This window comes from Flavitalea flava (genome assembly GCF_054461575.1).
The window spans coordinates 1-41,048 of record NZ_JBTLQH010000055.1; the positions used below are offsets into that span (position 1 = coordinate 1).

33 protein-coding genes are annotated in these 41,048 nt (G+C 44.1%); 25 read left to right on the forward strand and 8 right to left on the reverse strand.

What is annotated here, in order from left to right; translation table 11 throughout:
- A partial coding sequence (locus tag ACX0G9_RS28040; RefSeq protein ID WP_459068298.1) for an O-fucosyltransferase family protein occupies positions 1-353 on the reverse strand: 353 nt, incomplete at its 3' end.
- A 146-nt stretch (positions 354-499) separates the two neighbouring features.
- Between ACX0G9_RS28040 and ACX0G9_RS28045 the strand changes: the two genes are divergently transcribed.
- Positions 500-1,279 carry an FkbM family methyltransferase gene (locus tag ACX0G9_RS28045; protein ID WP_459068299.1) on the forward strand — a complete coding sequence of 260 codons (780 nt, stop codon included), beginning with the start codon at positions 500-502 and terminating at the stop codon, positions 1,277-1,279.
- Between the two features lie 8 nt (positions 1,280-1,287).
- On the opposite strand, the gene ACX0G9_RS28050 is transcribed toward ACX0G9_RS28045, so the two are convergent.
- Positions 1,288-1,917 (reverse strand): FkbM family methyltransferase, encoded by a 630-nt coding sequence (locus ACX0G9_RS28050; RefSeq protein WP_459068300.1) that lies wholly within the window; start codon positions 1,915-1,917, stop codon positions 1,288-1,290.
- 242 nt (positions 1,918-2,159) lie between these two features.
- Here ACX0G9_RS28050 and ACX0G9_RS28055 point away from each other — a divergent pair, with 242 nt between their 5' ends.
- From ACX0G9_RS28055 to ACX0G9_RS28105, 11 genes are all read left to right on the forward strand, one after another.
- Entirely contained in the window at positions 2,160-3,110 is a 951-nt protein-coding gene (locus tag ACX0G9_RS28055) for a glycosyltransferase family 2 protein (protein ID WP_459068301.1), read from the forward strand.
- Entirely contained in the window at positions 3,107-4,114 is a 1,008-nt protein-coding gene (locus tag ACX0G9_RS28060; RefSeq protein ID WP_459068302.1) for a glycosyltransferase family 2 protein, read from the forward strand. The genes ACX0G9_RS28055 and ACX0G9_RS28060 overlap by 4 nt, the downstream gene beginning before the upstream one ends.
- An 89-nt stretch (positions 4,115-4,203) precedes the next feature.
- Positions 4,204-5,766 carry a histidine ammonia-lyase gene (gene hutH, locus ACX0G9_RS28065; RefSeq protein WP_459068303.1) on the forward strand — a complete coding sequence of 521 codons (1,563 nt, stop codon included), beginning with the start codon at positions 4,204-4,206 and terminating at the stop codon, positions 5,764-5,766.
- An 11-nt stretch (positions 5,767-5,777) separates the two neighbouring features.
- Positions 5,778-7,457, forward strand: a complete 1,680-nt coding sequence (gene hutU / locus ACX0G9_RS28070) for a urocanate hydratase (protein ID WP_459068304.1) — start codon at positions 5,778-5,780, stop codon at positions 7,455-7,457.
- A 110-nt stretch (positions 7,458-7,567) separates the two neighbouring features.
- On the forward strand, positions 7,568-8,344 hold the full coding sequence (locus ACX0G9_RS28075; protein ID WP_459068305.1) for a LamG domain-containing protein: 777 nt from the start codon (positions 7,568-7,570) through the stop codon (positions 8,342-8,344).
- A gap of 275 nt (positions 8,345-8,619) precedes the next feature.
- Entirely contained in the window at positions 8,620-8,967 is a 348-nt protein-coding gene (locus tag ACX0G9_RS28080) for an RNA recognition motif domain-containing protein (RefSeq protein ID WP_459068306.1), read from the forward strand.
- A gap of 305 nt (positions 8,968-9,272) precedes the next feature.
- Positions 9,273-11,513 (forward strand): bifunctional alpha,alpha-trehalose-phosphate synthase (UDP-forming)/trehalose-phosphatase, encoded by a 2,241-nt coding sequence (locus ACX0G9_RS28085; protein ID WP_459068307.1) that lies wholly within the window; start codon positions 9,273-9,275, stop codon positions 11,511-11,513.
- Between the two features lie 88 nt (positions 11,514-11,601).
- Positions 11,602-12,906 (forward strand): imidazolonepropionase, encoded by a 1,305-nt coding sequence (gene hutI, locus ACX0G9_RS28090; RefSeq protein ID WP_459068308.1) that lies wholly within the window; start codon positions 11,602-11,604, stop codon positions 12,904-12,906.
- Between the two features lie 23 nt (positions 12,907-12,929).
- The gene (locus tag ACX0G9_RS28095) at positions 12,930-14,987 is read left to right on the forward strand and encodes a site-specific recombinase (RefSeq protein WP_459068309.1); all 2,058 of its coding nucleotides are present in this window, start codon (positions 12,930-12,932) and stop codon (positions 14,985-14,987) included.
- Between the two features lie 63 nt (positions 14,988-15,050).
- On the forward strand, positions 15,051-16,739 hold the full coding sequence (ftcD, locus tag ACX0G9_RS28100) for a glutamate formimidoyltransferase (RefSeq protein ID WP_459068310.1): 1,689 nt from the start codon (positions 15,051-15,053) through the stop codon (positions 16,737-16,739).
- 41 nt (positions 16,740-16,780) lie between these two features.
- Positions 16,781-17,827 carry a formimidoylglutamase gene (locus ACX0G9_RS28105; protein WP_459068311.1) on the forward strand — a complete coding sequence of 349 codons (1,047 nt, stop codon included), beginning with the start codon at positions 16,781-16,783 and terminating at the stop codon, positions 17,825-17,827.
- A 244-nt stretch (positions 17,828-18,071) separates the two neighbouring features.
- Here ACX0G9_RS28105 and ACX0G9_RS28110 read toward each other — a convergent pair whose 3' ends face one another.
- Positions 18,072-20,309, reverse strand: a complete 2,238-nt coding sequence (locus ACX0G9_RS28110; RefSeq protein WP_459068312.1) for a patatin-like phospholipase family protein — start codon at positions 20,307-20,309, stop codon at positions 18,072-18,074.
- An 8-nt stretch (positions 20,310-20,317) separates the two neighbouring features.
- On the reverse strand, positions 20,318-22,390 hold the full coding sequence (gene abc-f / locus ACX0G9_RS28115) for a ribosomal protection-like ABC-F family protein (protein WP_459068313.1): 2,073 nt from the start codon (positions 22,388-22,390) through the stop codon (positions 20,318-20,320).
- 161 nt (positions 22,391-22,551) lie between these two features.
- On the opposite strand from abc-f, the gene ACX0G9_RS28120 reads away from it, so the two are divergent.
- A complete protein-coding gene (locus ACX0G9_RS28120) occupies positions 22,552-23,166 on the forward strand; it encodes a DUF3347 domain-containing protein (protein WP_459068314.1) in 615 nt (204 codons plus the stop codon).
- 31 nt (positions 23,167-23,197) lie between these two features.
- Here the strand turns inward: ACX0G9_RS28120 and ACX0G9_RS28125 are convergent, their stop codons facing one another.
- Entirely contained in the window at positions 23,198-24,067 is an 870-nt protein-coding gene (locus tag ACX0G9_RS28125) for a hypothetical protein (protein ID WP_459068315.1), read from the reverse strand.
- Positions 24,068-24,126: 59 nt separating this feature from the next.
- Positions 24,127-25,275 carry a hypothetical protein gene (locus tag ACX0G9_RS28130; RefSeq protein WP_459068316.1) on the reverse strand — a complete coding sequence of 383 codons (1,149 nt, stop codon included), beginning with the start codon at positions 25,273-25,275 and terminating at the stop codon, positions 24,127-24,129.
- 119 nt (positions 25,276-25,394) lie between these two features.
- On the opposite strand from ACX0G9_RS28130, the gene thrS reads away from it, so the two are divergent.
- From thrS to ACX0G9_RS28155, 5 genes are all read left to right on the forward strand, one after another.
- Entirely contained in the window at positions 25,395-27,338 is a 1,944-nt protein-coding gene (gene thrS, locus ACX0G9_RS28135; RefSeq protein ID WP_459068317.1) for a threonine--tRNA ligase, read from the forward strand.
- 115 nt (positions 27,339-27,453) lie between these two features.
- The gene (infC, locus tag ACX0G9_RS28140; protein WP_459068318.1) at positions 27,454-28,053 is read left to right on the forward strand and encodes a translation initiation factor IF-3; all 600 of its coding nucleotides are present in this window, start codon (positions 27,454-27,456) and stop codon (positions 28,051-28,053) included.
- A 197-nt stretch (positions 28,054-28,250) separates the two neighbouring features.
- On the forward strand, positions 28,251-28,448 hold the full coding sequence (gene rpmI, locus ACX0G9_RS28145) for a 50S ribosomal protein L35 (RefSeq protein WP_459068319.1): 198 nt from the start codon (positions 28,251-28,253) through the stop codon (positions 28,446-28,448).
- Between the two features lie 53 nt (positions 28,449-28,501).
- On the forward strand, positions 28,502-28,846 hold the full coding sequence (gene rplT / locus ACX0G9_RS28150) for a 50S ribosomal protein L20 (RefSeq protein WP_459068320.1): 345 nt from the start codon (positions 28,502-28,504) through the stop codon (positions 28,844-28,846).
- 188 nt (positions 28,847-29,034) lie between these two features.
- Entirely contained in the window at positions 29,035-30,432 is a 1,398-nt protein-coding gene (locus tag ACX0G9_RS28155) for a type III PLP-dependent enzyme domain-containing protein (RefSeq protein ID WP_459068321.1), read from the forward strand.
- A gap of 92 nt (positions 30,433-30,524) precedes the next feature.
- Here ACX0G9_RS28155 and ACX0G9_RS28160 read toward each other — a convergent pair whose 3' ends face one another.
- Positions 30,525-31,823, reverse strand: coding sequence for a hypothetical protein (locus tag ACX0G9_RS28160; RefSeq protein ID WP_459068322.1), 1,299 nt, complete (start codon positions 31,821-31,823; stop codon positions 30,525-30,527).
- A 297-nt stretch (positions 31,824-32,120) separates the two neighbouring features.
- Positions 32,121-32,555, reverse strand: coding sequence for an Hsp20/alpha crystallin family protein (locus tag ACX0G9_RS28165; RefSeq protein WP_459068323.1), 435 nt, complete (start codon positions 32,553-32,555; stop codon positions 32,121-32,123).
- 287 nt (positions 32,556-32,842) lie between these two features.
- On the opposite strand from ACX0G9_RS28165, the gene ACX0G9_RS28170 reads away from it, so the two are divergent.
- From ACX0G9_RS28170 to tpiA, 7 genes are all read left to right on the forward strand, one after another.
- Complete coding sequence (locus ACX0G9_RS28170) at positions 32,843-33,256, forward strand: BrxA/BrxB family bacilliredoxin (protein ID WP_459068324.1); 414 nt, start codon at positions 32,843-32,845, stop codon at positions 33,254-33,256.
- 543 nt (positions 33,257-33,799) lie between these two features.
- Positions 33,800-35,110: a prolipoprotein diacylglyceryl transferase gene (locus tag ACX0G9_RS28175; protein WP_459068325.1), complete on the forward strand. Its 1,311-nt coding sequence runs from the start codon at positions 33,800-33,802 to the stop codon at positions 35,108-35,110.
- 402 nt (positions 35,111-35,512) lie between these two features.
- On the forward strand, positions 35,513-37,981 hold the full coding sequence (locus tag ACX0G9_RS28180; RefSeq protein ID WP_459068326.1) for a TonB-dependent receptor domain-containing protein: 2,469 nt from the start codon (positions 35,513-35,515) through the stop codon (positions 37,979-37,981).
- A gap of 68 nt (positions 37,982-38,049) precedes the next feature.
- Positions 38,050-38,541: a YajQ family cyclic di-GMP-binding protein gene (locus tag ACX0G9_RS28185; protein ID WP_459068327.1), complete on the forward strand. Its 492-nt coding sequence runs from the start codon at positions 38,050-38,052 to the stop codon at positions 38,539-38,541.
- Between the two features lie 174 nt (positions 38,542-38,715).
- Entirely contained in the window at positions 38,716-39,003 is a 288-nt protein-coding gene (locus tag ACX0G9_RS28190; RefSeq protein WP_459068328.1) for a type B 50S ribosomal protein L31, read from the forward strand.
- Between the two features lie 169 nt (positions 39,004-39,172).
- Entirely contained in the window at positions 39,173-40,141 is a 969-nt protein-coding gene (locus ACX0G9_RS28195; protein ID WP_459068329.1) for a putative sugar nucleotidyl transferase, read from the forward strand.
- A gap of 65 nt (positions 40,142-40,206) precedes the next feature.
- Entirely contained in the window at positions 40,207-40,968 is a 762-nt protein-coding gene (tpiA, locus tag ACX0G9_RS28200; RefSeq protein WP_459068330.1) for a triose-phosphate isomerase, read from the forward strand.
- The last annotated feature ends 80 nt before the right edge of the window (positions 40,969-41,048 follow it).

Sequence of the window (41,048 nt, forward strand, 5' to 3'; positions counted from 1 at the left end):
AAATAGAACTTTATGCCGGAAGACGACTGCAGGAATTCAGGCTGGAAATTATAGTTATCATTTTCCTCAAACAGGGTATATCCTAATAAGTTGAAAAATAGAATGATAGGTTTTGAAAACCACCTGAGTTTTTTATAGGCAAGTCCAAGATAAAAAGTATAAAGAATTTTGTTAACCGCAGTATCTTCTTTTTTAATTCCAAATACCTTGTCCAATTCATAGCCGTTATGAATGTTTGCAGATTTTTTTGAAAATATAAATCTTGCCGAATCCGAAATCTGCTTCTTTTTTAAATAAAATGCATATTGAGACATTTGGTTGCCAAGACCATTAAATAGCAGTATCACATCCATAATGAACAAATTTAATGGTCTTAATCGAAAATATAGTTATTTTTGTGGATTTTTGGGACCGTGTCGAAATTCATTGAAAAATAATTGTCGCAATGGCTTTTTTATTAGTTAATCTCATTGAAGGTGTAAAATATAGGATAAAAAAAATGTTCCATCGCCCGTATAATGTGTTTGATATCGGATGGTTCAAGGAGAAACGCTTAAAACATCAGACGGATGGCGGTTTGAAATATCATTTATATAAAAATAAATATAAAATTGCCTTTAAGGACGCTACTGAATTTTTAGTCTCCATAGACGAATTATTTATAAACGAATTCTACAAATTCAGGTCGCATACGGATCGTCCCAAAATAATCGATTGTGGTTCTTACATCGGGACAAGCATTCTTTATTTTAAGGTCAATTATCCAAATGCAATTGTCACCGGATTTGAACCGGATCCTTCAAATTATACTCTTTTAAAACGAAACCTGGATAACTGGGCTTTTAATGATACCCATGTTTTTAATGCAGCAATCTGGATAAATAATGACAGCATTTCTTTTACTTCATCCGGCAATATGGGCAGTAAGATAGAAATGGGTACCAATCTGCCCGATGGAAATGGCAAAGTGAAATGCGTTCGTTTAAGCGAGCTTTTGAATGAAGAAATTGATTTTTTAAAGGTCGATATTGAGGGCGCTGAATTGCCGGTATTAAGGGATTGTTCGGATAATTTGAAAAATGTCAGGAACCTATTTATCGAGTATCATGGGAAATATAGCAAATTATCCGAGTTGAACGAAATTTTGGACATCCTCCTGCGCAATGATTTTAAATACTATATTAAGGAAGGAAGTGTAGTTCATCCCAAACCCTTTTTAGATAAAGACATAACCGTTGATTACGATATGTTATTGAATATATTTGCTTTCAGAGACTAACAACGGGATTACTTCTTTTTGTAAACGATATCATAATAACTTCCTCCTCCACGACGTTTGGCAAATCGGTGACGGGTATATTCTTTGAACCCGTGATTCTCCAAAAATAGATGCAGATCCTCGACCTGACAGCAGCCTTTATAGGATTCAAAGTCGGGAACCTCGGCTTTAATATAGGTAAAGCCTTCCAGAATGGGCGTTGCCCCTTTTAATACCAGCAATTCTGAACCCTGTGTGTCCATCACCAGCATATCATATTTTCTATGATCGATATCGTTGTCTTTTAACAGAGATGGGAGGGAACTGCTCAGTATATTAATCGTCTTTTCATATTTTACTTCCGGCCATATATCGTGATGGAGATTTAGTTCCAGAATGGAAGACGACTCGCTATTATTTGCAAGATGAAATGGATATTCTGCATTGTCGAGGTCCGTAACAAGGCCCATGATGGCAATTTGTTCGGGAAAGTCTTTTAGATTGGCTTTAAGAGTCTCAAATGCTTCAGGGTTTGGCTCGATCCATATTACCAACAGACCATGTTTGGCATACAGCTCTATTTCCTGCCCGGTATTCGCGCCAACATGGATCACGCCTTTTACGTTTCTGAATACGGTATCCGGATTTTTTTTAAACATGAATTTGGCTCTACTCAAAATCGATCTCCCGGGCATATTTCAATTGATTTTTATAACTTGTGCCTTGCAAATTACGAAATGCTTTTATCATTTAATATGTATTTTTACCGAATATTTTAACCGGGCAGGGCCCGGTCGTGAAGGAGGGGCCCAAGGTCGGAATTTACCAACATTTTGCGTTTTCCGTTGAAGAATTGCAGTTAATAAGATCTTTCTACGGAACAATTATTCAAAAAATTTTTATGTCAGAAATTCCTTTAATATCAATCTGTATACCCGCCTATAAAAACATCGGATTTTTGAGGAGGCTTCTGGATTCGATTATTATCCAGACTTTCCGGAATTTCGAGGTCGTGGTAACGGACGACAGCCCAAATTTGGAAATAAATGACCTCTGCGAAACCTATACCGGACAATTTGCTATCAGTTATTTCCGCAATGACCGTCCATTGGGATCCCCGGATAATTGGAATGCGGCGGTCCGGGAGGCATCGGGGGAATGGATCAAGATCATGCATGATGACGATTGGTTTTCCGGCGAGCATAGTCTGGAGGAGTTCGCGCGGTCGATCGATGGAAATCCCGGATCTTCTTTTATTTTCGCTGCTTACAGGGATATTTTCCTGGATGAGGACCGGTCGCGTGAGGTCTTTGTCAATCCTTACCGGTTTAAGGCTTTTCTGCGTAATCAAACTGTCTTATTCGCTCGGAATATTATCGGCCCTCCAAGCGTCACCATTTATAAAAAAGAGAAGGGGGTAATATTCGATCCCAAGCTAAGATGGCTGGTGGATATTGAATTTTATATCCGTTATCTCAATGGAGCCAACCCTGTATATATTAATAAGCTATTGGTCAACGTAGGACTTGGTGATGAACAGGTAACCCGGGACTGTTTCAGGCTAAGGGCGGTTGAAATACCCGAAAACTTCCTTTTGTTGAACAAGGTAGGCGTACAAAACCTTAAAAACATAATGGTATATGATGCCTGGTGGCGTTTGATGCGCAACCTGGAGATAAAAGACAGCGAGGATATTTCCGGTTCCGGCTATTCTGGAGAAATACCTTCGGTAATTCTTTCCATGATCAACTGGCAAAAAAAAATACCTCTTTCTTTACTAAAGAATGGCATTTTCTCAAAGAGCCTGATGTTTTTTCATTACATCTTACATATTAACAGGATACCATCGTGACAGCGCTTTCCATCCTTATTGTAAATTATAAGACTCCGGAGCTTGTGCTCGATTGTTTGAAAAGCATTTATGAACAAACGAAAGGGATTTCTTTTGAGATTATTGTAGCTGACAATGCTTCCGGTGATAACAGCCGGGAGCGGATTCTGGAAGCATATCCTGCTGTATACTGGATCCAAATGAGTTATAATGCCGGTTTCGCCCGTGCCAATAATGAAGCCATTCGGCAATCCAGCAGCGAGGTGATACTTCTTCTTAATTCGGATACGATAATTGAGGACGGTTCCATCGAACGGTGTTTTTTAAATTTTTCTCATTCCGGCTATGCAGCCTGTGGTGTGCAATTGCTGAATACCGACCGGACTCCGCAAATATCCGGCAATTTTTTTATGAAAGGTGGTTTGAATTACCTGCTTCCCCTGCCTTACCTGGGGAGATTGATTAAATGGGGAGGAAACCTGTTTGAGATAGCCAAACCCAACGTACCGGATGCGGGGAATCTGATCGAAGTAGACTGGATCAACGGCGCGTTTTTAATGGTAAAAAAAGAGGTAACCGATAAGGCCGGACTGATGGATGAGGACTTTTTTCTCTATGCAGAAGAAGCAGAATGGTGCAGCCGGCTCAGAAAACTGGGGAAATTATGTATCTATGGCCAGTGCAAGGTGATCCACCTGCAGGGGGAATCGGCCAATGAAACCTTCAGCTCGGCCGGTAAAGGGTATACCAATTTATTTGACCGGAAAGGGCTTCAAATCATGATTTCTAATTTTGTCAGGATACGCAAACAATTTGGGGTAGGCTGGTTCCTGGTACAGCTTTTCTTTTACCTTCTGGAGATACCCGTTTTTTTTACGAGCTATTTGTTAACCCTGCCCTTTGGGGACAAATCCCACCAGCATTCCTTCTCCCAAATTACCGGTTACTGCCGCAATGTTGGCGTTCTGCTGGGTAAAAGCATGATCATCATCCGCAACAAGCCTTATTTTTATAAAGTGCTGTAATCCTTTTTTGTCAGGAGTAAAGGGGGGATTGTCAATTAAGAAGGTAATTTCTGATAAAAGCCGTTATTTTGAGGGTTTAAATGTATCATATGGATCAACCTTTTCAATACGGTATAGATACTCTTTCCCTTGGAATTGTGCTAAGTCTGGCAAATGGTACCCATAAGGGGGTACTTTCCTCAGCGGCTATTCAGAAGATCCGTGCCAGTCAACAAAACATAGCCAGGATCGTAAGCCAGAACACTACGGTGTATGGTGTGAATACGGGCTTCGGAATCCTCGCTAACACCAGGATCTCGGAAGAAGACACCAGGACCTTGCAGCATAAGATTCTCCAAAGTCATAGTGTAGGCGTGGGGGAGCCCATACCGTCAGATGTGGCCAGGATCATGATGATCACCAAGGTACATGCTCTGGCGCAGGGTTATTCAGGGGTACAGTTGGAAACCCTGGAACGGATCCTTTGGCACCTGGAAGAGGATGTAATCCCGGTGGTTCCTGAAAAAGGATCGGTAGGTGCTTCGGGTGATCTTGCTCCATTGGCGCATCTTTTTCTTCCATTGATAGGATTGGGGGAAGTGTTTTATAAGGGCAAGAGACAAAAAACCCAGGATGTCCTTCTGCAAACCGGAATGTCTCCTATCAGCCTCGGACCAAAAGAGGGGTTGGCCCTCATCAATGGGACGCAATTTATCCTGGCTTTTGCTGTAAAGGCAGTACAACGGATGCATAACTGCCTCGAAGCCGCTGATATTATCGGGGCCATGAGCCTGGAAGCCCTGACGGGGACCAAGGCGCCTTTTGACGAACGATTGCATGCCTTACGACCTTTTAAAGGTAACCAACTAGTTGCCCGGCGGCTAAGGCTTTTACTGCATGACAGCGACATTATGCAAAGCCATGTGGATTGCGGCCGGGTACAGGATCCCTATTCCCTGAGGTGTATGCCTCAGGTACATGGAGCATCCCGGAACGCCTGGATCCATCTGAAGGAATTGACGGAGATCGAACTGAATGCGGTTACAGATAACCCGGTTATCCTTGGGCCAGACGATATTATCAGCGGGGGCAATTTTCATGGCCAGCCTCTTGCTCTTCCCTTAGACTATGCCTGTTTTGCTGCTGCTGAAATTGGCAATATTTCTGACCGCCGATGTTACTTATTGCTGGAAGGAAAGTGGGGGCTGCCCATGTTATTAATGAGCAATGTAGGTCTGAACAGTGGTTTTATGATTCCTCAATATACAACGGCGGCCCTCGTCACCGAGAATAAAACCCTTTGTTTTCCTGCAAGTGCCGACAGCATTCCAACTTCTCTTGGTCAGGAGGATCATGTGAGCATGGGAAGTATCAGTGGAAGGAAGTTAAACCAGGTATTGGATAACCTGGAATATATACTGGCCATTGAACTGATGAGTGCGACCCAGGCCATCGAATTCAGACGCCCTCTAAATAGTAGTGTGCTCTTGGAAACAGCTCATGATTATGTTCGGAATTTTGTGGAATTTGCCAGCGAAGACAGGATCTTTTCAGAAGATATCAATAAGCTCAAGACCATCATCCGCGATTTTTCTTTCGTGGAAAGGGTGAACAGGATCGCTTCCTCCAAAGGGATTTCCCTGCATGAAGGATTTGAGGATTTTACTATATAAAAACATTTTTTATGACTACGAAAACCTTCCATCGTTACGATCCTGTAAAATACAAAACTCCGATCGGCACGCAGCTAAACTGTAAGGGATGGGTTCAGGAGGCCGCTTTGAGAATGCTCCTGAATAATCTGGATCCGGAGGTGGCAGAACGACCGGATGAACTGATCGTATATGGCGGTCGCGGAAAAGCGGCCAGGAACTTCGAGGCCCTTGACCTTATCATCAAAGCGCTGAAAGACCTGGAAGAGGACGAAACCCTGCTTGTGCAAAGCGGTAAACCGGTAGGCATTCTCAAAACACATAGGGATTCGCCCAGAGTATTAATCTCTAATTCTCAACTCGTACCTAAATGGGCGGACTGGGAGCATTTCGATGAGCTGGAGAAAAAGGGGCTTATGATGTATGGACAGATGACAGCGGGATCCTGGATCTATATCGGTTCTCAGGGGATCGTTCAGGGCACCTATGAAACCTATTCCGCAGCGGCGGATAAACATTTCGGCGGCTCGCTGAAAGGGACCCTGAATGTTACCGCCGGATTGGGCGGAATGGGCGGTGCCCAGCCTTTAGCTATAACCATGAACGGAGGAGTAGCCCTGGTAGCGGAAGTCGAGGAATGGAGAATAGACAAACGGATCGAAACCAGGTATCTTGATTTCAAGTTCCTGGATATGGATAAGGCGATTGACCGTGCGCTGGAAGCAAGAAAAAGGGGCGAAGCGATTTCCATTGGTGTATTATGCAATGCAGTTCACTTACTGGAACGGATGATCGAAAGAAATACCGTTCCCGATACCCTCACCGATCAGACTTCTGCCCATGATCCGTTGATCGGATACTGGCCTCATGAAATTTCATACGAACAGGCAAAAATTTTACGGGAGCAATACCCAAAACAATATATCGCTTATGCGTACACTTCCATGCGGCGTCATGTTGAATTAATGCTGGAACTACAAGGTAAGGGAGCGATCACGTTCGATTACGGAAATAACCTGCGCGCACGGGCAAAAGAAAAAGGGCTGGAAAATGCCTTTGATTTCCCTGGCTTTGTACCTGCTTATATCCGGCCCTTGTTCTGTGAAGGAAAAGGGCCTTTCCGTTGGGCCGCTCTAAGCGGTGACCCTAAGGATATTGCCGTCACTGATGAAGTGATCTCAAAGTTGTTCCCTGAAAATTCCTCCCTGCAGCGTTGGCTCAAACTGGCAAAGGAAAAAATTGCTTTTCAGGGATTGCCGGCACGAATTTGCTGGCTTGGTCAGGGAGAAAGAGAAAAAGCAGGCCTTGCGTTTAATGAATTGGTCCGTTCCGGCAGGGTAAAAGCTCCGATCGTAATCGGACGGGACCACCTGGATACGGGCTCCGTAGCTTCCCCCAACAGGGAAACCGAAGCTATGCTGGATGGCAGCGATGCGGTAGCAGATTGGCCAATATTGAATGCACTGGTTAACACCGCCGGTGGCGCAAGTTGGGTGAGCCTTCATCATGGCGGAGGAGTAGGAATGGGGTATAGTATTCATGCCGGAATGGTGATCGTTGCGGATGGAACTCCTGAAGCCGCCATCAGGCTTAGCCGGGTATTGCGTAATGATCCGGGAATGGGAGTGATCCGGCATGCGGATGCGGGCTATGATATTGCCAGGGATACTTCCCGAATGCACGGATTGGATATTCAGGAAAGATTAAAATAATCTTAAACAAAATACAATAAACAACATTTTTGATTCCTAGGAACAAGGTTGTACTTTCGCCAATATTGCTCTTTTAAATAACCTATATACCTAACCTTAAACGTGTGTTTATGAAATTTTCAGCTCTTCTGTTTGGTTCAGCTCTTGTAGTTCTTTTTTCCTGTAAGAAGGATACCACTCCCGATCCCCCTAAAACCAGCAATATACATTTAAAAACAGGGTTACTAGTCTATTTGCCCTTCGATGGCAATATGGCGGATTCGAGCGGAAATGGAAATGTTACCGAAGCAATTGCAGGAGCCAAACTTGATTTTGACGAGCATGGGTATGCTAACAGTGCTTTCGGAGGAACCGGAAATGGAGAAAGGATCGTGGTAACGAACAACGGATCCATCAAATTCGATACCGCCTTTACCATCTCTCAAAATGTTATGATCCGAAACTGGTCTGGACAGACTTTTAGTGTAATGGTGAACAGATCGAATGGGACCGGTGTCTCTTTTGGAATCGGTCTGGGTACACCCGGTATTAATAATTTTAATTTTACCGTAACGACTAACCTTGCAACTTGCGACAAGCCGGTTGACTATTTTAATACTGTCGTGGATACTTCATCTCTTATTCTCCAGCCGGAAAGCTGGTATAATGTGGTTGGAATATTTCATAACGGGACACTCCAGATCTATGTAAATGGTAAACTAGTTTCTACCAAGACTGGAGCCAGCTCAACGGTGGCCGTATGTCCGCAAGCTCAATTTGTTGTCGGCGGTTGGTGGGATGCTGATCCCCAAAGCATTAACGGGAAATTGGATGAGGTAAGATTATACAACCGCGTTCTTAATGCAGATGAAATTGCGGAATTATCCAAGGATTTTCAGAACGATTAGTAGATCAGGCAGTCCTAAAATGGGATAATCCTAGAAAATTAAAGCTATAAAAAGGGGCTGTTCTGACCGGAACGGCCCTTTTAAATAAAATACATTGTGTTATTATTAAAATTTTCCTTAATTTTATAAGGTTATTTTACCCTGTGTAAGCACACAGTATACGAACGATGCTAATTCTTTACTTTTCCTACCAGTAATAGTTTTCTTCTTCCTTACTAGTTGCTTTCTGAAAAATAACAGGTATTTATTTTTTATTTTTTTTTAATTTTTGTTTTATGAACATTTATGTTTCGAATCTGAGTTTTCACACAACTGATGAAGACCTCAAGAACCTTTTTGAAAAGTTTGGTGCTGTAAGCTCTGCTAAAGTGATCATGGATAAGGTCAGTGGCAGATCACGCGGTTTTGGCTTTGTTGAAATGTCATCTGAAGAAGAAGGCAAAGAAGCTATGGCGAGCCTTAACAACAAGGAAATTGAAGGCCGTGCTATCGCGGTTTCTGTTGCAAGGGAAAAAGAAGACAGAGGCGGCGGCGGCGGTGGTTTCTCCCGTGGCGGAAGTGGCGGCGGTGGCGGCTATTCCCGTGGTGGAAACAGCGGCGGCGGTGGCAATAGAAGATGGTAATTGCATTCTCCCAATAGAATTATTAAGAGTCCTGCCAAAGCGGGACTCTTTTTTTGTGGGTGGTGCTTCATTTAAAATGTGTCGCAGCGCCCACAAAAAAATATTTGCATCGCGCCCATGGACAAAAGCCCCTAGGGAAGCCCCATTCTAAGTTGATTTTAATTCTTAACACAATTCTCCTGGTTCACCACCCCAACAGTTACCAAATGGGTATAATTCAATCCTTTAGGGGTCATTTGTCCAATTCTTGGCCCCATTGTTGGGTTTAAAAAGGAAGATCCTCCGTTTAAAAAATCTTCCGAGCTATGGGACGACTTATAATTATTTCCAACCGACTGCCTTTTTCTCTGGACAAAGAAGGGGATAAGGTGAGCCTCCGGCAAAGTTCGGGAGGCCTGGTGTCGGCCATTAAAAGCTATTTCGAGAGCAGTGCCTATCCAAAAGGCGGTATGACGGAAAAAATGTGGATGGGTGTGGCGGATTTTCCACAGGAAGATTGGGAACTGGCGGTCGCCACCCATGCTGCAAAACAAGATTTTAGTGTAGTTCCACTTTTTGTGGATAATGATCTTTATGACCGGTACTATAATGGATTTTCCAATTCCGTCCTCTGGCCTTTATTTCATTATTTTTCTTCCCTGGCTGTATATGAACAGGCTTATTTCGAAGCCTACGTCCGTGTTAACCAACTTTTTGCCGAAAAAATAAGCTCCATGCTGGAACCGGGAGATCAGGTCTGGGTACATGATTACCAATTGATGCTTTTACCTCATATGCTAAGGCTGAAAAAGCCTGATGCCACTATCGGCTTTTTTTTGCATATACCTTTTCCTTCCTACGAAATATTCCGACTCTTACCTACCGAATGGAAGAAGTCATTATTGCATGGATTGATGGGAGCAGATCTTATCGGTTTCCATACATACGACTATGTACAGCATTTTTTGCAATCGGTTAAAATGTTGTTGGGAGTAGATAATAATTTCCATAACCTTCAATACCAGGACCGTTTGATCCGGATCGATCTTTTTCCCATCGGAATCGATTTTCAAAAGTTCCATCAGACCGCAGAAGATCGGGAGGTAATGAATATACGAAGTAAGATCAGGAGCAATTTTGAAGATAAAAAGATCATTTTTTCTGTCGATCGGTTGGATTACACCAAGGGCCTGATGCATCGGCTCGACGGGTTTGTGTATTTCCTGGAACGATATCCGGAATGGAAGGAAAAAGTGGTTTTCATCCTGAATATTGTTCCTTCCAGAGACACGATACCTGCGTATAATGACAGGAAAAAAATGATCGAAGAAAAGATCGGCATGATAAATGGCCGGTATTCCGCTCTTCACTGGCAACCCATTATTTACCGGTACAATCATCTGCCCTTTAACGAATTGGCGGCTCTTTATCAGGCGGCAGATGTTGCCCTCATCACACCATTGCGGGATGGTATGAACCTGGTGGCCAAAGAATATGTAGCCAGTTGCGCCTCCGGCAAGGGCGTGCTGATTCTGAGTGAACTGACGGGAGCTGCCAGTGAATTAAGCGAATCCATCCTGGTTAACCCAACAGATACTGCAGAAGTAGCCTCTTCGATTACCAGGGCCCTGGCTATGCCATTTTCCGAACAACGGAGCAGGCTAACGCTTATGCAAAACCGCCTTCGGGAATATGATGTGGTCAAATGGGTAAACGATTTCCTGGATCAATTGACCCAGTTGAAGCAGGAGCAGCAGAATCAAAAGGTCAGGCTTCTTGATGAGAGAGCCATCGCAGTTATACGGCAGCATTATCACCGGGCAACTAACCGGTGTCTGTTATTGGATTATGATGGCACGCTCGTTCCTTTTTCAAGATTGCCTTCCGAGGCATCCCCGGATAAAGCCGTAAAAGAACTTTTATTACGGTTATCTTCCGACCCCGCCAACCAAATTGTAGTCATCAGCGGCAGGGATATGGATTCCCTGGAACGATGGCTCGGCGCTATGCCATTAACCCTTGTGGCTGAGCATGGCGCCAGTTTCAGGATAAAACAAGGACCCTGGCAGCAAATGGCATCGGCCCCGGATAGTTGGAAGGAAGAGATCCGACGTATCATGCAGCTTTTCGCTATCCGTTGTGCAGGGTCATTTATTGAGGAAAAGACAAATACTATTGCCTGGCATTATCGTAATACTCAACCCGGCCTGGGTTTTTCCCGTTCGCGTGAATTGCTGAATACGCTTTCTCAACTCATTCAAAACACAGCCTTACAGGTGATCGATGGAAATAAAGTGCTGGAAGTAAGAATTTCAGGTTTTGATAAGGGATCCGCAGCGCTTAAAATAATTCATGAGATCAATCCCGATTTTATTTTATGTATGGGCGACGATACAACGGATGAAGATATGTTCAAGGTACTGGAAAAGGACGCCTACACGATTAAAGTGAACAATGGCGCCTCTTCGGCTAAGTATACCATCCTTTCCCAGGAACAGGTAATACCCATCCTTAACCTGATGACTTTGCCTGCTGCTGTTAACGGAAAAACAATACCCGTTCAATAACGACAATTCCGGATTATAAGGTTGCCAAATCCTCAAACAGGAATCGATTTTTTGTGATCCGGATGCTCAGAAAAAGCTACCTTAGAGCATGGCTTCCCGATTGATCGTTAATTGTAAACAGTTAGTGAATACCCGTGAACAAAGCCATTTGTTACGGGGGGCAGATCTGGCCGATCTTCCCTGTATCGAAAACGCCTGGCTTCATACAGAAGACGGAGAAATTGCCGGTTTCGGTCCGATGTCAGCACTGCCTGAAGTTCTTGCAAAAAGAGTTTCCCGGTTAAAACCTGTGGCCGTTCAGCATCCTTTACGACCTGATGAGGGGAAGGGAGACGGTGTCGTCGACGCTACCGGGCAATTCATTCTTCCTGCCTGGTGCGATAGCCATACCCACCTGGTATTTTCAGGGAGCAGGGAGGCGGAATTCGTAGGCAAGATAAAAGGCTTAAGTTATGCGGAGATAAATGCACGCGGAGGGGGGATACTGAATTCGGCCAGGAAATTAAATGAAACCACAGAAGATGAATTGTTCAATCAGGCCTGGAAAAGACTGGAAGAATTAAGCCGCCTCGGTACAGGAGCTATCGAGATCAAAAGTGGATATGGTTTGACAGTGGAAGGGGAATTAAAAATGCTCCGGGTTATAAAAAAATTGAAAGAAAAATCTTCTCTTTCCATAAAAGCCACCTTTTTGGGTGCGCATACTTACCCGCCTGGCTTCAAAGAAAATCATGAGGGGTATATCGATTTACTGATTAATGAAATGCTTCCGGTGATCGCCCGGGAAAAGCTGGCGGATTATATCGATGTATTTTGTGAAAAAGGGTTTTTCAGCGCAGAAGAAACAGAAAGAATCTGCAAAGCCGGGATGACCTTTGGTCTGGGTGCCAAGATCCATGCCAACCAGCTTAGCCTGTCCGGAGGTGTCCAGACTGGCGTAAAACTGGGGGCATTGTCGGTTGACCACCTGGAGACCATGGATGAAGAAACCATTGCGGTACTTGCTCAATCCGGTACTATCGGCACTTTACTACCTACCGCAGCTTTCTTTTTACGTATGCCTTTTCAACCCGCCCGTCAATTGATCGAGGCCAATTGTGCTATTGCGCTGGCTTCTGATTTTAACCCGGGTTCTTCTCCCAGCGGAAATATGAACCTGGTAGTTGCCATGAGCTGCATCCAAATGAAACTTTTACCGGAAGAAGCTATTAATGCGGCTACACTGAATGGTGCATTTGCTATGGGGCTGGGTTCCAGTCTGGGAAGTATAACGCCCGGGAAAAAGGCAAATCTGATCTTTACAAGGCCTATACCTTCACTGGCCTATCTGCCTTATGCTTTTGGTACCAATCTGATCGATAGGGTGATGATTGAAGGAGAATGGGTTTCCTGAAAAGACCTTTATACTGGAAAATTATGTTTGGACGAAAAAATGGGAAAAAACCGGATTTCATTACTTCCGCTTTAGCGGAAACTACCGTACTACCGATCTCGGACAACCGACAGGGCCTGGATTTCCTGGTTGGTTTCTTTTCTGCAATCAGGCCGGCACGAGGAAAACCTGATCCCGGTAAAAACCTGGAGGCCCTTACGGCGGTCCTGCATCAAAACCCGGTTTTCTTAAACAATCTACGGCATGCCATTCTTTCCCAACTGATCCGGACAGATCTATCTTCTGCACTTACCGAGAGCGGCATTCCGTTGGCCAGGGGATTCTGGCAGGAATTTTTCGGAAGGCTGCGGCACAAACTATTACCGCCGCTTCAGAATGAAAATGATTTTTTGTATGTCCTGGACCGGGTCTTTTTCCGGAACGAAGATTTTCAATGGGTAGAGAAAATACCGCGCAAAAGCTGGATACAATTTTTCGAAAGTGTAGGGATAACCCTTCGTGTCCATGACAAACGGATTGTTCGTCAATTGCTTCAATCCATGAAAACCCTCACTTTCCAGGTTGCCCAGCTGGGACTGGAAAAGGAAGTCCTGAATTATATTACCCAGGATGAACAGGATAAAAACCCGTTCGTGGAACAGAATTACCTTATCCATGATCTCGAAGAATGGATGCTGAAAGAGGAACCGGCAAATCCCCCATATGAACTTTTAGAAAGGATCGGGTTGGTATTTGCAAAATGTTATGAAAGCCTGGAACGTATCCGGGAAAATCAATCTCAAAAAGGAGCCAGTCTTCATCAAACCTATATTCTGATTCTGCTGGCCAACCGGTTGGACAGGATGTCGATCCTGATAGATCTGCTGGATAATAATATCAGGGACAAAAATTCGAAAGCACCGGTGGAGCAGGATACCGGAAAATTCGTTGATTTTTTCAGAATGCTTGTCCGGTATGAAAACCGGAAGAACAGTATACTCGAATTTATGTCCCGGACGATGGGATATCTTGCCTACCAGATCGCCGAACATAAAGGGGTCAAAGGAAATAAATACATTACCTCCAGTCCGGCAGAGTACAGGGCCATGTTGTTGAGCGCTATGGGAGGAGGAGCCTGGGTTTGTATGGTCGTGCTTATCAAGAACCTGCTGATCAAAATGCCGATGGCCATTTTCTGGCATGGATTCGCCTATAGCGTCAACTATAGCATTGGCTTTATCCTGATCGAAGAGACGCATACTACGCTGGCCACGAAACAACCTGCCTTTACAGCAAGCGCTGTAGCCGTTTCGTTGGATACCCGGAAAAATTCACAGCCGAACTTATACAACCTTGCACTTACCGTAGCTAAAGTATCCCGAAGCCAGATCGCTTCTTTTGCCGGCAATCTGATGGTCATGTTTCCGGGGATGTGGCTCATCGCCTGGGGTTATGAAAAAATAGTGGGTTCGAAGCTCGTCGCGGGTGAGGCTGCCGCTGCCATACTTAAAGACCAGCATCCCTGGCAGAGCCTCTCCCTTTTGTATGCGGCCAATACCGGTTTTTTCCTTTTCCTCAGTGGTATTATTGCCGGTTATGTCCAGAACAAGATACAATACAGCCATGTGGCTGAAAGGCTCCAGACGCATCCTTTACTGCGATTGTCTTTTTCGACGGATAGGCTTCGCCGGTTGGGGGATTATGTGGAAAAACATGCAGGCTCGATCGTAGGGAGTATCGCCCTTGGGTTTTTTCTGGGTATGGCCAGTATTATCGTCAAGATATTCGGGATCCCCTTTGATATCCGGCATATCACCATCTCGGCAGGAAACACTTCCCTGGCTGTCTATGGTCTGGGGTTTGACCATGTTCGGCCCTGGTACCTGGTGACGGTGGTAATGGGAGTACTGGGGATCGGTTTGGTGAACTTCCTGGTCAGTTTTTCCCTGGCCTTTTTCGTGGCCGTAAAATCAAGAGGAGTACGTTTGAAGGATTATCCCGAGTTCCTGGGTATCCTGTTTCGGTATTTCCGTAACAATCCCCTGGATTTTATCCGTCCCAGGTCCCGGAAGGAGCAGAATAGCCAGGTAAGTACGGAGTAAAAGACATTATATTACATTTGCACTACACTAACGATTTGCAAAATAAAACCCGAAACAGAAACTATGGATCAGATCATTGAATGCGTTCCCAATTTCAGCGAAGGTCAGAATAGTGAAATAATCAAACAGATTACCGATGAGATCGAAGGGGTGGAAGGAGTCAGGTTGTTGAATGTCGATCCGGGTAAAGCGACGAACAGGACAGTGGTAACTTTTGTGGGGAACCCGGCTTCTGTGATTGAGGCGGCTTTTTTAGCCATAAAGAAGGCTGGCGAATTGATCGATATGACCAGCCATAAGGGAGAGCATCCCCGTATGGGCTCCACCGATGTTTGTCCCCTGATTCCTATAGCCGGGATCAGTATGGAGGAAACAGCGGTATGGGCTAAAAAGCTAGGAGAAAGGGTGGGAAAGGAATTACAAATACCTATTTATTTATATGAAGCTGCGCAGCCTGATAAAAGCCGCAACAATCTTTCGGTGATCAGGGCCGGCGAATATGAAGGTTTTTTTAAAAAGATAAAACAGCCGGAGTGGGCTCCGGATTATGGGCCTGCCGAATTCGACGCCAAACGGGGTGGCACAGTCATCGGCGCCAGGGATTTTTTGGTGGCCTATAATGTTAACCTGAACACGACATCTACCCGGCGGGCCAACTCTATTGCTTTTGATGTTCGTGAAGCCGGACGGGTGAAGCGGGAGGGAAATCCTGTAACCGGGAAAATTGTCTCCGATGAACAGGGCAAACCGGTTCATATCCCCGGAAGTCTCAAGTCGGTAAAGGCCATCGGCTGGTTTATCGAAGAATATGGAGTGGCACAGATTTCTATGAATCTTACTAATATTAAAGTTACTCCTGTCCATATTGCCTTTGACGAAGTATGCAAAAGCGCGGCGGTCAGGGGGATCCGGGTCACCGGCAGCGAATTGGTAGGGTTGATCCCATTACAGGCTCTGCTGGATGCCGGTAGTTATTTTCTCCAAAAACAACAGCGCTCGACGGGTGTATCGGAAAAGGAATTGATCCGGATTGCCGTATTGTCGATGGGCCTGGATGAACTGGGGCCTTTCCTGCCTGAAGAACGGATCATTGAATATCTCCTCCGTAATACAGAAGATAGCCGGCTGGTAAGCATGTCCCTAACCGGTTTTGCAGATGAGACGGCCAGCGAAAGCCCCGCTCCGGGAGGAGGCTCTATTGCAGCGTATGTTGGTGCGCTGGGAACTTCTCTGGCTACCATGGTCGCCAATTTGTCGGCTCATAAAAAGGGGTGGGATGACCGTTGGGAAACCTTTAGTGACTGGGCAAAAAAAGGGCAGGAGTATAAAAACAAATTGATCAGATTGGTTGATGCGGATACAAAAGCATTCAATGGGATCATGGCTGCCTTTGGCCTGGCTAAATCAACCGCTGAAGAAAAAGAGAATCGCCGCCTGGCCATTCAGCAAGCAACCAAGGTTGCAATCGACATCCCTTTACAGGTCATGCAGGTGACATATGCCAGTATGGAGGTGATCAAAGCTATGGCCGAAACGGGTAATCTCAATTCTGTTTCAGACGCCGGAGTAGGGGCTTTGTGCGCCAGGTCAGCAGTAATGGGCGCTTTTATGAATGTTCGGATAAATGCAGCCGGTTGCGATGACAAAATATTTGCAAAGGAGAAAATTGCCATCGGGAAGGATATCGAAGATAAAACGATTGCCCTTGAAAAAGAGATCTTACGGATCGTGAACGAAAAAATCGATGTTTAATAAGGATACGCCATTATTTTATTTCGAATAAACCATCAGCCATGCAGCATCTTAAAATTTACAATAAGCAGGATATTCTGTCAGTAACGAAAATCCGCAAGTTCGAGACTAAATTGGGAGAGCGGTTATTGGTGCTAAAGGATCCTGCTGCCCTTGGCTTATCATTGGAACAAACCGAGGCCGAATATATTTTGGTAGGTGTTCCAGAGGATATCGGCGTAAAGGCAAATTTGGGTGAAGGAGGAGCCGGAACGGCCTGGACACCTTTTTTGCAGAGTTTTTTAAATATTCAAAGTAATGATTTCCTGGAAGGAGAGCGGATACTTCTGCTTGGGCATTTTGATTTCAGTGATCTGCAACAATTGATCGAAGCCAATGCCCATGGGCCCGAGGAAAAAACGGAAGCCTACCGGCATGCGGTGCAAACGATCGACCAGGAAGTGGAATCACTGGTAAATATCATTACAGCCAGTGGAAAAGTACCGATCATAATAGGCGGCGGCCATAACAATGCTTATCCGCTGATCAAAGGCGCGGCAAAGGGGCTGTATAAAGCCGGACATATACCGCTTGCCCAGATCAACTGCGTGAATTTAGACGCGCATACCGATTACCGGCCCATTGAGGGAAGACACAGCGGCAACGGGTTCCGTTATGCAGAGGAAGATGGCTACCTGGGAAAATATTGTGTGATCGGCGTTCAGGAGAACTACCTGCAGCAGAATGTTTGGCTGGATATCGTAAATAATCCTTTCATGGATATCATCACATATGAGGATATTTTTTTGTTGGAAAAAAAGAACTTTATCCAGGCGGTCGCCCATGCAACCGGTTTTACCGAAGATAGTTTTATCGGTCTGGAACTGGACCTGGATTGCCTGGAGCATGTATTGAGCGCTGCCATGACGCCTTCAGGTTTGTCTCCTCTTCATGCCAGACAATATGTGACATTTGCCGCTACGGATTCAAAAATTGCTTATCTGCATATCTGCGAAGGTGCTACCGCCTTACAATACGGGGGAAGGGATATTTCAACCGGTAAGCTGATTAGTTTTATCGTTTCTGATTTTATTAAGGCCAGGGATTAAAGTCCTCACGCGGATTTCCAACCATCCATCGATGCCTAGCGCCTGAACATTTTCAAAGAAACTAGTAAGTAGCAGGCATGGTTGTATATCAAAAAAATGCGCCTTTTCCAAGAAAATACCACAGAAAAGACATTAGCTTATTTGAGTAGGAACCAGCGCTTTTTTTTCGATATACTACCTGCATCTTCAATTTGGTCAACAAGAATTAGTATCGGTTGAGAAAGTTGATCGGACGAAGGCGAAACTAAAACGGTATCCCGATATTCACGTATCCGATCACCCGTCTGGATTGATCACTATACATGGTGCTTAATTCAAGCGGGCCCAGCGCGAAATTATAGGTGAAGGTCAGAGCGTAACCGGACAGGAAATCCGGCGTAGTAAAATAATTGCTTCGGGTAATGAAATTGTTGAACATGATATTTCCCCTTCCCGTAATGAACGTATTGGTAAATAATTGATAGCGCAGACCTAATTGAATGGCGGCTATGCTGGGGGAATAAAAAGTCCCTTCCCGCAAGCCGGCAAAAGTGACCTGGTTATGAAAACTGCTGACCATTCCTCCGATGGAGAATTCATTCATGATATTGTTGGTATAGTTAAAGTTCATACCCGCCTGGAGATGGGTCAGCAGCGTATATCTTTTTGCCAGTGGCGTATAACGATTGAGGGAGAAGAGTACCCTGGCATAAGGGCTGGTTGAAAAATTGGTATCCACCCTGTTGGAGAAAGGGGAGTGGAAACGGACATTCGGGTTTTGTTCATATACCCAATCTGCTTCGGCTTCCAGTTTGGTGCCTCGTTTGGGATAGAAGGGGTTTTCGAGGGTATTGCTTCTGATAAAAAAGTAGGTGGTCAGAAAATTGCTTTTCCCCTTAAATTCGACGCTGGATGTAATGGAAGGATCGTATCTGATATACTCGAAACGCTGCCCGATTCCCATCATAAGATCCCTGTTGGTGGAATATCCGAAGCGTCCGTCCACTTTTAAATAATTCTGAGAGTAGATGCCGGCCTCGTGATAGGCACTGTCATAGGTCGTAATATTGAACTGGTCCAGATTCGTCGCCAGATTAAAGGCGAATTTCCCTCCTCTACTGAAATATTGCAGATGTTCTGCTCTCAACCGGAAGTTCTGACCGATATTCAGGGTCACGAGGCTGCGGGAGGTAGGTGTAAAAAAATCCCTGCTGGTAATATTAAAAATGGCGCTGATCCCGCTGAATTGATTATAGTTCAGTCCGATCTTGGCAAAGGTGAGCGGGTTTTCAAAGGCCTCAAAAATGATCTTGCTGGTACCGTCTTCCTGCGGGACAAGAGAATAAGTGATCCGGTTGTAATATCGTGTCCCGAAAACCCTTCTCACCATGCGGGAAAGATTGTTTGCGGTGTAATAATGATTGGTGAGCAGTCCCATGCTATGAATGAAAAAGGGCTCGGAGGTATAATTCAGCCCTTTTACTTCAAAGGAGGAAATTTTTACCGGATAAGCATCCGGAAGTCTTTCTTTTGGGATCGGCTGCGATCCATAAAGGGCATTCAGGGAATCTGCCAGAAGTTTCAGACGTGGATACAATTTACGCCCTTCTTTTACCCCAGTTTCTATAACATCTGCGGCCTGGCCGAAGCTGCCCATACTATAGTTCTCCAGCGGCATGTGTACATAAATATTACACAGCGGTATTTGTTTGCGGGTATCTTCAGCCTCCCGGAAAAAGGCCACTTGTAATAGAACCTGAATGGCATTGGTGACCTGGTTGGATTTCAGCAAGGGGCCGGAAACATTGCTTCCAATAACAAAGTCTGCACCCATGTCGCGAACGTCTTTTACCGGAAAATTCCGGACAATTCCTCCGTCCACCAATTTTTTCCCATTGTATTCTATTGCCGTGAAGATGGAAGGGATAGCCATACTGGACCTTAGGGCCGATACAACCTCCCCGCTATCCAGGACTACTGGTTCCCCGGATGCAACATCCGTAGCGATGCATTTAAAGGGGATAGGAAATTTGGAAAAATCTTTGATCTTATAGACCGGACGAAATAATTCTGCGAATTTCAGCCATAATTCCTGGCCTTCGATCACACCGGTAGAGATACGAAACCAGTGATTGACCCATGGCAATTCGACATCGTATTTGCTGTATTCATCCTTTTCTTCCATGATGATACTTCTCATGGAGGACTGATTGGACAGAAGAACGTCCCAGTCGATATGACTGGCGATCTGTTCAATGGAATCTCCGGAATAACCTACGGCGTATAAGGCCCCGATGATACTGCCCATGCTCGTACCGGTGAGATAATCGATTTTCAGACCGGCCGAATCAATTGCTTTCAGGATACCGATATGCGCCAATCCTTTTGCGCCGCCTCCGCTGAGGGTGAGTCCGATCTTAGGACGATGAGAACCGGCAGGGGCCTGTGCGCAGGCCCGGGAACCCAAGGTGGACAAAAGGAAAAAAACAAAAAGGTATCGCATGCAAATTTTTACTGATCTTTTTCCAGCTCCATGATCTTTTCGAATATCTGTTCATATTCGCGATTGGATCGTTCCAGCTCATCCGCAGTTTTTTTATATTCTGCTTCTGCCTGCACGAATTTTGTCCGATCGGAGTATGTTGAAGGATCACCAAGTGATGCCTCCAATTGTCCTTTTTGTTTGGAGAGGGTTGCTATTTTTTCTTCCAGTTGCTGGAATAACCGTTGTTGTTTTTGCAATTCCTTTTTTTGCTCCTTATTGATCGGAGCAGGAGCCGTTTGAATGGAGGCCGATCCATTTCCTCCGGATTTGTTTGCCGATTTGCCTGAATTTCCGGAATGGTTGGTGGAATTAATGGAGACATTCCCGGCTGGTCCGGATTGTTTACCCGATGATTTTACAGGAGCGGAAGAACCGGCTGCGGCGAGGGCCCTTTTTTCTTCCTGTGCTTTTTCCAGGGCAGCCTGTTGACGGGCAGCTACATTTCTTTCTTTCCAATCCACCCATTCTTCATAGGTTCCCTTGAATTCCCGGATCAGATGATCGTCAATTTCCCAGATCTTATTAGCGGTTTTATTGATAAAATAACGGTCATGGCTCACCAGGAGGAAACTCCCCTCATATTTATTAAGAGCGTCAATCAGCAGGTCACAGGAATGCATATCCAGGTGATTGGTAGGTTCATCCAATAAAAGGAAGTTAGCCTTACTGATAATCGTTTTGGCCAGGGCAATCCTGGCTTTTTCTCCTCCACTCAGGATTTTTATCCTTTTGTCTATATCATCTCCGCTGAACAGAAAACAGCCCAACAGGATCCGAAGCTCCAGGTCAGTCTTTTGGCTGCCGCACAATTGCATCTCTTCGATAAGGGTATTATTGACATTCAGCGCCTCCAGCTGATGCTGGGCGTAGAAACTTTCCTCGACATTATGCCCCCAGATCCTTTCCCCTGCGAAGGGTTCTGCACCGGCGACCATCCGTAACAAGGTAGATTTCCCCTTACCGTTGGCTCCGATCAGGGCGATCTTATCCCCCCGTTCGATCTCTGCAAAAGCATCTTCTACTATCGTTAATTCTCCGAATTTCTTCGTAGCATGTTTCAGCGTTGCCAAAACCCTTCCCGGAGTTTTATCCACCCGGAAATTGATCTTAATATTGGGGCGTTCGATCTCGATGTCTTCGATCCTGTCAATCTTGTCCAATCTTTTCATAGCGCTTTGGGCTGCAGCTGCCTTGCTGGCCTTGGCCCGGAAACGTTCAATGAACCGTTCCTGCTGGCGGATATAATCCTGCTGATTTTCGAAAGCCCTTTGCTGCAATTCCACCCGCTGCACTTTCTCGGTTTCATAATAACTATAATTCCCATTATAGATGTGCAGTTCTTTTTGATAAAGCTCCACGATCTTGGTGACCATCCTGTCCAGGAAATATTTATCATGGCTCACAATTACGACGGAACCCTGGTAATGCTGAAGATATTTTTCCAGCCATTCGATGGAGGGAAGATCCATGTGGTTAGTAGGTTCATCGAGCAGCAGGAGATCTGGTTGCTGCAGGATCATTTTGGCCAGTAAAACACGCATACGCCAACCCCCGCTGAATTCCCGGAAGGGCCTTTTCAGGTCGGCATTTGCAAAGCCTAACCCCTGCAGGATCTCCTCGGTCTTATGATGGATACTATAACCGTCAAGGGTATCCATTTCGTGGAGCGCATCGGTATATTGGTGGAGAAGGGCTTCATCTTCATGATTTTGTTCCAGCCGTTTGCCCAGTTCATCGATCTCTTTTTCCAATTGCAGAATTCTTTCGAAAGCCGTCATGGCCACATCCAGGATGGAGCCATTGGTGTCAAAACTTAAGAGATCCTGGTGCAGATAACCGATCGTAGTGCTCCGGCTTCTCTCGACCGTACCTTCGGAAGGAGGGTATTGTCCGGCAAATAATTTCAATAAGGTCGATTTTCCGGTACCATTATAACCGATCAGCCCGATCCTTTCGTTTGGTTGAATATGCCAGGTGGCATCTTTCACAATGGTTCTGGCCCCGAATTCAAACGTTACATTCTGTAGTCCTGCTAACATAAATTACCCCGATAAATTTTTAGTTTGAGAGGCCTTTGCCCCTCTTTTCTTAATATTCCTGCAAAAGTAAGGCAAACAAGTCGGAAAGCCTAAGACGGCGGATAGAGACCCTTGAGGTTTTTGCTGGGTAAATTGCACTAAATTCGCAAAAAACTTTCTATATGAAGAAATGGGTGCTGTTGGTCATCGTTTTAGCCCTGGCAGGATTGCTGGCCTATAAATTATTATCAGATAAGGACCCTGGTATTGCCCAGAAAAAGGATCAGCCTTTGCATATCAGTAAAAATTCAGGAGCTTTTAACAATGCTTTTACCGGCCTGTTATCTCATTATTACGCCCTTAAGGATGCCCTGGTTGAATGGGATACCGTTAAGGCCGATCAGGCAGCCTACGCGCTTGCTTTAAAAGCCGACAGCCTTCCTTTAAAAGAATTAAAAGGCGATTCCACCATCGTTCTTACGGCACAAAGCCTGGCAGCCAGCGTAGGAAGTGAAGCCAAAGGCCTTATGGGGGAGAACGATATCGAGGCAAAAAGGCGTGCCTTCAATATGCTGACGGATGAATTATATAACCTGATCCGGACCGTACGGTATGACGGAGAGATCATTTATCATGTCAAATGCCCAATGGCTTTTAAGGATTCGGAAGAAGGATATTGGCTCTCCGATAAGAACAAGGTCGTGAACCCTTATCTGGGGAAAAAACATCCTACCTATAAGGATAAAATGCTTGGATGTGGTGAAGTCAGCGATTCTCTGGACTTCGTAGGGAAATAGACCGGTTAATCAGGCTGGTTAATCAGACTGGTTATTTTGTTTTCGGCGGCGTTTTTGGACTATAGATAAATTTAACGGCAGCACTTTTTTCTTCGCCCGAAGAAAGGAAGACTTCCATTTTTTGGGAGCCGGCCGTCACTATCATCAGAGCGGTATTGGGAGGTATCAGGCCCAGGTTATCCGCATACATCACCAATTCATACTCAGTTCCCGGAAAAGCGTTAAACTGTATGGTAAGCGGTTTGTCGGTCAGCATTTGCCGGTATAACAGCAATTTATTGTTTATGAGCACCGTAACAGTATCCTGATCGATTTCGGCATTATCATATAATTGAATTTTTACCTGCGGGCTATCGACAGTAACGGTTTTTACCAATTCGGTTTGCCTGGGTTGTAAATGAAGAGAACGCTGAAGCGCCACCAAAGAATCGGGTTGGTCAATATCGACGGGGAAATCCGAAAAAGCGGCCTTTTTTAACATTATTTTTCCCGGCGGGCAGATCGTTTTTCTTCCGGAAATAAGGCCTTTCCAATCACCGGTCAATAATTCTTCTCCTTCTTTTCTGGAATAGGTCAGATCATAAGTCTTGATGCAGGGAAGACAATCGATAGGAATATCCGCCTGAAGGATTTTATTTTCTATCAGCACCAGCCGGTGGGTTTGGGAATTATATCTTCCATAGAAACTCATCTTGACGAAATGTTTTTTATCAGAATAATCATAGGCTTTCCCGGAAACCTGATCATTGGAAAAATTGATCTGTAATTCCAGGAAGTATTGCGGGTAACAACCTCCCGGACCCTGGGTAAGTATGCCTTTCCATATCCCGTTCAGGTCTTCGGCCGGCAGACAAAAAGAAAATAAAACCAGGGATAATATGGAAAGGGCAGTTTTAACCATTCCCTTAAGGTAATTACAAAACCGGGACTGCCAAACGGAAACTATTTGAATGGTTGGAATCATTTGTCTTTCCTGAATTGGAAAATAACCTTGGCATTTTTCTGTTCGGTAGAAGTTATCCGTACTTCAAATCGTTGTTCGCCGGCTTTAACGACCATAAGGGAGGTGTTCGGAGGTATCTCTCCTTCATTTTCAGCTACCAGCACCAGCTCGTGATAGTTAAGGGTATCATCCATATGAAGGGTCAGCGTGATAGGCCGGTCTGTCAGCATTGCATGACCAACCACCTGTTTGTTGTCCAGGTAGACAGAAACTGTGTCGTGATCGATGGCTCCGTCATCATAAATATTCAATTCCACTTCATTGGAGGTAAGGACCAGGGTCCTGACTAATTCCGTGGACCGGGAGGTCAAAACTTTTGGCGCTATTACCTGAAATTTTTTTCCGATTGCGGAAAAAGTATCCGTAGGGGTGTGTATCGGCTGAAGCGCCTGTGGCCGGGCTGTTCGTGCCAGGTTGGGCTTAGTAGCGGGTGGGGGGGGCTGCTGAATCTTAGTTTGGGCCTCCGATGAAGTCTTATGTGCCGGTGTTGTCTTATGTGCGGGTAGGTTTGAAGCCTTATCGGGAACCCTGGCCCCGGTGGGCACCGGTTTTTTTACAGTAACGGGAGCCGTGGATTTCGGAGCTTTTTTCGTTGCATTGGCAGAATCTTCCCTTTCTTTTTCCTTTTTTGCCAGGAAGGGTTCCTTGTAAAAATCCGAGGAAATGACTTTACGCAGAAAAAGGGTTCCTTTGCCGCAATTGGAGGAATCCCTGATATTCATGCTGACAAAACTACCTTCCAGGAATTCCTCGTCTCCGGATCTGGAATATTGTAAAAAGCAGGTCATGGTGCATGTCTCTCCAAAGAGGTTACGGACTTCCAGTAATTTCCCCTCCTGCAGGATCACCTTGCCGGTCCTGGGGTTGATAGAGCCATTGGCTGCTGCTTTTCCATAAAAGACAGCGGACTGATAGGAATAAGTGACGGCTTCAAACCTTTTGCCGTGAAGAGCGATCTGGACTTCGAACTTATAACGGTCATCCTGTGCTCCCGGCCTTGACGACAGATTATTGGTACGAAAATGGCCTTGCCAAACCCCGGTCAGATCCTGCGCTTGTATATAGGCAGCCGTAAAAATAAAAATGAAGGTAAAAATACTTCGCATAATCATCTGTTTCCCCTGGCCAAGTTAGCGAAATAATTAATTTCTCCGATGCACATCATAGTTCCTTTTTGAAGAACGGTGTGCTATAAGAGAAAAGAGTTTGTTAAATTTGCAGCCTTATGATCAAGATCACCTTCCCCGACGGGGCTATTCGAGAATATAACGCGGGTATATCAGCATTGGAAATTGCCCGGTCCATCAGCGAAGGGCTGGCAAAAAAAGTATTGGCTGCAAATGTGAATGGACAGGTATGGGATGCCACACGTCCCATCCACACTGATGCCAGCCTGCAGTTGTTAACCTGGTCTGATAAGGAAGGTAAATCCACCTTCTGGCATTCATCGGCCCATTTGATGGCTGAGGCAGTGGAATCCTTGTACCCTGGCGTGAAATTCTGGGTCGGTCCGGCTATTGAAAACCCTGCCGGTTTTTATTACGATATGGACCTGGGAGGGCGGCAGATTTCAGAAGAGGACCTACAGAAACTGGAAAAGAAAATGGCCGAATTGGCCAAACAAAATGAGGTATTTCAGCGTAAGGATATAAGTAAAGCCGATGCCGTCGGATATTTTACGGAAAAAGGAGATGAATATAAGCTCGATCTTTTGCAAAATCTACAGGATGGGGGAATCACTTTTTATACCCAGGGGAATTTTACCGACCTCTGCCGTGGACCTCATATCCCTCATACGGGTTTAATAAAAGCCGTCAAGCTTACGAATATAGCAGGCGCTTATTGGAAAGGGGATGAAAAGAATAAACAACTGACCCGGGTATACGGGGTCACTTTTCCGGCGCAGAAAGAATTGGATGAATACCTGGTTCTACTGGAGGAAGCCAAAAAAAGGGACCATCGCAAATTGGGTAAGGAACTCGGGATTTTTACGTTTGATGATGAAGTCGGACCCGGTTTGCCATTGTGGATGCCGAATGGCGCTATCGTTATCGAAGAACTGGAGAAACTGGCCAAAGAGACGGAAGAAAGAGGTGGTTATAAGAGGGTCGTAACCCCGCACATAGCCAAAGAGAGCCTTTACCTTACCAGCGGTCATCTTCCCTATTATCAGGATAGTATGTACCCTCCCATGGAGCTGGATGGCGTGAAATATTATCTGAAAGCCATGAATTGCCCGCATCACCATAAAATATTCGCGGCAGAACAGAAAAGTTATAAGGATCTGCCTTATCGTCTGGCCGAGTATGGCACTTGTTACCGGTTTGAACAAAGCGGCGAACTTTTCGGTCTGATGCGGGTACGGTGTTTGCATATGAATGATGCACACATTTATTGCACCAAGGAACAGTTTTATGAGGAATTTAAGGCGGTGAACGAGATGTACCTGAAATATTTCAAGATATTCGGGGTTGACAAATATGTGATGCGCCTGAGTCTTCATGATCCTTCCAAATTGGGTCAGAAATATGTGGATGAGCCCGAATTGTGGAAAGAAACAGAGGCATTGGTCAGAGATGTACTGGTTCGGACCAATACACCATTTGTGGAAGTTCAGGATGAAGCGGCCTTTTACGGTCCGAAGATCGATGTGCAGATCTGGAGTATAATTGGCCGGGAATTCACATTGGCTACCAACCAGGTCGATTTTGCCCAGGGTCGTCGTTTTAAGCTGGAATTCACTAATCGGGAAAATCAAGCCGAGACCCCACTGATCATTCACCGGGCTCCCCTGGGAACCCACGAAAGGTTTATAGGGTTCCTATTAGAACATTATGCGGGTAAATTCCCGGTTTGGCTGGCGCCTTTGCAGGTAAAGATCCTGCCGATCAGCGACAAGTTCATGGAATATGCACAAACTCTTTTACATTCCCTGAAAAATGCGGATATTCGTGCGGAAATCGATGATCGCAGCGAAAAGATCGGAAAAAAGATCCGGGATACGGAATTGGCAAAAGTGCCTTATATGCTGGTGATCGGTGAGAAAGAAGTGAATGATAATAAGGTGGCTGTAAGAAGGCAGGGAAAAGGGGATCTGGGGGTTAAAAACGTAGATGAATTTATCCAGGAGGTGAGATTGGAGATTCGGGATAGAAAATCAGATCAATAAAAATGTAAAATTGGTTTTTTTCCAATAAATTTAACATTCATTAATCCGTAACTCTAAAAATAAATAAAAAAAATCAACTCCTTTCAAAGGATAGGAGTAAACTTAAAAATTGTAAATGGCATTTCCACCGAGACAACCGAGAGGGAATTTTAATCCACGTTTCAGAAAAGAACAACAACAAGAACACCGTACCAATAATATGATCAGGGTGCCCCAGGTGCGATTGGTCGGGGAGAATATCGAAGTCGGGGTTTACTCGATCCAGGATGCGTTGAGAATGGCGCAGGAGCAACAGCTTGATCTGGTTGAGATTTCTCCAAATGCAGATCCTCCCGTTTGTAAAATCATTGACTATAATAAATTCCTTTACGAGAAAAAGAAGAAGGAAAAGGAAATGAAGGCCAAGAGCAAGGCCTCCGAAGTTAAAGAGATACGGTTCACGCCGAACACGGATGATCATGACTTTGATTTTAAGGCCAAACATGCCGAGAAATTCCTGAAAGATGGTAATAAGGTCAAGGCCTATGTACAATTCAAAGGCCGGGCCATTCAGTTCAAGGAAAGAGGGGAGCTTTTATTGTTAAAATTTGCTGAACGCCTGAATGATGCAGGGGTGCTGGAAGGCATGCCTAAAATGGAAGGAAAGAGGATGTTGGCTATCTGGGCGCCCAAACCCCAAAAGAAAAAGGAAAAAGGTGGCAGCGCCTCTTCCTAGGGGTTGAATGTTCTAATTGTCTCATAATTAAAGAATTAGATTGAATAAATCAGAGAACCGTATCTTAGGATGCGGTTTTTTTTATTAATTACCTGTAAACCCGTATCTTCGCGCTCCATTTTACAGCCCACACGGCTCCATAAGTGATCTGCCTGTGCAGATCCGCCAGCAGGGTGTCATTCAAAAAGGAATAGAAAATGCCAAAGGTTAAAACCAACTCCAGTGCCAAAAAGAGGTTCAAAATTACCGGCACAGGCGAAATTACCTTCCAAAGAGCCTTTAAACGTCACATTCTTACCAAGAAATCAAAAAAACGCAAGCGTGCTCTTAACAAAAAAGGTATCGTAAGCAGTGCAAACCAGGATTTCGTCAAACGTTTATTAAGGCTTAAATAAGGCTTAGGTAAATCACCAGTTAACCAATTATCAACTATCTAATTTATTAAGATATGCCACGTTCAGTAAATGCCGTTGCCTCCAGGGCCCGCAGAAAACGAATTTTAAAGCAGGCAAAAGGATTCTACGGCAAACGTAAAAATGTATACACCGTAGCCAAGAACGTATTGGAGAAGGGTCTTCAATATCGTTATGTAGGACGTAAATTAAAGAAAAGGGAATATCGCACTTTGTGGATTGCCCGTATCAATGCAGCTGTAAGGGCTGAAGGATTGACCTATTCCACCTTCATCCATAAGCTGAGCCTGAAAGGCATTGGCCTTGACCGGAAAATACTGGCAGATCTGGCCATGAACGAACCGGAAGCCTTTAAGAACCTTGTAGCAGTCGTTAAATAAGATCATAAGGAAACTTTTATATTTAAGACAGGAGGCCGTTTCAGTAAAAATTACTGAAACGGCCTCTTTCTCTTTAAAAAAGGTTTTTGATGGATTGTTTAAAAAACTACATTTTTGCATAGTTTTTTTCTTTGTAGATCGGGTTTCTCCATTCTTAATCATTAATACTTTATAACCTGGACCAGTCAATGAATAATACGTACACCGACCTGGTGAAACAAACCTTTAACTTCCCGCAGGAAGGGTTTGACATAAAGGATTCCTCTCTTCAATTTAACGGACTCGACCTGAGAGCCCTGATAGCCAAGTATGGAACTCCCATGAAACTGACTTATTTGCCTAAGATCGGAATGCAGATCAATAAGGCAAAAAAGATGTTTGCCAATGCGATCAAAAAGCATAAGTACGAAGGGAAATATTATTATTGTTACTGTACGAAGAGTTCTCATTTTTCCTTTATCGTAGAAGAAGCCTTGAAACAAGACATTCACCTGGAGACTTCTTATGCATATGATATCGATATCATCAAACGATTGTATGCCCGTAAAAAGATCACGAAGGATACCTTTATCATTTGTAACGGGTTCAAACAAAAGCCATATACCAGCCGGATCGCCAGTTTACTGAATACCGGGTTTAAGAATGTGGTACCCGTATTGGATAATAAAGATGAGTTGCAACAGTATAAACGTTCGGTAAAAGTCCCTTTTAAACTGGGTATCCGCGTGGCTGCAGAGGAAGAGCCTAATTTTCCCTTCTATACCTCCCGTCTAGGATTCCGGCCCAGGGATGTATTGGAGTTCTATGTGGATAAAATCGAAGGGAACGAGGACCGGTTCCAGTTAAAAATGCTCCATATCTTTCTTAACAAAGGCATAAAGGACGATATCTATTATTGGAGTGAGCTAAACAAAGTGATCAATCTCTATTGCCAGTTAAAAAAAATCTGCCCGGAACTGGATTCGATCAATATCGGAGGTGGTTTTCCGATTAAACACTCGCTTGGTTTTGAATATGACTACCAGTTCATGATCAATGAGATCGTGGGAAATATTAAAAAAGCCTGTAAGCGCAGTAACGTGCCAATGCCCAATATCTTTACCGAATTCGGCAGTTTTACGGTAGGGGAGAGTATGGCGCATATTTACAGCGTGATCGGACAGAAAATGCAGAACGACCGGGAAATCTGGTATATGATCGACTCTTCTTTTATCACCACCCTACCGGATACCTGGGGTATCGGAGAGCGGTTCTTAATGCTGCCGATCAATAAATGGGATGTGGAATATCAAAGGGTAGTTTTAGGGGGTATCACTTGTGACAGCCATGATTATTACGACTCGGAAGAGCATATCAATGAAGTATTCCTGCCTAAGGTCAACAACGGAGAGCCTTTGTATGTAGGCTTTTTTCATACCGGTGCCTACCAGGACCAGATCAGCGGATATGGAGGGATCAAACATTGTCTGATCCCCTCGCCTAAACATGTGATCGTCGGCCATGACAAAAACGGGAAACTGATAGATTGGATACATGCCAAAGAACAAACGGCACAAAGCATGTTAAAGATATTGGGTTATACCTAAGGAATATTGCGGAATATCTACGAGAAAAAGACATAATAAAAAAGCCCTGCCGGTATGGCGGGGCAATTTTTTTAACCGGCAGGGCTGCTTTTTTATCGCTTTTTAGTTCTGTATTTTTTGTTCACTTTGGGATTATCGAAGTAGGCATTTAATTGCTCCTCGGTCATACTGCTGGTTTCCACGAGGGGAACGTCGATCAATTGAACCTGGGTTTGTTTGAGCTCGTTTTTGAGCGTTGCGATCTTTTTTACAATTTCCATGTCTTTTTCACCCACGAGGGTATTATCCTGGATATTGTATTCGAGTCGTTTGATGGAAGACCGGATAATGGATGCCTGGTTCTGTTCTGCAGTAAGCGGTGGGGCCACGGTCTCTTTAACCGGAACAAGGGCAACTCCTACGCTGGGCAAAATCTTGCCGGCATTCTGTGCATCGGTCCCGGTAGCGGATGAAAGGACCGTACCTCCCAGAGCTGTTGTGGCGGTCGTCATATCGAAATCGGTCCTTGTATTTTTGGTTTTCTTTACCTTTTTATCCAGTTGGAAGAAGGCATATTTAAGCCTGAGGATATAGGTCCGCATATTTTTTACCGCCAGATTATACTCTTCGGACATATAAGGATAATTCAGGGCATCTTTTACATAAATCCTAATGGTGGCGGTATCGTGCTGAAAAATCTTGTTTGTTCCTACAAAGTAGAGGATCAATAATTTTTGTTTGGAGGAATCCCCTTCTTTTACGAAGTCGAATGCCGGAGACCAGGTAAAATCATCATTACAGGCCTTTACATTCGAATTCGTCTTGATGGGAATATTGGAGTAAAAGTTGATGTTTTCCACCGGGAAGGTACCCGTTTCGCATTGTACCTTAAAACTTATAGTATCGCCTTCATCCATATACAATACATTACTGACTGTAGGTTTAACATGGGAAGGGATAATCTCTGTCGTATAAAAAACAAGAGTAAAAGAGGTGTCTATCCGTTCCTTGGGATCATGAAGGTTTTGAACGCCTATATTTACCTTGTATTCAAAGTCATATTTCAATTTGCCGGAAAGGAAAAAGGATTTATCCGCCTTAAAGGTCAACATACCATTCTCCCTGATCTTCAAACCAACAGGGGCATTTTTCATGAACCAGAAATAGCGGGAAGGATCCCGGTTAATTTCTAACTGGTAGCTAAGGGTTGAATCAACGTGCAGGGTAAAATAGGGGTTGAGGTTCCGGATCCGAAAGGTGGTATCCTCGACCTTTTTCAGCGTATCAGTGATGGGCATAGGAATCCTGAACGTAGGATCCTGAGAAAAACCTTTGTGTGAAAATGCCATACCTACTACTACCAAAAGCCAAAACGTTGAAACTTTCAAGGGTTTGTTCATATTCTTGGACAAAATAGGTTATTTAATGCCCGAAATTAAAACAATCACTAGATAAAAGGCAAAAACCCGCTAATTAAAATCCTATAAAATCCTCAGGCCGCTACTGGCCTGACGGGACAATAGAATATCCCGCATTTACCAGGGTAAGGAGACCAGAAAAAGAAGCCGGCCCGGAAATTTTACCTTCCGGGCCGGCTTCAGCCAATACTTACCCAAACATTAACCAAACTATTATGAAACGTCCATTATGAAAATTGGTCTTAATCGGTTGTAGGGGTTCATACCCATCTTTTTACCCTTTGCATATCCTTATTGGATCGTGATCTGCTGGGTGCTTTCTTTTACCTGTTCTTTTTTAGGCAGGTAAAGTTTTAAAACGCCATTTTCATATTTTGCCTGGATAGCTGAACTATCGATACGATCATCCAGGGTAAAGCTGCGTTTGAAACTCTTGTAAGAGAATTCTTTACGGATGGATTTGAATTCTTCCGTTTTAGTTTCTTCCTTTTTCTCGAAACTGATGGTCAGTAAACCATTTTCAACCGAAAGCGTAAAGTCTTCCTTCGTTCTGCCCGGTGCATTTAACTCCAGGTGATAGGCCTCTTTTGTTTCGTTGATATTAACAGGAGGAAACCCGGCATTTCCATCACGTCCCCAGCTTGCGGGAAATTCCTGGAAAAACTCATCTACAAAATTTGAAAAGCTCTTGTGATTTGCGTTGTTATTCAATTTTACGAGTGTCATACTGAGTCCTATTTTTACGTTTTTTAAAATTTGTTGTCTTCGGGTAGAGATCAAAGGGCATACCAGCCGATAAAAAGGGCATTTCTCCGGAATTTTTGTCCAGATATTCCAAAATACAATGACATTATTGCTGATTGGGTTGTTTTTTAGTGACATATAGACCGATCTCAGGGAAGGAGCCGGGTTTTTTAATCAACAAGATCAACTTTTTGACTAATTTTGTGTTGTTTCAGTAGTGTTTCGTTTACATCAAAAAGTTTCCCTTATATCTAAAATTTAAATAAGAAATGTATCCAGCAGAAATAGTTTTACCAATGAAAGAGGAGTTAACCGACAATGGTTTTAATGAACTGTTGACTTCGGTAGAAGTAGATGAGCAATTAGGAAAGACCGGAACCACCCTGGTGATGGTAAATTCCGTTTGTGGTTGCTCTGCCGGATCTGCGCGTCCGGGTGTTCTGATGGCTGTTGCCAATAGTGGTAAGAAACCTGATTATCTGACCACCAGTTTTGCAGGTTTTGATCTGGCTGCGATCAACAAAATCAGGGAACATTTACTGCCATATCCTCCTTCTTCTCCAGCTATCGTTTTATTCAAGGATGGACAATTGGTGCATATGATTGAAAGGCATCAGATTGAAGGACGCCCGGCCCAATTGATCGCTCATAATCTGATCGCTGCCTTTGAAGAATATTGTTAATTGAAAATACCGAACCAGGCAGGAATAAATTTGCTGTTTTTTTGTTTTGTTCATTGTACTGACCCTTCCAACTGGAAGGGTTTTTTTATGGGAATAACCTGATTTGTTCCGGCTGACTTTTACAGCAGTTAAGGAATGGTATATGGTTTTTCGAATTCCAACTATTTTCTGATTAAGTTTTGCACAGGCTAATTTTGAGGGATTAAAAGTGTAATTGCGCTCATTTTCACAAATAAAATTATTAAGGTTTGTGGATAATCGACAAGAAGTAATAACGGCATATGTTTGGGAGGAAAAATGTTCCCCGTGGAACACTTTTGTGGAACGGCAATCCCCAGATTGTAGTATGTGTGGACAAATTTTTTATTTTTACAGGGAAAAGAATGTGGCTGTTTCTTTGTAAAGCCCTCAGCCACTACTAGTTCGGGGAGAATAACTTTTGTATGGCCATTTTGATGTAGGTTTGCGTCGCGGCGGAAGGATGTAAGCGCCAAAGAGCTGATTTTATTGTTTAAAGGCCTTTTACCTTTAAGATTTTTCACTATGTATCCTAACCTTTATTACGCTTTTAAAGACCTTTTTGGTATTGGAGAGCATTTTCAATTTTTACGGTTTATAAATTCATTTGGATTTTTTGTAGCCCTGGCTTTTTTTGCTGCAGCCTATACTTTATCCAAAGAGCTTCTCCGTAAAGAAAGGGGGGGATTATTGCAGGGAAAGGATGAGATCATCGTTATCGGTAAACCAGCCAGCCCCGGAGAGCTCCTTCTGAATCTGATTCTGGGATTTTTATTAGGCTTCAAAATAATTGGCCTTTTCTTATCCAATAGCCCTTTAACTGCCAACCCACAGGATTTTATAATGTCTTCCGAAGGAAGCTGGCCTGCCGGGATCGGGATCGGTCTTCTCTTCCTTGGTTTGAAGTGGTGGGAGAAAAACAAACAAAAATTGCCGCAACCACAGGAGAGAAAGGTAAGGATCTGGCCCCACGACAGGGTAGGTGATATAGCTATGTATGCTGCCTTGTTTGGTTTTTTGGGAGCTAAGATATTTAACAGCCTGGAAACATGGGATGATTTTGTAAGAAATCCCGTTGAATCCTTATTTTCCTTCAGTGGTTTGACCTTTTACGGAGGGTTGATCTGTGCGGCCCTGGCTATATGGTATTATGCAAAAAAGAACGGAATTACCTTCTGGCATTTAAATGATGCGGCTGCTCCCGCGCTGATGCTGGCATATGCTGTGGGGCGGATTGGCTGCCAGGTGTCCGGGGACGGGGACTGGGGGATTTCGAACAGTGCCTATTATACTACTTCCGACAGTAAGATTGCTCTTGCTGCTCCGGGAGACTTTGCCAGGATAGTGGAACAACATAAGGAAGTTTTTCTGCCTCAGTTCGGAAGCCTGGATAAGGTTCCCCATTTAAGCGCGAAAGCACCTTCTTTTTTACCCGATTGGTTATTTGCCTATCCTTACCCCCATAATGTCATTCACGAAGGGGTAAGAATTCCAGGCTGTGAAGGCATGTATTGCAGTCAACTGCCTATTCCAGCTTTTCCTACTCCCTTTTATGAAACCCTGGTTTGTTTGGGGCTGTTCTTTTTACTTTGGTCCCTTCGTAAACGATTTACGGTTCCGGGGACTTTATTTGCCCTTTATCTTATCGTAAATGGAATTGAGCGTTTTTTCATTGAAAAGATCCGGGTCAATACCAAATATGATATTTTTGGTTTTCATCCTACCCAGGCTGAGATTATTTCTTCTTTGCTGGTCATTTCAGGAATGATCCTGATGGTAACCTTAAGGCAGAAAAATCGTCAGGGTATGGGTGATTCGGTCAGCGCCCCCAGCTAGTCAGCTAACCCCCAGCTGGGCAGCTAGCCCCCAGCCGGTCTTGTCACTCTTCCTCCAATAATGTTCCTTCAGTGTTGGCCACTCAATTCTTATCCCCCCTTAGATTAATTTCTTTAAGGCAATCCTTTATTTAATATTCCGGAAACCGATTTCCCTTTCTTCCGGATCATCCTCCGTTCATCCATCTTTTATCCATTTCTGTAACCCGTGGATCGACTCCGCGTCTCACTAGTGCCATCCGGCGCCAAATTTTACCTCATAGGACAAGCGTATTTGTTTACCAATCATCAATAAAATCGGCCTTCTAACACAATGCATTGTTCTATGTAATGCAAAGTACTAATCTTTGTATTGTAATTTGTATAGCATAGACCTTTACAATCAATATATAAAATAACTGTTATGAACAAGATGAATTTCTGCTTAATTGCTCTTTTGAGTTTTTCGCTGGTCAGCCAGGGGCAAACAACTTCCGGAAGGATTACAGGGACCATTGTGGAAGATGGACAGCAACCTGTGGATGCAGCTACCATTTCCCTTTTGAATGCCGGTGATTCTGCCAAAGCGAAAACAACGTCCTCCGATAAAACAGGGCATTTCCAATTTGATCATATCCCTGCGGGCAAATATAGGGTATCAGCGAGCGTGGTAGGGCATGCCGATTTTTATTCCCCGGTCTTTGAACTTTCTTCCGCTCATTCTTCCATCGTTCTGGATCCCATTTTATTAAAAACTTCCTCACAGAGCCTTCGGGAATTTGCTGTAGTAGGAAAAAAACCGCTTATTGAACAAAAAGCTGACAGAATGGTGATCAATGTGGATGCCTCGCCATCCAATGCCGGATCAACTGTTTTGGAAGTTCTGGAAAAATCTCCGGGTGTAACCGTTGATAAAGACAATAATATCAGTCTTAAAGGGAAACAAGGGGTGACCATAATGATCGATAATAAACCGACCTTTTTATCCCCTGCGCAATTAGCCAGTTATTTGAAAAGCCTTCCGGCTTCAGCGGTCGATCAGATAGAGATCATGACCAACCCCTCGGCAAAATTTGATGCTTCCGGGAATTCGGGTATTATCAACATAAAAACGAAGAAAAACAAGACAAAAGGCTTCAATGGAAGTATTACGTTAACCCATACACAAGGGGTTTATCCTAAACCCAGCGGGAGTATTAATCTGAATTACAGGAATGGCAAAGCCAACTTTTTTCTGAATGGGGGCTATTCCCACTGGGAAGGGTTTCAAATGCTGGATATTACCCGTACCTACCTCGATCCCGGGGCTTCCAAAAGGGTTACTTCCATCTTTACCCAGCAAACAGATATGCATTTTATCAATCCCGAACTGAACCTTAAATTCGGGATGGATTATTCCCTGACCAATAAAACTACTGTAGGCTTTGTGGTTAGCGGTTTTAGAAACCAGGAAAAAAACAGGTCTGCCAGTAATATTTTCCTGAAGGACCCGAATCTTGTCCTGGATTCCATTGTTTATTCCCCCAGTACAAGCAATACTACCTGGAAAAATGGCTCTGTAAATGTGAACTTCCGGCACCAGTTCGATTCCACAGGCAGAGAATTGACGGCTGATCTGGATTACATTAAATACAACTCCGGAAGTGATCAGTATTTTACCAATATCACCTATGCACCGGACCGGACAAAGAAAAATGAGACCATATTAACCGGGAACCTGCCCAGTGATGTAAATATTTATTCTTTCAAGACCGATTATACCCATCCGATCTCAAAAAGTCTTAAACTGGAGGCCGGTTTGAAGAGCAGTTATGTGAACACTGATAATACAGCCAATTATTTTAACCTTATCAACGGGGAACCCCAGGTAGATACGGCAAAGACCAATCATTTTCTATACCGGGAAAATATTAATGCGGTCTATGTCAATGTTAACAAACAAATCAGGAAATGGAGCATCCAGGCCGGACTGCGCCTGGAGAATACAAACTATTCCGGTCATCAGCTGGGCAATGGCTTATCGGTCATCAATAAGGACTCCAGTTTCACCAGGAATTATACCAGCCTTTTTCCTAATTTGAATGTTAGTTATCAAGCTTCGGAAAAGAATCAATTTTCCTTTAATTATGGCCGCAGGATTGACCGGCCTGCCTATCAGGATCTGAATCCGTTCCTTTTCTTTTTGGATCAATATACTTACCAGGCTGGTAATCCCTATCTCCAGCCGCAAGTATCCCAAAATCTGGAATTATCCCATACGTATAATAATTTCCTGACTACCACCTTTAATTACAGTTATACCAAAGATTTTTTCTCGGAAACCTTTCAGCAGCTCGATCATGCCACCATTGTCCGTAACGGCAATATCGGTAACCGGCAGAGCGCAGGCATGGCCGTGAGCGCACAGGTGCCTGTGACAAAATGGTGGACCAGTATTTTGTATACCAATGTCAATTATAATAAGTTCAGCGGTATGCTTTACGGAGAGAATATCCATGTTGAAGCAACGACCCTTTTATTAAACGTGAACAACCAATTTACCTTTGGAAAGGGTTGGGGAGGGGAGTTATCGGGTTTTTACCGTACCAAAGGCGTGGAAGGACAGATCGTGGTTAAATCAATGGGACAGGCATCCGCAGCCTTATCGAAAAAATTGCTTCAGGACAAAGCCAGTCTGAAGCTGGGCATCCGGGATCTTTTTTATACCAATCAGGTGAATGGATATATCAATTTCCAGCAGACCGAGGCTACTTTTCATAACCAAAGGGATAGCCGGCAGGTAAGCCTGAGTTTTACCTATCGTTTTGGAAAGCTCTTGAAAAGCAGTGCAGGCAAAAGAAGTAACGGGGCCGGAGAGGAACAGAACAGGGTGAAAACGGGGGGGAATAATTAGCTTGAGGCGTGAAGCTTGTAGCTTGTTGCATGAAGCTAATTCTGTAGATTTGTGAATAATTCTTTTTTATGCCATCTTTTGATATTGTAAGCAAAGTTGATCAGCAGGTCCTGGATAATGCCGTTAACGTGACTAAAAAAGAAGTCACCAACCGTTTTGATTTTAAAGATTCTCCGGTAAAGATTGAATTGAATAAAAAAGATATGAAGATCGAACTGGAGGCCGATAGTGATATGAAAATAAAGCAGATCGTGGATGTACTGATCAGCCGTTCGATGAAGCAGGGGCTGGACCCCCTGGCTTTTGACCAAAGCAAAGAACCCTTTCCAAGTGGAAAGACCACGAAATTGGAAATTCCGGTACGCAATGGTTTAAAACAGGAAGATTCTAAAAAGGTTATTAAACTGATCAAAGATTCGGGTATGAAAGTTCAATCCCAGATCATGGATGATCTTGTCCGGGTAACGGCCAAAAAAATAGACGACCTTCAGGCAGTTATTAAACTCTGCAACGGCGCCAATCTTGGGATTGCCCTGCAATACATAAATATGAGAAGCTAAATTCGACCAGGAGAACTTAAATCCTGTTGAAAAACGGTAAAAAGACCTTGAAATATGGTGATTTACCCGGATTTAGGCTGAATTATTTGGACAGAAAGGACAAAATTTATACCTTCGCGCTCTTATTTTAAATCTGTACGGCCAAATCCGTACTACCTTTAAACAGAGCAAATTATGAAAAAAGGTCTCCATCCCGGTAATTACCGGTTCGTTATTTTCAAAGATATGAGTAATGGTACTTCATTCCTGAGTCGTTCTTCTGCTCAATCCAGAGAAACGTTAAAGTGGGAAGATGGTAATGAATACCCGCTGATCAAATTGGAAATTTCCAATACTTCCCATCCGTTCTTTACCGGCAAAAATATGTTGGTGGATACTGCCGGAAGGATCGACAAATTCAAAAAACGTTACGGGTTGAAAACACCCGCCGCCCCTCCTGCAGATGCAGAAGCGGCAAAATAAAAAGAATAGTTCCGGCGTAAAATTCGGTAGTCCTTTCCCTTTTCCGGGAAAGGATTTTTTTTGCCTTTTGTGCTATATTTAAATTTAGCCCAAAATGCACAAAAGTTTAATGAAGGGTCTTCAACCTATGGGACTGTGGCCCATTTTATCGTAGTTTTATCTCATGGATATGGATACTCTCTACCCCTTCACCAGCACCAGGCCGGTCTCCGCGATCCGGTTAGGTATTCTGACGCTCGGGGAAAAATGGGATCGCCTGCTGCCTGGAGGTAAGCCTCAGGGACTTCCCGATAATATCGTTCCCAATAGGAAATTGGCAGAACAAATCCTCCGGGGTCAGCCTGTTACCCATACCCAAGAGCTGATATACCCCTGGCAGATCTTCCATCTAAATGACAGCGCCCTCCGGGATGACTTCGAATTATTAACCAAAGGACGTCAATCCCAGGCCATACCATCAACCGTTCAGGCCATCCATCCTGAGCAGATATTCATTGAAGAAGGTGCAGTCCTCAGTCATGTTATCCTCAATGCTTCAACTGGCCCAATCTATATAGGACGGAATTCGGAAATCATGGAAGGTTCCATGATACGTGGACCTTTCTCCCTGGGAGAAGGGGCAGTAGTAAAAATGGGAACCAGGATCTACGGCGCTACTACCATCGGGCCTTTCAGTACTGTAGGAGGTGAGATCAAGAATTCGGTGATTTTCGGTTACTCTAATAAAGGGCATGATGGTTATCTGGGGGATTCGGTGATCGGGGAGTGGTGTAACCTGGGTGCGGGAACCTCCAATTCCAATCTCAAGAATAATGCAGGGCCTGTGAAAGTCTGGAGCCAGCCTGCCGGGCAGTTTATCGCTGCGGGGATCAAATGCGGTGTTTTGATGGGCGATTATTCCCGATGTGCCATCAATACATCCTTCAACACCGGAACCGTCGTAGGAGTGGGATGTACGATTTTTGGAGAAGGGTTAACCCCAAAATTCATTCCCGATTTCTCCTGGGGCTCCACCCCCGGGCCCCGGTATATATTTGAAAAAGCCCTGCAGGATATCGGGAACTGGAAAAAGTTGAAAAATCAATCCCTGACAAACGCTGAAATACAAACATTGAAACATATTTTTGAAAAATCCTAAAACAACCGGACACAATACAAGCCGGTAAAAACCTAACCATCAAACAAGTATAAAATTACCGCTCAATGAGAAAACAAATAGCCGCTGCCAACTGGAAAATGAATCTTACCTATCAACAGGGAGAAGAATTGCTGAATGTTATATTGAAGGAAGGTATCGAATTAAGTGATCATCAGCAGGCCGTTTTTGCCGTTCCATTTCCTTACTTGTCCCTGGTTGAAAATAAACTGGCGGATAAGAAAAACTATTATGCCTCAGCCCAGAACTGTTCCGATAAAAAATCCGGGGCTTATACAGGTGAGGTTTCCGTAGAAATGTTACAATCCATCGGGATAAACTATTGTGTGATCGGTCATAGCGAACGAAGGGAATATTTTTCGGAGTCAAACAAGTCATTAGCCGAAAAGACGGATCGTTGCCTGGAATCCGGGATAACTCCCATTTTTTGTTGCGGAGAACCGCTGAATATCCGGGAGGCAGGTACACAAAATAGCTATGTTGAAACACAGTTAATGGAGTCTTTATTTCATCTGTCAGAAGAACAGGTTAAAAAAATTGTGATCGCCTACGAACCCATATGGGCTATCGGTACAGGCAAAACCGCTACTACGGAGCAAGCCCAGGAAATGCACGCGCATGTCCGGTCGGTTCTTGCTGGAAAATACGGAATAGAAACGGCGGATATAATTCCTGTGTTATACGGTGGGAGTGTAAAGGCAGGGAATGCAAAAGAATTATTCAGTTGCCCTGATGTGGATGGGGGCTTAGTAGGAGGGGCATCCCTGGTCGCTGCTGATTTTGTTACGATTATCAGATCTTTAAAGTAGTTTACCTGACCCGGTTAATTGTAAAATTCTGAATTTACAAAAAGTATGATAAACAAAAATCTAATTTATGATATAGGAGC

Excerpts from the sequence above, each read along its gene's own strand:
- abc-f (WP_459068313.1), bottom strand. The coding sequence starts at position 22,390 with ATGTTAGCAGGACTACAGAATGTAACGTTTGAATTCGGGGCCAGAACC.
- ACX0G9_RS28190 (WP_459068328.1), top strand. The coding sequence starts at position 38,716 with ATGAAAAAAGGTCTCCATCCCGGTAATTACCGGTTCGTTATTTTCAAA.
- hutH (WP_459068303.1), top strand. The coding sequence starts at position 4,204 with ATGGATCAACCTTTTCAATACGGTATAGATACTCTTTCCCTTGGAATT.
- ACX0G9_RS28130 (WP_459068316.1), bottom strand. The coding sequence starts at position 25,275 with ATGCGAAGTATTTTTACCTTCATTTTTATTTTTACGGCTGCCTATATA.
- ACX0G9_RS28055 (WP_459068301.1), top strand. The coding sequence starts at position 2,160 with ATGTCAGAAATTCCTTTAATATCAATCTGTATACCCGCCTATAAAAAC.
- ACX0G9_RS28110 (WP_459068312.1), bottom strand. The coding sequence starts at position 20,309 with ATGCGATACCTTTTTGTTTTTTTCCTTTTGTCCACCTTGGGTTCCCGG.
- ACX0G9_RS28185 (WP_459068327.1), top strand. The coding sequence starts at position 38,050 with ATGCCATCTTTTGATATTGTAAGCAAAGTTGATCAGCAGGTCCTGGAT.
- ACX0G9_RS28175 (WP_459068325.1), top strand. The coding sequence starts at position 33,800 with ATGTATCCTAACCTTTATTACGCTTTTAAAGACCTTTTTGGTATTGGA.
- ftcD (WP_459068310.1), top strand. The coding sequence starts at position 15,051 with ATGGATCAGATCATTGAATGCGTTCCCAATTTCAGCGAAGGTCAGAAT.
- ACX0G9_RS28155 (WP_459068321.1), top strand. The coding sequence starts at position 29,035 with ATGAATAATACGTACACCGACCTGGTGAAACAAACCTTTAACTTCCCG.
- hutI (WP_459068308.1), top strand. The coding sequence starts at position 11,602 with ATGGCTTCCCGATTGATCGTTAATTGTAAACAGTTAGTGAATACCCGT.
- ACX0G9_RS28165 (WP_459068323.1), bottom strand. The coding sequence starts at position 32,555 with ATGACACTCGTAAAATTGAATAACAACGCAAATCACAAGAGCTTTTCA.
- rplT (WP_459068320.1), top strand. The coding sequence starts at position 28,502 with ATGCCACGTTCAGTAAATGCCGTTGCCTCCAGGGCCCGCAGAAAACGA.
- ACX0G9_RS28080 (WP_459068306.1), top strand. The coding sequence starts at position 8,620 with ATGAACATTTATGTTTCGAATCTGAGTTTTCACACAACTGATGAAGAC.
- tpiA (WP_459068330.1), top strand. The coding sequence starts at position 40,207 with ATGAGAAAACAAATAGCCGCTGCCAACTGGAAAATGAATCTTACCTAT.
- ACX0G9_RS28085 (WP_459068307.1), top strand. The coding sequence starts at position 9,273 with ATGGGACGACTTATAATTATTTCCAACCGACTGCCTTTTTCTCTGGAC.
- rpmI (WP_459068319.1), top strand. The coding sequence starts at position 28,251 with ATGCCAAAGGTTAAAACCAACTCCAGTGCCAAAAAGAGGTTCAAAATT.
- thrS (WP_459068317.1), top strand. The coding sequence starts at position 25,395 with ATGATCAAGATCACCTTCCCCGACGGGGCTATTCGAGAATATAACGCG.
- ACX0G9_RS28170 (WP_459068324.1), top strand. The coding sequence starts at position 32,843 with ATGTATCCAGCAGAAATAGTTTTACCAATGAAAGAGGAGTTAACCGAC.
- ACX0G9_RS28105 (WP_459068311.1), top strand. The coding sequence starts at position 16,781 with ATGCAGCATCTTAAAATTTACAATAAGCAGGATATTCTGTCAGTAACG.
- ACX0G9_RS28195 (WP_459068329.1), top strand. The coding sequence starts at position 39,173 with ATGGATACTCTCTACCCCTTCACCAGCACCAGGCCGGTCTCCGCGATC.
- ACX0G9_RS28180 (WP_459068326.1), top strand. The coding sequence starts at position 35,513 with ATGAACAAGATGAATTTCTGCTTAATTGCTCTTTTGAGTTTTTCGCTG.
- hutU (WP_459068304.1), top strand. The coding sequence starts at position 5,778 with ATGACTACGAAAACCTTCCATCGTTACGATCCTGTAAAATACAAAACT.
- ACX0G9_RS28125 (WP_459068315.1), bottom strand. The coding sequence starts at position 24,067 with ATGGTTAAAACTGCCCTTTCCATATTATCCCTGGTTTTATTTTCTTTT.
- ACX0G9_RS28120 (WP_459068314.1), top strand. The coding sequence starts at position 22,552 with ATGAAGAAATGGGTGCTGTTGGTCATCGTTTTAGCCCTGGCAGGATTG.
- ACX0G9_RS28045 (WP_459068299.1), top strand. The coding sequence starts at position 500 with ATGTTCCATCGCCCGTATAATGTGTTTGATATCGGATGGTTCAAGGAG.
- infC (WP_459068318.1), top strand. The coding sequence starts at position 27,454 with ATGGCATTTCCACCGAGACAACCGAGAGGGAATTTTAATCCACGTTTC.
- ACX0G9_RS28050 (WP_459068300.1), bottom strand. The coding sequence starts at position 1,917 with ATGTTTAAAAAAAATCCGGATACCGTATTCAGAAACGTAAAAGGCGTG.
- ACX0G9_RS28075 (WP_459068305.1), top strand. The coding sequence starts at position 7,568 with ATGAAATTTTCAGCTCTTCTGTTTGGTTCAGCTCTTGTAGTTCTTTTT.
- ACX0G9_RS28095 (WP_459068309.1), top strand. The coding sequence starts at position 12,930 with ATGTTTGGACGAAAAAATGGGAAAAAACCGGATTTCATTACTTCCGCT.